Genomic DNA, 57,671 nt, shown 5'->3' with positions numbered 1-57,671 from the left:
TATTGATCTTTGGGCAGCTGCACATGGGAAAAACGCTAAAATAGAATTTGTTGAAGTAATTTCTTCGATAAGTGAATGGATAGGATGTAACAAGCGACCTACTAAAGAGCAAAAGAGAATAACTCAATGGGACTATCTCGATCAGGATAATCAGTTGATTGCCAGCAAATATCGTTATGATACTGCTTCAGGAAAAAGTTATCAACCATTTGATGCTAAAAAATCTACCTTTACTGCACCTGAGATCAGGCCTCTGTATAACATTCCAGGCATCACTAAATCTGATAGAGTGATATTGGTAGAAGGGGAAAAATGTGCTGAGCTACTCATAGAACAAGGGATCACTGCAACAACAGCAATGTTTGGAGCAAAAGCACCTATTGAGAAAACTGATTGGACTCCACTTAAAGGTAAACACATTATTATATGGCCAGATAACGATGATCCTGGAAAAGATTATGCTCAAGAAGCCGCAAAAAAGCTTTCTGGTTTTGGAGTTGCATCACTTTCTATTCTCAAGATTCCTCAAGATAAGCCAAAATCTTGGGATGCTGCAGATAGTGTGCTAGAAGGAATGAACGTTGAAGAATTTATCCTTAACAACAAAAGCCCTTATTCTTCAAGAAAGTCAAAAAGAATTGATACTACAGTTTGGACCAATATCCCTCCAGAAAGAAAGTGGGTTATTAAGGATTGGCTCCCTGTAGGAAGTGTTACAGCTCTTTATGGTGATGGTGGTGTTGGAAAATCTCTCCTTGCTCAACAATTAATGACAGCCGCTGCTTTTGGTAAACCTTGGCTTGGAATAGATCTGGAAAAAATAAAGACATATGGTGTGTTCTGTGAAGATGATGAAGAAGAACTTTGGCGTCGGCAATGCGCAATAAATGAATTTTATCAATCAGGTATGGAATCTTCTGATTTTCAGGATAATGTTGGCTTATGGTCACGAGCAGGGCACAATAATCAACTTATGGTTTTTAATAACAAAGATACTGGTCAATTAACTACGTACTTTCAAGAGTTACTTGAGGATATTGAATCGTTTCAGCCGAAGCTTGTGATATTAGATACAGCAGCAGACCTATTTGGAGGAAATGAAAACGACCGTTCTCATGTGAGACAATTTATTCAAGGTTGTTGTGGTCGAATAGCTCAAGCAATAAAAGGAGCTGTTTTATTACTTGCCCACCCTTCTGATGCGGGAATAATACGTAAAACTGGCACAGGCGGTTCAACAGCATGGAATAATACAGTAAGGTCTCGTTGGTATTTGACTAGACCAGATAAAGCTAATGCTTCTCCTGATGAGAGAATTTTATCGCGCAAAAAATCTAACTATTCGCAGTGCAATAACGGGCAAATGACACTTTACTGGAAAAATGGGGCATTTGTACATGACAATTCAGTTTTAAATTCAGAACCAATAATCAGAGATCAATATAGTAAAAAGTTGGATTTAGAACGGATGAGAAAACATGAGGTTATCTTGAATTTAATTCGCAGTAGCGCATATCAAGGTAATATTTATACTGCTGGACAATTTGCAAAGCGTTTTGAAGGAGAAGAGGGGCTTGGCAGTGAGCGCAATATTAGAGAAAGAATAAATAATCTTGCAACTCTTGGACAGATTAAATTCTTTCGTAATGCTGCAGGATATGGGACCAATTCTAAATATGGATTTCTTTGTGTGCAGGATATGGAATTTAAAGTTTCAGTAGGAGATAAAGTAGAGCACAAGTTAATAAAGCCAACACATTACTATCTACAAGCAAATGGTGCGGTCTTGCCTATTAAAGATTTAGATGTTTTGTGGTAATTTTTCAAAAAGTTTCTGAAAATAGCAATTACTTTTATTCAAATTTTCAGGATGTTGAGAGCATTTAAGAGGGGCAAGTGAGTTTTCTAAAAAACCTTCATACAAAATTTTCTTTACAATGAATAAAAATGACGATAAAATCATGTGCAAGTTTATTTTATACTAATAGAATTAGTATAAGTACATTTTATTCAAATTTTAAAGGGCATTACAGACGCTAAAGAGATACAATCGATTGGGTTGGACACACTCGCTTTAGAACTTAATTACAGGCTTTTTGGTGAATTAAGCAGTAGTTACCTTATTTCAAACAGAGTGGTCTAAGAGGTTTCATCAATAAAAACCATACTTGAAAGTAGCACACACTCAATTATAACTATGGGGCGTCTCTTTCTAAAATTTTACTTAAGAATTACTACAGATGCTAATTTAACGAATTTTGTCTGTTCGATGGTAGTTATTTTCCTCTAGAAAATCAAAGTGGACTTTACATCTTACTAATTATAAATTAACTTACTACCTAATCAATTCCTGAATTATGTATGAGTAAAATTTTGATAATATTAGCAGCAGGAAAGAGCAGTAGAATGAATTCTGAATATCCAAAAGCGTTGCACCAAGTGGGAAATCTTACTCTTTTAGAACATATAATTTCTAATGCAAAATCGCTGAGTCTAAAAAGCTTATCAATTGTTGTTAACAACTCCCTTCTAAAAGATTTAGAAAACTTTGATACTCTAAAAAGTATAATCGATCAATACAATATAAAACTAATAATTCAAGAAGATATTACAGGCACTGGCACTGCAGTTAAAATTGCTCTAGAAAATCTGGAGGAGTTATCTGATCAAGACATAGTTTTAATACAGTATGGAGACACTCCTTTTATATCTAGCGATACAGTTATGAAAATGACTGATTGTTTAAAGTATAATAATTTAGTTCTTCTTGGATTCAATAGTCAAGATGAACAATATGGAAGATTAGTAATTGATAATTACGGAAATGTTCAAAAAATCCTAAAAAATGGAGATAAAATGCTTCTTGCAAACTCTGGAATAATGGCTTTATATGCTAAAGATCTCTTTACCTTAGTAAAAGAAATAAAATTCAATAATTCGACCAATGAATATTGTCTTAATGATATAGTGCCCATTGCAGCAAACAATAACTTGAGTGTAGGTTATGTAGTTTCTGATGAAAGAGAAGCAATGGGAGTAAATAATAAAGAGGATTTGATTAAAGCCGAACACTATTTTCAAGAAAGAAGGCAGCCAACTTTTCTTTCATAACTACATTTTTTTATTCATTAATTTAAGTTGACATTTGTTTTATACTGGTTTTATAATACCTTTTGATTCTTACTTGTAAGATAATTGGTACGACAAATTTTCCTATTTGTAGTGAGAGGGTATACATGGGGATATTAATAACAGGTGCTGCAGGTTTGATAGGGTCAACCTTGGTGAAAAAGTTAGAAAACCAGGGCCATGAAGTAATAAGCTGTGATATTAGGTTTCGCAACAATCCACTCAGTTTTTTTTCAGAAGATATAGTACCACTACTTGCTAAGTGTACAGGAATTATTCATCTGGCTGCAATTTCTCGAGTTATACATGGTGAACTTTATCCTGAACTGTGTAAAAAAATTAATGTTGATGGTACAATGCAGTTTTTAGGGTTATGTAAGTCACTTCCAAATAAACCATGGTTTATATATGCAAGTAGTAGGGAAGTCTATGGAGAGCAGAAGGAACTGCCGGTTACAGAATCTGCTAGTATCGATCCAATAAATAATTATGCCAAAGGTAAAGCATTTATTGAGAAGCAAATAACAAGTTTAAAAGATTTTAATGTAGCAATATTACGCTTTTCAAATGTATACGGTGGTTTACTAGATCATAACAGTAGAGTAATTCCCGCACTCTGTATTAATGCATTAAGAGGTGATCCAATTAAAATAGAAGGTAAAGAATGTGTTTTTGATTTTACCTACTTGGATGATGTTATAGAGGGTATATGCTTAACTGTTAAATATTTACAAAGTGAAAAATCTTCTCTTCCTGCTATTCATCTTACTACTAATAGCCCATGTACTTTAGAAAACTTAGCAAAAACAATATTAAAAGTCACGAAAAGTGATTCTAGAATTGATTTTTATCCTCCAAGAAATTTTGACGTAACTAAGTTCCATGGTGATTTTACTAGAGCTAAAGAGCTACTTGGTTGGTCTCCAAAGCATTCATTAGAAGTAGGATTAAGCAATTTTATAAAAAGTCTACAAAACAATATACAAGAGTATCCTAACAATATAGATATGGTAATATATGAAAATATTAAAAGTTATTCATGGTTACCCTCCTTATTATAGCGCTGGTTCAGAGGTTTACAGCCAAACTCTTGCTCATGAACTAGCAAATAACAATGAGGTACAAGTATTTACTAGGTATGAAAATAGCTTTTTACCTGATTTTTATTACACTACAGTCCTAGATCGTAGTGATTCTCGAATCTTACTGCATTTAATTAATATACCCATAGCTAAATATCGTTATAAATTTATTAATGAAGAAGTAGATATAAAATTTAAAAGAGTAATAGATAACTTTCAGCCAGATCTTATACATTTTGGTCATCTTAATCATCTATCAATTACTTTACCAGAAATTGCTTTTAAAGAAAATATACCTACAATTTTTACGCTACATGACTTTTGGTTAATGTGTCCAAGAGGAAGGTTTATTCAACGCAATTCTGAAGATTTATTACAGCTTTGTGATGGACAAAAGGATCAAAAATGTGCAACCCAATGTTACAAGGGATATTTTACAGGAGATGAAGAATTCCTGAATTCAGACCTAAATTATTGGGAACAATGGGTTGCAACTAGAATGAAGCACACAAGGAAAATAATAGACTATATAGATTACTTTATTTCCCCATCGAAATTCTTGATGGATAAATTTACTCAGGATTTTTATGTTCCGATAAACAAAATTTCTTATCTTGATTATGGTTTTGATCTCAATCGTCTTAAGAATAGAAATAGAGTACAAGAAAAAGAGTTTATTTTCGGTTATATTGGTACTCATACTCCCGAAAAAGGTGTTGATCTATTATTGAAAGCTTTTTCTCACTTATCATCTAAAGCAAAACTTAGAATTTGGGGAGCAGCAAGAGAAGAAACTAAAGCTTTAAAAGCGATTGCCGATCAGTTTTCACCTGTTGTTAAAGAAAGAATAGAGTGGATGGGAAGTTATGATAATAAGAATATAGTTACTGACGTATTTAATAAAGTTGATGCAATAGTCGTTCCTTCAATTTGGGGTGAAAATTCACCGTTAGTAATACATGAAGCACAGCAACTTAGAATACCAGTTATAACAGCCGATTATGGTGGTATGGCAGAATATGTAAGAGATGGACTATTATTTAAGCACAGAGATGCAAGTAGTTTGTCAGAAAAAATGCAAGTCCTATCTACAAATCAGGAGTTATACAATAAACTTACCCAAAAAGGCTATCCTTATACTAAAAATGGAAATATACCTTCTATGAGTGAGCATATTGAGAAACTTAACAAGATTTACCGTAATGCTATTGAAAAGAAAGGCAAATCAGTAGCTGTTAAACCCGGTCCTTGGAGAATTACTTTTGATACTAATCCAGATTACTGTAATTTTGCTTGTATAATGTGCGAATGTTTTTCACCATACAGCAAAGTTAAAGAAGAAAAGAAAGCTAAAGGAATAAAACCTAAGATACTGTCGATAGAAACTATCAGAAAAGTAATTAAGGAAGCAGCTGACACACCTTTAAGGGAAATCATTCCTTCTACTATGGGTGAGCCTTTAATGTATAAAAGCTTTGATGAAATAATCAATTTGTGCCATGAGTTCGGCCTTAAGCTTAACCTCACAACCAATGGTTCTTTTCCCATTAAAAGAGCTAGAAAATGGGCTGAACTATTGGTACCAATTTTATCTGATGTTAAGATTTCCTGGAATGGGGCAACTAAAGAAACTCATGAAAGAATCATGAAAGGTTCAAAATGGGAAGTAGTGACAGAAAATTTAAAAACTTTCCTTGAAGTTAGAGATAAATACTTTAGCGATACAGGTGAAAGGTGTACCGTTACTTTACAATTAACATTTTTGGAAAGTAATTTACATGAACTCTATGACATAGTTAAGATGGCCATAAAAAACGGCATAGATAGAGTTAAAGGACATCATCTTTGGGCACATTTTGAGGAAATTAAGGATCTATCTATGAGAAGAGATGAGTTAGCAATTAGTAGATGGAATACAGAGGTGAGAAGGTTATATGAGCTTAGAGATAATATGCTATTACCAAATGGTAAAAAGATAAAATTAGAAAATTTTACAATTCTTTCTCAAGAAGGTATTAAGGATTTGGCTCCAGGTGGTCAATGCCCATTTTTAGGTAAAGAAGCATGGATAAACAATGAAGGAAAGTTTAGTCCTTGCTGTGCTCCAGATGAACTCCGTAAGACATTAGGAAATTTTGGTAATGTTAATGAGGTTAAACTCGAGGAAATATGGCAGAGTAGTGAGTACCTAAGCTTACAAAAGAATTATTTAAATTACAAATTATGCAAAACATGCAACATGAGAAAACCTTTGATCAATTAATCAAAGATAATCTTAAATCTATTAAAATTTCACCGTGTGAGAGTTTTCACGAATTACTAGGAAATCCTTTGTATGAAGATAGGTTTATAAAGGTTGGTAAATTTCATGAGCCCGGTCTTGCACCGGTTTATGATCAGACAGGTGCTTATCATATCAATGTAAGAGGAGAAGCAGTTTATCATCATAGATTTCTAAAAACTTTTGGATTCTACTTTAATAGAGCGGCCGTAGAAGATGATACAGGGTGTTACCATATTGATTCATCTGGATGTAGAGTATACAAACAGTCGTATCAATGGATTGGAAATTATCAGGAAGATATTTGTGTAGTTAGAAGACATGATAAATGTTTTCATATTAATTTAAATGGCAACAGGATTTATCAGGAGGAATATGATTATGTTGGAGATTTTAAGGATGGTATCGCTGTAGTCTATAAGGATGGTAAAGCTACACATATTAATCATCATGGAAAGTTAGTACATAATAAATGGTATAAAAAACTTAATGTTTTTCATAAAGGGTATTCTATTGCAGAAGATCAACATGGTTGGTTTCATATAGATATTAATGGTGATCCTGTTTACCAGCAGAGATTTAAAATGGTAGAAGCATTTTATAATGGGATGGCAAAAGTTGAAACTTTTGAAGGTGTGTTAGGACAAATCGATATTACCGGAAATGTAAAGTTTAGTATTTTTGATTTAGGTAAAGAATCTCAAGTGCATAGGATTTCTGCAGAACTTTCAGCCTTTTGGAAAACTTACCTAACAAGCGTTGCTATTGAACTTGATTTGTTAAATATTTTACCTGCAACTGTGCCGTTTTTATCTAAAAAGTTAAACATTATCGTACCAAATCTAGAAAGGCTGTTAAGGGCGTTGTGGGAAATAGGGTTTATTGATTACGATAAGGACGAGGACTTATGGAAACTATCATCAAAAGGTAAGTGTTTTAAGGAAATACCATTTTTGCCAAAAGCAGCAACAATGTGGGCAAGAGTTGCCGCTGAAAAGAATTGGTTAAAGATGGCCGATATACTAAAACAGAAGTCTATCTCTTCATTTGAATCTTTTAAGGAAAGAGAAGCATCAGAAGATAAGAAAATAGCATTTTACCAAGCATTACTAGGATATTCTAGGTTTGATACTAAAGAGTTTAATTCTAGAATTAATATAGATGATGCTAAGAATATATTGCTATTTGGTGTACACTCTTTATTTCTTGCTTATTCTGATATACACAATAAAGGTTCTATAGGCCTATATAACGAACATAAAGTACCAAGACAGTTAGTAGAAAATTTAAAAGTCAAACTTATAACTCAGGAAGAACTATCAGTTACAAATTATGAATTAGGTGTCTTTTGCCGCTTTCTACAGCACTATGATGATGATAAAGTATTGTCTTATTTAAAATTGGTCAAAGGAATATCTCGTATTTTATTGATAGAAACTATTTTAGATTACCGCTCTCCAACTGGAGGCTCTGTAGATATTAATGTCATGGTTGAAACAGGAGGTAAACTAAGAACATTAAACGATTGGGAAAAAATACTCAAACAAGTAAAAGGATTCAAAATTTTTGCTGTTTTACCTTTAACAGATTACTTATCAGTTATTGATGTCAGATGTTAATCACATGGAAACATTACAAAAAAATGGTTTTTTTATTATCAAAAATCTGGTTCCTTTAGAGCTAATAATTCAGTCTTTAAGTGATATAACAAATAAGATATCAAAGCTATCCCAAGAAATAAGTGTTTCAACTTCTGACTACTTAAACTGTACCGGCAGATGGGGCATGTTATCTCAAGTAACTAGAATTATATCTCAAGCATTAGATAAAATTATTAAAAATTACCTTGAAAAGTCACTTCAGTGTCAGATACTGCAGAAAAAATCAAATGTTATATGTAAAACTGCTGATTTAATAGATGCAGTTCCCTTTCACCAAGACATCTCCTATAGTTTCAATGATCCTTACCACTTTTCCGTTTGGTTAGCTTTGAATAATGTAAGTGAAACTTCAGGTGCACTACAAATTATAGAAAACAGTCATAAATGGGAAATACAGCCTTTAGTTGATTTTTGGTACCCATATTTTTTTGATCAGTACTCAAACAACCGAGAAAATTACAAAATTAAGTCACTACCTATTTCAGCAGGAGATGCGATAGTTTTTGATTCACGGTTATGGCATGGTAGTGATAAGAATACAGATGCTAAAGATAGATTTGCTTATGTAACAAGGTGGATTATAAAAGATCAAGACCTTCCCTATGTGCCAAAACCTCAGCCTTCAGTTTTTGGTATACTCAATTGTGGTGAGTTAACAGAATCTATACTGAGAGAATGCTTGTCATTGTTTGGCTACCAGGAAAGTATAAAAGCAAAAAACATGGAAGAACTTATCAAGAGCTGGTTAGCCTTTATTACAGATACAACTACAAATATTTCTGAGATCGACACTACTGAGGCTAAGCGAGATTTATATAAGCTGCTTATTCTAAATCAAGCATCAGCACTACATGATGCTGGAGACATCTCAGGAAAAATATACAAAAATTTATGGTTTTCACTACTTGTATTTCTCAATAAAAAAGTCAACGTAGTGGAGCTAGCATTGTAAATGAACAGAAGTAGAGTTGATAGCTTCAAATGTGTATTGATGTTCATCTTGAATATAGTATCTAAATTCAAGCTTAATGTACTTATAATGTCTTTAGTTGCTCTGGTGGTAGCTGTTGATTTGTCTTTTAGAAAGTATTTAGTAAAAAATATTCTAGATACAGCTGTAAAATATCAGGAAGGTAATGTAATTGAAAATCTTTTATTACCTGTAAGCGCTTATCTTGGTATGGCATTACTTATCACTACTGCTTTTAGATTCTATGGCTATTTTGTTGACATTCGAATGTTTACCTTAATGCGTCAAAAAATAGCTGATATGTCTTTTTGTAGGCTACTCCAACAAGACCATTCCTATTATCAGAACAATTTATCCGGAAGTTTAGTACATAAGGCCAGTAACTTAATGGATAGTGTGATAGAGTTAATAAGATTGCTTATAGATTGTTTTTTCGGTTACAGCATAGCATTAGTCTTAGCTATTTATACCTTATCATTAGTAAACATAAAATTTGCAATCGCCACATTCACTTGGGTAAGCATTTTTATTTTAGTATCGATTTTCAGCTTTCGTGTACTTACTGAACTAGCTGATAATTACTCTAAACAAAATTCACAAGTAATAGCTAGTATAGCAGATAGTATTTTAAATGTTATATCAGTAAGGCTATTTTCTCAGCAAGCACATGAGAGACACAAATTTTTTCAAATATGCAAGAAAAGAACTATTGCAGAGAGAAAATTACAATGGGCATACTTTTGTCTTTGGTTTATATATGGCTATTCATTTGATATACTCCAAGCAGTAAACTTGTACTTTTTAATTTATGACTATCAATTGAACAAAATTGCAATAGGAGATATTGCTCTTGTACTTGGAATTAATATATCGATTATAGAGTTTCTTAACCATCTAACTAGGAATCTTACCCAATTTTCTACTCATTTCGGCAAAGTTTCAGATGCATTGCCAATCTTGACTACTGTACCAGAAATTCAAGATAAGGAAAATGCTAAAGAATTAAATTTATTAAGTGGAAGAATAACGTTTAACAATGTTTCTTTTTCTTATGAAGGTCAGGAGCCATTATTTCAAGATTTCTCAGTTACCATTAATCCTTGCGAAAAGGTAGGTCTAGTTGGTTATTCTGGAGGTGGTAAATCTACTTTTATAAACTTAATTCTAAGGCTATTTGATGTTAAAAAAGGTAATATACAGATTGATAATCAAATAGTATCAGAAGTTACACAGAGTTCTTTGAGGCAACAAATATCTGTAATACCTCAAGACCCATTGTTATTTCATGATACTATTTTAGCAAACATCATATATGGTAGACTTCAATCTACTATCGAAGAAATAATGAGAGCTGCAAAGCTGGCTGGTATTCACGATTTCATTATGACTCTACCAGATCAATATGGAACTACAGTCGGAGAAAAAGGCATCAAGCTATCTGGAGGAGAAAGACAAAGAATAATAATAGCCAGGGCATTTTTAAAAAACGCTCCAATATTATTTCTCGATGAACCAACTAGTCAGTTAGATTCTATAACAGAAAAAACAATTCAAATGAGTTTATTCAAATTGATGAAAAATAAAACTACGATTACTATAGCACACCGTATTTCTACACTTTTACACATGGACCGAATTCTAGTATTTAACAAAGGAAAAATTGTCCAAGATGGTAAACATGCTGAATTAGTTTCTAAGCAAGGTCTTTACAAGGAACTTTGGAATGCTCAAATTGGTTGTTTGAATGGCAAAAAATAAGATGGAAAAAATTATTGATCTGAGAAGTGACACTACAACTCTGCAGGGCTCCAACGTTATACATGCAATAAGTAATGCAACTGTTGGAGATTTTGCTTATGGTGAAGACAAAAGCTGTAATGACTTATCAGAATATTGCAAACAATTATTCAAAGTAGAAGAAGCATTATTTGTAACCAGCGGTATGCTTGCAAATAGATTAGCCATTGCCAGTCAAACAAGTCCTGGTGATGAACTAATAACTCATTATAATTACCACGTTAATTTTTTCGATAGCGCAGGCAATGCAAAAGTAAATAATATCGTATTTAATTGTATTAGAAATAATAGCGGAATCTTAGATGTTGATGAAGTAGAATATGCTATTAATTCTAAGCCGAGGTATAAAATTTTTGCTCAGGTGAGTCTTGTTTCTATAGAAAATAGTATAAATGGGTTTAATGGTAAAATTTATCCTTTTGAAAAACAAGTCGAGTTATATCACTTTTTAAAAGCTCACAATGTAAATCTTCATTTAGACGGTGCAAGAATATTTAATGCTCATATCGAAACAAATATTGCTTTAGCAGATTATGCTAAATATGTGGATACAATGAGCTTTTCTTTTACTAAAGGACTTGGCGCTCCTTTTGGTTCAATGCTTATGGGTAAAAGAGAGATAATTGAAAGGGCTAAAAAGCTACAGGTTTGGCTAGGTAGTGGTTATCATCAGATAGGGTATTGTGCTAATGCAGCAAAATACGTACTACAGAATAATATCTCTAGGCTTAAAGAAGATAATAAGCTCGCTAAATTGTTTGCAGATAAGATTAAAGAAATTCCACACATAAAACTGGTACTACCTTATCCAGAAACTAATATAGTAAGCTTCAGTATAAAAGCACTAAATGTAACTAATGAGGTTTTCTTGAGTAAGTGCCAAGCTTATGGTTTATTGCTTTTTCCTTGGCTCGAGTCTCATATAAGAGCAGTTACCCATCTTGGCACAAAGGAAACAGAAATCATGAAAGCTGCTGAAATTATAAAGGAGGTTGTGTTAAATTTAATATGAGAATAAAAATAGATTTCTTTAGCGATTCAAACACTGACCCTTCAGCTAAAATGAGGGAAGCGATGGCTAAAGCAAAAGTTGGAAACGAAGCTGCATGTGAAGATCCAACTGTAAACGAATTAGTGGCAACCGCATGTAAAATATTAGGTAAACCTGCAGGAATCTTTTTGATTTCAGGAACGATGTCCAATGTAATTGCTTATAAAGTACACATTCAAAGACCTGGTGATTACTTGCTGCTTGATGAAACTTCACATCCACTCATAGTACAATCTGGCTTGATCGCAGCCCAGGCACATGCCACTCCTTTGCCCATCAAAGGTACGAGAGGAATATTTACTGGAGAACAAATTGTTGAGTTTATTACTCGTCCTAGTTTAAGAAATATTCCGAGAGTTGGGCTTGTTTCTATCGAACAAACGACAAATTTTGGTGGTGGAGCTGTGTGGCCTTTAGAATATATTCAAGAGATCTCAAGTCTCTGCAAAGAGAATGACGTATTCACTCATTTAGATGGAGCAAGACTGTTCAACGCTTGTGCTCATACTAAAATATCTCCAAAAGAGTATGCAAGTTATTTTGATTCGATATTTATTGATTTTAGTAAAGGATTAGGTGCTCCAATGGGCGCAATATTGCTTGGAAGTGAAGATTTTATTGAAAAAGCTTGGTACTATAAGTTTCAAATTGGCGGAGGTATGCACCAAGCTGGCATTATTTCAGCTGCATGTTTATATGCTCTACATAATAATGTAAATTCTTTAGAAGAAGATCATAAAAAAATGCAGCACCTTATAGAAGGCCTAGGCTCTATAGATCAAGTTATAATTGATATCGACCTGTATAAAACTAATATAGCGTATTTTTCATTACGTACTAATTGTATATCTACTCAAGAATTAATAAACGTACTAATGACAAATTATGGAATTAGAATGGCTAACATCAAAGGTAAAATCAGAGCTATAACACATAGAGATATAAGCTATGAAGATATTAATACTACTGTATCTGCTATAAGAAAGATACTAAGTAAGTAATTTTCTGCACTAATTGTTTGCAAACTTCTTGTCAAACAATATTATACCAATATAGTATTATGCTAGCATCTGCATAGAGCTATTTGGGAATAGGTGTGAACTTTGTCTTCTTTCAATATTTACTATTCTTCTGTGGATATATGCTGCTTTATTTATCAAGACAAAGTATACCAATTGCTCTACCACTGTTAATAGATACTGACCATGTAAAATTAAGCTATTTTTTTGCCTGCTTTTCTTTTTTTTATGGAGTATCAAAATTTGTTAATGGAATAATCATGGACTCCAAAAATAATCCATTATTTATGTTTGGGCTATGCAATATTGCAACTGGATTATTAACCATTGGTATAACTTCATCATATAATAATCTAACTTTATTACTGTTAACATTAATATTATTAGCTTGGACACAAGGGTTAGGTTGGCCAGCTATTACCAAGTTTATGGTTACAAACTCTAGCATCTCTTCAATTGCATCATCATGGGGAGTTATGAGCGCATCTCAGCAACTTGGTTCTTGTATTACTTTAATTGTATTACCAAGTATAATTAAAATATATGATGCAAAAAGTGCATTTTTGTACTCTGGTCTCTTATGCTTACTTTTTGGAATTTATACAATATTAAAAGCATATTACAAAGAAAGTGCCAACTTTACTACCTATTATAAGGTGCAGAAATCTCAAATAGGTATCAAGGTAACAAGTTCCATATGGTTTCTATGTTGTGCTACTTTTTGTGCTTATATTATAAAAATGGGAATCTTTTTTTGGTTTCCTATAATTTTAATGGATAAATTACAAATTTCTCTTGTACAATCCTCACTAATAACAGGCGTATATGATTTAGGTGGAATCCTTGGAACTTTAATCACAGGAAGAATTAGTGATATGTACTTCTTTCAAAATAGAAGCTTGCTGGCATCACTTTATATGTTGGGTATAGCACTAACTTTTATTGCAATGAACTTTGGTCAAAACATAATTCTTATGAACCTTGGTGCAATCTTATCAGGATTCTTTATATTTGGAGTGCAAGTACTGACAGGTGTTATAGCTGTAGAAATTGCTCCACAAAATAATGTATGTGCAATTGTAAGCTTAACAGGATTATTTGGGTATATTGCAAGTTCAATATTTTCATGCGTGCTCTTAGGAGTACTTGTTAAGCACTGTGGTAACAGTATTATGTTTTCATTTTTTTCCATTTGCTCTGTTGTTGCACTCGTTTGCTTTTCCATACTATCAAGCAAAGATCTAAAAAAACTAAGTAAAGCGGTGTAAAAAAAATTTCTCAACAGTTAAACTTTGTAGATAGATTTTTTACCCAAGGAATAAACATGGTAACCATATCTTAGTAATAGCTCGCTATCTAATAAATTACGGAAATCAAAAACATTAGGTGCAGCCATAATACTCTTTAAACTTGCAAAATCTTGATTTTTAAATTCTTTCCACTCCGTTAACAATAACAAGGCTTCCGCGTCCCTTGCAGCCCCTATAGCATTGTCCGCGTATTCTATATCCTTTAGAACTTGCCTAGCATTATCCATCCCCATTGGGTCATATGCAGTAATTTTAGCCTTGTTATTCACTAACAATTGTGCAATATCTATAGCTGGGCTATTTCTTACATCATCAGTACCAGACTTAAAAGTTAGCCCCCATATTGCTATTTTTTTATTTTGGACTCCATTTAATACATATTCTACCTTTTTAGCAATGTTTGTTATATGATTATAGTTAGATTCTTTAACTGAATTTAAAATTTGTAGCTTAACATTGTGGTCTTCAGCAAGCCTTAATAAAGCTGACAAATCCTTAGGAAAACATGATCCTCCAAATCCTGGACCAGCTTTGAGAAATTCCTTACCTATTCTATGGTCCATTCCCATACTGTTAGCTAAAAGGTCAATGTCTGCTCCTAATAGCTCACATAAACCTGCCATCTCATTGATAAAAGCAACCTTTGTTGCTAGAAAAGCATTAGAAGCATATTTAATCATTTCAGCAGTAACTGTATCAGTGACTATTAACGGAATATTCTTATCTATAAATGATCTATATATAACTTCTAGTTTTGCCCTAGCTAGCTTAGTTTTTACTCCTATTATTATCCTATCTGGGTATAAAAAATCTGATACTGCAGAGCCTTGCTTGAGAAACTCTGGATTAACTCCTAAATCAAAGTTATAGCCCTTATTAGATAAATAATTATGTATATTTTCTGCAGTACCAGGAGGAACAGTTGACTTTATCACTATTAAGCAATCTTGATTAACTCTCTCAGAAACTTCACTTACTGCATTATATACATTCTTTAAATTTGCATTTCCTAGGGAGTCTGATGGAGTATCTACAGTTATAAATACTACTTCTGTATTGGGATTTATTTGAAAATACGAATCGAAAAATCTTATCCTTTGTGACTTTATATTATTCTCTAAATAATCTGCTAATCCAGGTTCATATAGAGGAATTTTCCCTGATTTCAAAAGTTCAATCTTCTCAGTATTTATGTCAATGCAATCAACTTTATGGCCCTGCTCAGATAACATTGTACCAGATACTAATCCTACATACCCTACTCCTATAATAGTTATGTGCATTTTATTATCACCTTAAAAATATAGCTTAGCATCTAAAATAAATACCATTAACAATTATAAACTTTTGTTGTTACATTATTTTTCTTAATTGCCTTACCTTCCGAATAAGCTATAAATAAGGTTGATGGTATTAATATCAAAGTACCATATAAAGCACTTTTATCAGGTAATTCATTAAATATAACGTATGCTACTATTGCAGAAATTATTAGCTCTATGTATCTATACGGTGCAAGTGCAGTAGCATCAGTAAGAGCAAAAGCTTTTAACATGAAGAACAGAATTAGGTTTGAACTTATTCCTAAAATCAGCAGTAATATTAATTCTGACAAGGAAGGCATATGCCAATAAAATAACAAAGATGGAGTGGAAAAAACTGTTGTTGTTAGAGCTGAGTAAAATAATATACTTATTATTGACTCCTTCATTACAAGCTTCTTATTAAGTACATCCAGTGTAGCGAAGATTAATGCGGATACAATAAAAATAAGAATTTTAGGATTAAAATCCTCACTATAAGCTTTAGTAGTAATAGCAATACCAATAAAACCAATGACAGCTACTACCCATCTTTGCCAAATTATATTTTCTTCCAGCAAAGGAATTGCAAGAAGCATAACAAATAATGGTATTGAGAAACCTATAATTGTTGCAGTTACTATTGGGCAAATAGTCAACCCGTAGGTCCATAAGGTCATTCCACAAAACAACAATGCACCTCTAGTTATTTGAATAGATATTCGACTTGTTTTACAAACTCCTATTCCATAGTAAAATATAAAAGGTATAAGAGTAATAGTGCTAAATAAAAAACGGAAAAAGATTATCTCAAAACTTTGAAGGTGTAAACCGAGACACTTTGATATAGTATCATTAACTACACTACTAAGTAAACTGAGTATAAACCAGGTAACTCCAAGCAAATAAGCTCTTAGTCTGTGATCCATAAAACTCCAAATTTAATATTTTATGAGATAACTTTACTGTACAAAAGATCAATAATAGAAAAGGTTTCTTCTATCTACTGTTTAACCATATTCATAAATATTTAGTAGAAATAATTTGAGAAGTGTTATATAAAATGCAGCTTTATTGCATAATTTTAATAAACAGAAATGCTAACTAATTTTTTTGTAATATATGATAATACTTGCGAATACTATCACATTATCAGGAAAAGTAATAGGGAGTACTGACGGCTGTGCCAACTAGCTCCTCTGCTAGCATTAGCAATATGTGTTTTCAGCATCAATTTTAAAAGCATTAAATTTGAAGTTTATCAAACAACACGAATTAGCAGCAAAACTTTATGAAAATGCTTCAGTTGAGTCAGCTAAACAAGGATTTAGAATGGTTAATATATTGACTATTTTTACTTGTATCTTAAACACAATTCAATTTTCACACTCATCGGCAGTTAGGCCACTTGCTCGCAAAATAACATCAGTAGAAACACCCGCCTTCACTAGATTTTTCGCAACCTTGATCTTTTCTGTTTTTTTAACTTTCTCTTTGCTATTCTTCATATCCCTAGATAAAAATTTCTTCACTAATTCTTGCTCTTCAGTTTTTCTTAGTAAATTAAGTAGTTCACTATCTTCATTTGTTTTAGGCAGCAGAACTTTAATATTCACTGATAATCCTTCTGCTATTTGATATAATTTGTCAAATGATATGGCAGTGTATCCTATTTCATACTCGTGTATTTCCTTGAGTGTTAAACCAACTTTGTTTGCTAAATCTTTCTGAGTATACCTTTTTATCAATCTCCATTCTCTTATTCTTTGCCCTATTCTGTAGTATATAGAATCAGTGCAGACTTCTTTCTCTGTATTATCATACTCGTAAATAGATAAGCCGGTTGCTTGGGAAATTATGTCAACTGAAACCCCTTCTTTCACTAGATTTTTTGCTATTTCCAACCTTGCCTCTTCTTGATTAATTTTTTCGCTAATATGAACAAACCTGACTAATGAAGGTACTATTTTGCCTAACTTTTGATTCTCGTATATTTTCGTTAGATAGAGTATTTCCTCGTCTTCATAGCTGTCTTCCCTTACTATTACTGGTTCAGGTAATAAATCTACAACGTCAACTGATAATACTCTTGCTATTATATATAGTACTTCAATTGGAATAGGAATATACCCATCTTCATAGCTGTTTACTTCTTGGTATGTTAAACCTATTTGACTTACTAATCCTATTTGAGTATGCCCTCGCATTAACCTACAATTTTCTATTCTTTGCCCTATTCCGTAACTAACATTGCTTGCAGAAACAAACATTTATCCTCCATTTAAGAAAAAAACTTTATTGCTATAATTTTTTTACGAGCTATCCATCTAAAACCATATCAATAGATAAACCTACCGCTTGCAAAATAGTATCAATAGAAATTCCCCCTTTTACTAGATCCTTTGCAACTTTAATCCTTTCTATCTCTCTCACTTTCTCCTCACAAATACGTATCCCTTCAAACAAAGATTTTATTAGTGCATGACGTAGTTCTTGGCTCTCAATTTCTTTGTATTCTTTAATCAAATTCGGTAGCTCATTTTCCACTTTACTACCTTCATCTTCCTCTGTTAGTAGATCTGTAATACTAATCGATAATGTTTCTGCTATCTCATATAATTTTCCCAGTGGAGTAGCTACGCGTCCTTGTTCATAGTTGCTTATTTCGTCACGTGTTGTACTCATTTTCTCCGCTAAATCCTTTTGAGTATACTCTCTCACTAGTCTCCATTCCTTTATCTTTTTGCCTATTTGGTAGTAGATAGAACCAACTTTTTCTTCAACACATTCATCAGCAGACAGACCAATTGTTTTTGCAACAATATCAACAGAAACTCCTGCTTTAACCAGACTCTTTGCAATTTTTATTTTTTCCGATTTTCTACTACTTTTCTCACTAACTTGGACAAATTTGGTTAGCAAACAAAACATCTTACGTAACTCCTGATCGTTAATCTTTTTATATTCTCTTACTAGATTTAATATTTCTCCTTCCTCATTTTTAAAGCCGATTTTCTCCTTTGATGCAGGAATGAGATCGGTAATACTTACTGACAATGCATCTGCTATAGCGTACAGCCTTTCGATTGAAATTCTACGGTTCCCTTTTTCATATTGCAGTATTACCCAGTACTTTACACCAATTTTCTCTGCTAAATCTTTCTGAGTGTACCCTCGCTCTAACCTCCAATTTTTTACTTTTTGCCCTACCTCACAGTCTAGACTTTTTTCCACGCAAAAAACCATATATATAATATTTTCTACTATAGCTCAGATATAACGGTAGAAAAAACCTCTGGAACCTTAAAGTTTGCTGTAGACGCATTAAAGTTCCCTAAAGGTTTCTTTACTACCTCCACATACCCTATTTACCCATGAAGACAATACTTCATCATTGCTAATCTCTTTTATAGCATACTTTTCACTCCATATGCCACATCTAGTGAAACTACCTTTTTCTACTGCTTCTTTAACCGTTATTCCAGCAAAAAGACAATTTTTTCCTATTTCTTCGCCTCTTTTTTCTAACTCAGCCCACATTTCCTTATTTGCTATTCTCACTTGCACCTGATTTGCATCTTGGTACAATATGATATTTAGCTTGCCAGCGCTTGTAGGAAATTCTAATACAATAGAGCTTCCATCTGACATATCGGTATAGTTTCTTATACCTCCCTTCTCACTTTTAACCTCAACTGCATTATTACCAATTTTTAAAATATTACTTCCTAACTCTCTCAGTATTTTTGCTACCTCTACCTTGCTATTATCAGAAAATTCTATATACGATGTTGTATTGTCTATCTCGATATCTATTAATTCTCCTTCTTGAACAGCACTTTCGCCAGCCTTCTCTAGTTCTTCTAGCTGCCTATCTATCTGTGGCTGAACTTCTGGTTGTAGCTCATTATAGATTTCACCTATCAATTTATTCTCCAATAAAGTATCATGAAACTCTGCACCGTTTAGCATTAATTTACGTATTAGCTTTTTACGATCAGCCTTATCAAATTTATGAAAATGTGTGCCCAATATTACATACTCAGCAAAGCTCCATTCCCCATCATTACATGCATTTAGCCTTCCTCCAGATGCTAATACTTGGTCTATGGCTTTATGCAATTCATTTACGCTTTTTGCCTCTACTACAGAACTCTTAAACCAGCTTAACTTTTCACTTTCGCTTGCATTTGGCTTTATTTTTTTCAAAGCTGAAGTAAATGGATTTAAATATTCTGCTTGATCGTTTAAAGGTTTTGTACCATATATATAATCAAGCCCTTTTCCATAGTTGATTTGAACGTCTCTATTAGAGGAGGGCACTTCTCCAGGTTTTTTAGCCTTATTAATTTTGCTTACAAAAGTAGGCTGCTGGCTAGTACGACCAATTCCTACAATAGCATTTAACATCTCACCTTTTGATAATTTATCAAGATCAATGTTTAATTCGTAAGTACCTCCCTTTTTATCATTAAAAGGTACAATTATCTTATTACCCATATTAGCCTCCGCTATTAAATATACTTTTTAAGTGTATAGTTGTTATACACTCTACTACTCATTATAAATTATAGTGAGTAGATTTACAAATACTTTCTACTATAACAATCCGTTTTCTCGAAAGCTGAAATAGCCTCCACTTGTGATGATAATATGGTCAAACAATTTTATGCTTACAGTACTACATGCTGCTGCTAAGCTCTTTGTTACTGCTTGATCTTCTTCTGAAGGTTCTAAACTTCCCCCAGGATGGTTGTGTGACATTATTACTAATGTTGCATTCTTTATTAATGCTTTTCTTATAATTTCCTTTATGTATACTGGTGCTTTTTCCATTTCACCAATATAGGATTCTTCTCCGATTAGTTGGCGCCTTTTATTCAAGTACAGTATTTTTACACATTCCCTCTCTGCATGACCTATACTTACGTTCAAGTATTCTACTAGCCCTTGTAAGTCCATGATTGGTTCTCCCTTGAGCTTTTCTCTCAGTACCCTTTCTAGTGTTTCCTTAACGCACATAATCATTGCTACTGCAGAATCAGTTACTCCTTCTATGACTTTCAGGTCATCCATTTCTCGACCTAAAATCCTTCCTACTCCTGCATAAGTATTCACCAGATTTTTAGCAATTTCTTGAGCTTGTGGCCTTTCATGTACTGCACTTAAAAATGTTTCCATTATTTCACGATCAAGTAGTGCTTTGCCTTTGCTTTCTAATATTCTGAATTCGATTTCTTCTTTATTCTTATTATTATTCATATAATTTACCCTTCACTAACAACAAACTTTTTTTTAATATTTACTGCTTTATCAGCATTGGCATAGAGCCATAGCTTCCGAGTGAAGTCAAATCAATTTTTCAATCTTTTTTACTTATTTTTTCATCAAAAAGTAAAGATATTAATAGATACTGATTTTTTATTTTAAATTTGTTGAATTTCGTCTAAAGAGATGCCTACTGTTTTTAAAATAATATTGATAGAAATTCCTTCCTTAACTAAATCCTTTGCAATTTTCATCTTTTCTGCTCTTTTCACTTTCTCTTCGCAAATTTGTATGCTTTCAAACAGAGATTTCATTAGTGCATGACGTAGTTCTTGGCTTTCAATTTTTTTGTATTCTTCAATTAAATTAGGTACCACTTTATCATCTGCATCCTCTGTTAGTTCAAGTAGGTCCATGATATTAATCGATAACGCCTTTGCTATCTCATATAATCTTCCCAGTGGAACAGCAGTTCTTCCTTGTTCATAGTTGCTTATTTCATCACGTGTTGTACTCATTTTCTTTGCTAAATCCTTCTGAGTATATTCCCGCACTAGTCTCCATTCTTTTATCTTCTTTCCTATTTTGCAGTATATAGAACCTATTTTTTCTTCAACACATTCATCAGCAGAGAGGCCAATTGCTTGTGAAACAATATCAACAGAAATCCCTGCTTTAACCAGGCCCTTTGCAATTTTTACTTTCTCTGCTTTTTTACTACTTTTCTCACCAACTCGGGTAAATTTTGTTAGCAAGTAAAACACCTTGCGCAACTCTTGATCATTAATCGTTTTATATTTTCTTACTAGATTTAATATTTCCTCTCCCTTATCTTCAAAACAGATTTTTTCATTTGATACAGGAATAAGATCCGTAATATTAATTGATAACACCTTTGCTATAGCGCACAACTTTTCAATCGAAATTTTTCGTGTTCCTTTTTCATATTGTAGTACTATTTGATATGTTACGCCGATTTTTCCCGCTAAATCTTTTTGAGTATAGCCTCGCTTTAACCTCCAGCTCCTTACTTTTTGCGCTATTTTGTACCTTATCGAGATATTTGTCATAGATATTATACAAGTTAACATAAATCAAAATTGTTGAACATTTCTTCAAAATTGTGTATAATTATTAATGTTTTCTAGGTTAACCCGTCATGGCTCTTTCGAAGTTTCTCGATCCAAAAAATGATATATCGTTCAAGCGCATCTTTGGCACTGAAAAAAACAAGGACATTCTTATTCACTTCCTTAATGATATCCTTGGCTTCACTGGCAAAAGTACAATAAAGGATATAGAGTTCTTAAGTACTATTCAAGACCCTGATATTGCTTCTAAAAAACAAAGCATTGTTGATGTTCTTTGTAGGGATGAAAATGGGCTGCAAGTCATAGTCGAAATGCAGGTCGCTAAAACTAAGGGCTTTGAAAAACGTGCCCAATATTACGCAGCTAAAGCTTACTCAAGACAAGCTAGTAAGGGTGATCAATATCATGACCTTAAGGAAATTATCTTTATTGCTATAGCAGATTGTATTTTATTTCCTGATAAGTCTGAGTACAAATCAAAGCATACTATTCGTGATGAAGATACTAATGAACATGATCTAAAAGATTTTTACTTTATATTTATTGAGTTACCTAAATTTACAAAAACCAAGGAAGATCAGCTTTCAAGTATAGTCGAGAAATGGATCTACTTCTTTAGATATGCAGACGAAACTAGTGAAGAAGAGCTAGAGAGAATAATAGGAAGTGATCTAATAATTAAAAGAGCTTATGAAGAACTAAATAGATTCAACTGGTCAGAAAAAGAATTTATTGCCTATGAACAAGAGATCAAACGTATTCGTGATGAACAGGCTGTCCTTGCTCAAAAACTCGATGATGCTAAACATGAAGGTAGACAAGAAGGTAGACAAGAAGGTAGACAAGAAGGTAGACAAGAAGGCATCCAAATCGGCCATCAAAAAGGTAAAGTTGAAGGTAAAATTGAAGGTAAAATTGAAGTTGCAAAAAACTCACTCAAGGCCGGTGTCTCTATTGATGTTATTGCTGAAATCACTGGCCTTTCTTTCGATGAGATCAAACAGTTACAGGCAGAAAAGACCACATAGTCCCCTCAATTTATCGCTCTGCTTATTCCTTGAACCACTGATGTTCCATTTAAGAATGTATCCGGCTTTTTAGATAACTGTACTTTCCTTGAAACTTCCTGACTCAAGTCTTTATAAGGCTTTTCTACTTTCTGCTGTAGTATCATAGTTTCTTCCTTAGCTAAAACTTCTTCTAAGTTACTCTTTAAATTATCTAGAAACTTATCAGTTTGTTTAAACTCTGGACACGCTTCTTTTGCAAATGAATATAGGGTTTTTGCTATTTCAGAAAATTTTCCATTTATTATTTTTTCAATTATAGCTGATTGCACTACCACAGGATCAAAGTTTAGATTTGTCACTGATATTCCTGACTTAATAGCAGTTTTATTCAACACTTTCTCAAATCTATTTGTAATATTGAGTGCATAGCCCTGTGCTTCTAGTGGAGATATAGAATGATCTACCGTAGAAACATACTTTTGACCTGTAACTTTTCTAATAAACACGTCAAGTAACATTATCGTACCATTTACATCCACTCTTGCATCTACTTGTGAGATAGAACTTGGAGTGCTCTCAGGTTTAGAACTTAACAATCCACTTATTGAGCTTCTTACCCAACCAAATAAATCATTTATCCATCCAGTCGGCCTAATACCGCTACTTGTACTACGACGATGACGAGTTTGCTCTCTGTGTCCACTATGCCTATGTCTATGCGTTACAGGTTGATCAGATAACATAATAACTTCTGGACTGCTTTTTGTATGATTGAAGACACCATTATAGACTTGATCCTTATGTTCTTTTTTCATAACATTCACATCTCTTGCAGTACTTATTTCTTCCTGATGCTCTTTTAGAATTATTTCCTTATCAGCAAACTTTATTGATAATGTTGCCATTTTAGGTTTTTCATAAAACTTACTTAATACTATCGTACATAGATCATTTTTAGCTACATTAACATCAAAAGCATTCGTTACTATTAGATCATTACCATGATCACTAACAAAGCTATAGTTTCCTGCTCTTTTAGGTGTTATTAGTTCAGTGTTTTCTTCTATATCTTGACTTGTTACAATAATAACTTCTTTATCCTTTTCAAATTTTAAAGGTAATGGTTTCAAACTCCACTCATTATTATCAAGGTTGATTTTCATAGGAGCATTATCCACAATCACATGAGTTTTGTTATACCAATTAACCCCATCTTTTAATCTCACAGTACAATACTCATGTTTTCTCATCTTACTTACAGATGAATCTTCTGTTGGCTTCACTTCAACTATTGTTGCTTTTAATAACAAATCATTTGCAGATTTTAGAACTTTTAATTGAAAATGATCTTGATTTGAGAGTTTACCTCTTACCTGCCTTACTAAATTTCTCAGGTCAATCGTATCTACCGAACTTTCTATATCAAGGTCATAAATAATCACTTCAGGTATAGCAACTTCAAACTTTTTGCTTTCAGAGTCAATTACATATACATTTTCACCACCATTCCCTACTAAATGACTCCTATACGCTGGATTATTATGTATTACTTCATGATTTCCACTTCCTATTACCACTGTCTCATTACTTAAAAGTGATTGTATAAAAAATGACATTTTATTTAGTCGACTTGCTAAAGGTAAATAGTTCTTGATAATTTCTTCAGAAGACTCATTACTACTTTGTAGCATATACAAGTTATCTTTATTCCCTATTTTGATTTCACCATTCTTTCCTAGTCTGTAAGAAGGATTTTCTGCATAAGGAATCGTTACGTTAAACTCTTTTTCTGACTTGATAAAATTGAATTTTACTTCATGTTCAGTCCTGTTGAAAATATTTACATACCTCACATTAATACTTTTTATATCAACTGGCTCATATCCAAACCAAAACGTATTATTAACGTTAAACCTTTCAGGACCAAAAATAAAAATAAACTCTGCACTTCCACCTTCATTTAATGGTACTAGATAATCAAAGTTTCCTTCTAATGCTCGATTGTATATTACAGTGTTAGGCCTTACTATTACTTGCATTTGATAACTGCAGTGATTATCAACTATATTTATTTTATCCTTTATTTCTTTATTACCACTTTGACCATCTATTAGTTTTACATTACTATTACAACCATTGCATGAAACAGTTATTGTCTCTGCTCTATTTTTTCTTCCTATTACCTTGTTGATATCACATACTCTTAACCAATTATCACGTGAGTAATCTACAATTTCTCCTATATCTAACTGAATATTTAATGGTTCTTCCTGAAATGCAAATGACGTTGTATCTAAAGTATTAATTCCACCTTCCCCAGATAAATACCCCTTGACATAACCTGCCTGTAAAACAAATATATCATCTTTATTTCCTCCATAATATTCTTTAGAACCATTATTCACTACAAAGATATTAGGACTATTCAAAAACCCCTTTGAATAATCATCACCTTTACCAAGATCAATTAGCGTATAATTTTCTTTTTTCTCAGTAGATAAACCTATTGCATTTTCACATAAATATGACCCATAATTTGGAACAGGTTCATTATTCCCCCGCGGTAAACAAAACAATTTTCCACTACTTGGATTATCTGGTCTTGCTCGACTCCATTTTATATCTGTTCTTTTTTTATCAAGTATTACTTTATTATCTAAATCTACTTCAAACTTGGTTGTGCATTCTTCAGCATAACGTGTAACTGTACTTCCCCTAAGGCATCCACCTCCAAATCCTCCACTAGCACAATCACTTACTTGGTATGGCACTTTACGACAAGAATCTACAACTGATTTACCTGTAGGAAATACATAGCTTTGAATATCACTATGCTTATTTAAATACTCAAGTCCTTGCCTTACTAATTCATTACTCACTTCTTTTTCTTGCAATAATTCTTGTATATGATTTTCGGGTTGCATACCTATAAATGCACGTAAACCTTCAATAAACTTCTCTTTTCCAGTTAGGTGAATAAGCTGGTCAATCTTATCAACCCTCTTTACTGCCATGTAAACATCAGTGCCAACAAATACTACAGCGCCAATTGCAGCACCAATCGGTCCAGTAACACTTGATACTCCTTCCAGTACTCCAAAAGCTTCAGCAACTTCCACACCAATCTCTGCAGCGTCAACTCCTAAATAAATACTATCTCCTACTACGCCAACCAATGCTTCTTCAGTACCATTTTTAAATGCTTTTACCTGATTTACTAGATCATAGACAACAAAAGCAGAAGTACCACGGGCAAGAAAAGGAGATGCTGCTCTTAAAGATCTACCGAGCAATAACTTTCCTTCTGAGGCTAATTTTAATCCTTTAATAGACGCAGCTTCAGCAACTTTAGCAAATCCTTGACCACCGGCAATAAAACCAACATTAATTGCTACACCTTGATAATCTCCATTTAAAAAGTCAGCTAATACATTTTTAGCCATCATTCCGTGCATGGTCATACCTGAGATTTTTCCCACTCTATTTAGATGACTTATGACTTTCTGATTACTAGTAAGCTTATTGACTAGACCTTGAAATCTGCCTGTAACCTGAGCTTCACCTGCTAGTTGAATTAGCTGACTCTGCTTTCCTTTCGGCAAATCTTTAATATAACTGACAAACTTTTCACTATCTATCTTAATCTTACTCAAATCCCTTTTTTCATCTTTCTCCTCATTAAACTCATCTACGTCTTCCCATGTAAATAAACACTTTTCACCAATAGCTTCTCTTTTTCTCCTTCCTGAACTTGTGCTCGGCAAACATTCTTTAGCTGAAACTTTAACTCCTTGTTTTACAGCTTCTTGCTGCTGATCAGAAGACTGAATAAGTCTTAATTTTTCTATAATCACCTTTTCAATATCTTTCTGCTCATTAGCAATAGCAAATTGTAGAAGTGTTTTTTGATTACGATTACGAGCGTGGAGAATTGCTTTAAGTTCATCAGAATCTCTTCCTTTTAGTAAAGAATCAAGCTCATTCTTTTGATTTTTTTTAGTAGCTTGAAATGATTTATTTATAGACGCCAGTAAATTTTCAACATCAGATCCAAGTTCTGCCATACAAAGAGGAGTACTCCTTTCATCATTAATAGCACTATAGATGGCACCTTTTTGTAGTAAGAGCTTTACATTTTCTAAGTGATTTTCCTTTGCAGCAATATGTAAAGGAGTATAGCCTTCATCATAATTCTTAACGTTTCTTGCAACAAACATTTTCTCCTTAATACTATCCACTTCAGCATCCGAGACATCAGAAAGTTGAGGTTTAGCAAGATGAGACTTAGCATTAACATTAGCACCGTAATCTAGAAGCATTTTGACAATCCTAGCAGAACCAGATTCTGCAGCAAAATGTAATGGCGTCATTCCAAAAAAATTTGCATCTTTTTCAAGAACAGAATTTTTTTCCAAAAAATATTTAACGATCTCTTCAGTATCAGAAAGATGATTCCTACACTCTCCCAAATGTAAGAGTGCATAGTGCAGAACGTTATTACCTGATAATTTGTCCTTTAAAAGAATATTAGCATTGTTGTTTATTAGGCATTCTATTAAATCCTTCCTAGCATATAGAGCAGCATAGTGAATAGGAAATGAACCACATTTACCTCCTTTATTAGGATCCGCTCCTCTTCCTACCAAATATTGTACTACATCTAATTGATTACCTAAAACAGCAATAAACGTCGGAGTATTTTCTGAACCACGAGTGATAAAATCAATATCAACACCTTGTTTCTCTATAAGGTATTTTACTGTCTCCTTGTGACCATTAAAAGCTGCTGAATGTATAGGAGCATAACCAATTTCATTATACTCATTTATCTTATCTATTAATTTACCTTTTTCTATGTTTTTTAATATAGACTCAATAGCTTCTTTTTTACCATTTATAGCAAATAAATTTATTGGTGTATTTGCTTTCTCACCATAGGTAGAATAAAAATCTTTAATTAATTGACCATATTTACTTGCATAACTCCAAATATATGTAACGTGTTTTTCACTGTTGCTTAATTTTCCATCTTCTGTACAAGGATAAAAAATACACTGAGATGGACTTTTACCTTTTTCTTCTGAATCATAACTCTTTATTAATTCAAGAGCTTTTCCTAATATTTCTTCCTCTCTCTTTTTATCCATAAGATTTATTCTTGTTACTTGTTGTACTAACCTATGTACACTTAATGTACCTCCTTCTAAATTTACCATAGAATACCGCTTTAATAATTGAACAGTAGCCCCTAATTTTCTTTCATCATATTCCTCTAGCTTTAAAAATATTTTAGTAGGGATGTTGTCTGGCGCACAATATGCTATGATATCCAATATTTCCATAGCTTTTTTCCCATATTCCTTTTTCTTGATCTTATCAATGGTAACTTTCCAAGTTGTAAACGTCGTTCTGCTATATTTAGCATCGCTATCATCTGGAAATGGAAAGTTAAGTAATTCTTTTGTTTTTCTTTCATACTCTTTGAGATAATCATCAATTTTAAATTCTCTTTCTGGCTCTACATTTTTTACTTCTTCATTTGCTTGCTTTATGTATGCAACTGCTTGTGTCAAGGCCAAAGGAAACCGCTCTAATATTTCCATTAACTTTTGAATTTCATTTTTTTGTGAATCATCCTCTATATTAAGTGCTTTCTTGATGAAGTCCGTAGCTTCTTTTTCAGTAAATGTACCCAATGGCATTACTTCTATATTTCCCCATTTCTGGTTACGGGAAGTGATAAGGATATAGGGTTTATTAGCATTAGAAAGCAAAGATGGTAAAAATTTATCTATACCTTCATCACCATCATCTTGAGTTCTAAGCTTTTCAGCATTATCAAAAATAAAAAGACTTTTTCTCTTTGAAAAAAATCCATATACATCTTCAACAATTGAATTTATATCCTTTTGATTTCCTTCTATACCTTTCACATTGATTCCTAACTTATCCTGAGCTAACCTAAGAAAAGATTCAGCAAGAGTTTGATAGCTTTCAACATTAATCCATATAACATTGCCATCATAATCATTTCCATGATCATAAGCATACTTTTTTGCCAGTTCGCTTTTACCTACACCACCAAGTCCACTTACAGAAGCTTCACCTCTACTTTGTAATGCTATATGTAATTTTTTTAGCTGCTCAACCCTTCCGGAAAATAAATCTACAGGCTCTTTTACATTAAATTGAATGTCAAACCTAAATATGTTTGTAAAAAAATCATCACCCTTTTCTAAATAAAAATCACCTTTTCTCCAATGCTCTTCTGCTTTATTTCTTATTTTAAGAAAATTACCTTCAACCTCTTCTTCAGTTAGCTTATACAAATTCTTTATCTCACCTTTAATGACCTTTCTTAACTCTGGATCACTAGCTTGACCTGTGAAAACTTCCAACTTACTTAAGAACTCTTCAACATTAGTTCTATCTTCACCATCAATAAACAATGTATCCTTAGGAAAATTCTTAACTTTTATATCAAATCTATAATCATCAACCTTAAGACCATGTGATTGAGCAGTAGTTTTTAATTTTGTGATGAGCTCCAGAGCATCTCTATCCAGACTTTCTTCACTTGCTAACTTCAGCATTTTTTTATTCTTATCAAATACAAGCAAATTACCAACAAGCTTTCCTATATTTTTTATATCTCCATCAGTTAAACTTTTCCCATGACCAACTACACTATCATCTATCTTGATAATTTTTAGGGATTTATATTTCTCAAATAACTCAATTAATTTTTTTATTAAATGTTCTGGTTTCTTGAAACTAGGACTAATATTACCAAAGCTAACATGGAGTTTTAAAGTCTCTTTTTCTGTTTGTTCTTTCAATGTTTTTTTTACAAATTCATATGGAATATCAAACTTATAGTCTGCAAGTTTACTAACTTTACTTTCCAAATCTCTTATGAATTGCTTAGCGCTCTCATCCTTTATTTTCTCTTGACCAGCAAACTTTAACTGTTTATTTTTTGTATCTAATATAATAACATTTCCACCTAATTTTTCAATTACATCTTCATCCACTTTTTTAGACGACTCTAACGACTTAACTACTTTATTAACTAAAACATCTCGTTCACTCACACTATCTAACCCGGAACTAGATTTTTCGTTAAATATTACGTTCTTTGCATATTCATACAGAACTTCTTCTTTTAGTACTTTTTTGAACGAATCTTCGTTATCAATATTCAGAAAATTGTGATTGATTTTACCTTCTCGATATTTATTTTTTTTCCCGTCTTCTTTAATTTCTTCTCCAACGTCAATGACGTTTTTTGCCAAGAAAACATGGTAAGTTGAAAAGAATTCATTTCCCATCATATTGTTGTAATTTAGTTTACCGCTAATACAGCTAACAAGAGCCTTTGCTAACAACTTTATTCTTTCTCGACAAGAAACACTCTCCAGTGTTTCAATTACATCAGAGTTTTTATCATCTAGACTAAATTTAAATGCCTTATCCTTATCTTCCTTAGACTTCGTAGAAAAAATACTATTATCTATATCAATTTTCCTATTCTTATCGAATCTCTCATCTAGAATAGCATTAGTATAAATAATGTACTTAACCTGAGAATTACCTTGAAATACAGGATCTTTAGATTTTTCATTAAATTTTTCTCTAATGCTTAAATAGTCCGAGAAATACTTGCCTAAATAAAATTTATCGTCTTTTGGATTTTTAAATTTTTCAATGGTAACCTTACCCTTTTTTGGATTTTCTACATGTTTTGCTTGCAGAAGGATTGTTGTTGATTTTTCCTCATTCCAATACCTAAAAACTATATCATCAAAAGCACCTACACCATCCACATTTGTATCTAAATAAAATCTATCTGCATCTCTTTCTCCTCTAATTTTACCTAAAATTAATAGATCAATTTCATAAGAGTCTCCACTGCCTGTAGTTCCTGCTCTTCTTTGAGAACTGTGCTTTCCTGCGCTTTGCTTTTGGGTAAGTTTTTTTGGTTGGTTAGAAGATTGCGTGTTATATCCTTGCCCACTATTTGATCCAGAATGAAGATTTTCTTGAAACTGCTGCCGGTTTGCTGATTGTTCTTCAACAGAAGCCTGTAGGTTTGGCTGAATTTGTGGTTCTAATATTTGTACAATATCTTGCCTTTTAAGATGCTTAGCAGTATCCAGTGGAGTTCTATTTCTTTTGTTCCTCAAGCTATCATCATTAACCTTTGCTCCTTTTTCTAGAAGTAACTTAATAACTTCAAGCTTCCCTTTACGAATAGCAATATGCAAAGGTGTATCTTTATCTTTGTCTTGAAAATTGACATCTGGTTTCGGTTCTTTTTCAAAAAGCCTTTTGATCCTTGCTAGCTTTTCTTCCTCTGAGTCACGACTCTTTATAATATTAATTAGTTCTTCCTCAGGTGTTATCTCATCATCATAGTCAGAAGGGTCAGGAGATTGTTGCTTATTGTGTCGAATTTCTTGAGTACCAAGTATTGGCTCGAAATGTGCATTACCCCTATTTATTATGTGTATAGTGTTTTCCTCATTATAATCTATACTATCCATAGACCTAGAACCTTCACTATTTACGATCTGATCTAGCCATACCTCTTTCCCTTCCACAACATGTTTTTCAACAACATGTAATTTCACATTATATTCTTTACAAATTATTCTCCCCTCAATTTCACTTCTACCCCATATTGGTGAGGTTAATTCCAATACATTTACTGACCCAGATTTTTGCTCAATATCATCAGCAGTAAATTCAATACGTGGAACATATACACTAATTGGCTCAGCCTCATTTCTTAACGCTCCTTTAAGCCATGATTGATCATTTTCTAACTGACTTTGTGCAAATCTCTTACAAACCTCTCTTAAAGATTTCACAGTAAAATCCATCTCAGGCTTCAATTGTTTAAGACCTTTTGCAACTGAATCAAAGAAACAATCTCCACCACCAATTGCTTGTCCTACCTTAAAATTCTCTGGTAACTCTGGATTATCATCTGAGCGTTTGAAGCGGAGAGTCTTTCGTTGCGAAATTATCTGCTTTACATGTTTTGCTCCTTCAAATGTTTCTGAACTAGATCTCCCTTTTTTTAGATAGTCTATTGAATGTTCCACCTTCAGCATAAATCCCTCTGCCCATTTGACATAAAAACCTAAGATTATATTAGATTTAGTTATATGCTAATAAATAAATTATGCAATGCAAATAGTTTTTATGCATACCTTTTTGGTTTTACAGAATAGGCGATGAAAGTAGAAAAGTAGGTTCAAAACAATATAAAACCTGCTGCAAAATAAACCAGATTTTCTTTAAATAGGCCATCATAAAAACAATAATCTTACTTTTGCTGCAGGTCTACAGAAGGATAACGTCAAATAACAAATTTGACTCTACTTTTGCTATTAAGACAATCTTAGCTATCTTTTTACATAACTTTCAAATTGTGCAGCTAGCTGCTTTACATTTACATCCGTAATAAGAGAATTTTTGCAAGGCTCATGATCAAACTGCTCCTTTATAGGATTTTCTAAAGATTTCTTATTTTGCACAAAAAGTGACTGAGCGTGAGAAGTGATTTTTAATGGGTTTCTTTTCATATCAACACCTGATTGTGCTACCATAATGTCTTTGCTTTTAGCAGGTTGCATATCTGCGCATTCTTTTACTTGGTTTTGCTCGAATTTTTCTACTATTGCTTTTATTTTACTGTCTATCTTGCGATTAACCATTTCTTTTACAACAGGCACTTCTACTTTTGGTACTACTTGTCTATAGTCTTGATTCTCAGCTCTTAGTGATATACTTTCAGCTGATTTTTAAAGAGTCACTCCCACTATTCTTGGTTTCGTACTCATTTTTTGATTTGCATGGCCTGGATTTTTAGATTGTGATGATACTGCAAATACATCTTTAAATATCGCTTGTGATTCTTGTTTAACTTCTTGACTGATAAAGGATGTTTTCTCTGGTATTACTATTGATGTAGGTAATTTTGGCGATACTGTATGTTTAGACTGCTGCTCTTGCTTACGTTTCCTTTTTGCTTCTATATGTTCTATAGGTATTGTTGCATAAATTGGCTCCTCTTTAGGCAGTTTAAGACTCTGCAAACTTTTTTCCAAAAATTCACTCTTCTCCTCTCGATAATGTGATACTTCTTCATATTCATGGCCTTCATCTAATGAGCTTCCATAACCTGAATCTTCGTAGGTATGAGGTTCGCTATCTGAAGACATAATTTTTGTGATTGGAAATAGTTCTGACTCCTTTACTTCCTTATGATGTAAGATTTTTCCTGAAATCTTTAGATGTTCAATGGCTATTTCAATAGTAGGATGAGGCAATCTATTTACAAAGTCACTTACATTTTTAATTTGCGTATCCTTTCCTGAAATTTTATTTAACACTCTTCTAAATATTTTAAAATTTGATCGCTTCTTATTCAGGAGGCTTACATAATTCTCTAAGTCACCACGTACAACATACTTGGCCACATCCTCTGCCTTGTCTGTTAAACTCTCGAACGTTTCAAATAAAGCATTTATTGTTTTGTCATACTGTTTATCAATTTTCTTCACATCTCCGCGCCCTATAGCTCTGACCAAAGAATCAAAGCTCTCTTTATACTTATCATTTTTTAATGTACCATTCATACCATTGCCTCAACTATTTATTATAGTATAGATCCTAAAAGTTAAGACCTGGTGAATGCTATTTTTGATCTTATTAAAAAAAGTAATGAGATGACACAGCTACAATCAAATATAATGATTAAAAAGACTTTTACCCTATTTTTTGCATAAACTTGCCTTAATTTTTCTTTACTATTATTAAATAAATTGGTACTAACTTAGTAATAAGTTTCGCTAATTATTTAAATAAAATAACTATTTTCAGTGGTTAAAATCAATGAGCGTGAGAACTATTTTTCTTGGGATGGCATGGTCTACCAAACGATACATACGAACTTTTCTAGATAATAATTTCATTATACGCTGAAATCAGCTATATTGGCTCACTTTTACTAAACCTACGTACGAACTGTTTTGCCTAAGCTTATGAAAATAATTTAAACCTTCTATTTTTATAACCTTATTTCTATGCGGCTTGTTCTCGCAAATATACGACCTTTTTTGCAATTTTAGAAAGAGTCAATAATTCAAATTTTTGCAGCACTAAAATAGACGTTTCTTTAGTTACAACAAGGTCTATTTTTTCGTAAATAAAAATGTTTTATAATAATTAATTATTAGAATGAAAATATCATACTTGGCTCTCAAGAAATTTCCTGTTGTGCAGTGGTAAGGTTTGGAGAAAAAGATTGGCTTGGCAACGATAATTTACTAGACTAAAGTTTATATTAAAATACAAAATGGGGTTGCGGGTATGGAATCTGGTTTGGATCACAATTACAATAAAATACTTGATATATTAAAAGGTGCTATTAAAGGCGACGATAATCAAGTTAAAGCAAGAAAACATCTTAGAGTAGAAAGATGGTTGAGGGTTTATATTCAATTAATTGAAGATTTTGATGAGGGAAAATTAAAATTTTTCTCTGATATATTCTCTGATAATTCTTGTTGGGATGGAATAAAATTAAAAAATAAAGCTGTTGGTGAAAGGTTAACTGAAGAAAAAAATAAAAATGGAAAAGAAAATCCGCTTGATCTTGCAGATAGATATTACTTGGCATGTAAATATTGTCTAGAAGATAAGATTCCTGGATTGTTTGAACAAGTATTTATGAGATTTAAGAGAAGTGCCTTTGAAGAGGATGGATCTGATGATGATCTGAGAAGAGAATTATTGGAAAATATCGAAGAAACTAGCCCTATAGAAGCTTTCTGGTCTTTTCTTATTGATAAGCAGATTGGAAAACTAAACGAATATAAATCAGTTGAAGGTTTGCAAAAATCCATACAGATAAATTCTAATAAAAACTGGGAAGAAGGTATAGAGTTCTTCTATAATAAATTGCACAATGATTCCAGTATTTCTAGTCAAGATAAAAATAATTTGTTAATTGAAGCAGCTTTATCTGCAGTAAAGGGTGACAAAGAAGTAGACACCATAGAGTTTTGCCTGTCTAAAATGGATGATGAACAAAAGAAAAAATTACTAAATAGAGATTATAAGGAAAATACTTATTATGCAGTGTTGAATGTGCTAGTAGGTCAGTATTACTTTGATTCTTTTATGGAATTAAGCCGATTGTGTAGTCAGATTGAATGTGAACGTTACACAACTTTTTTATCTTCATTATCAGATCAAGTACTGAAGAATCCAGATCTGTCTGAAGAAACAAAAAAATGTATGATGAATGTTTGGGAACGTATAATAAAATTAAAAACTCAAGACCGCGGGGAGCAATCTATTTCCTCTATTTTTGTAGACTATTCAGTTACATATACAATAGCAAATTTAATTGTGGATCCAAGTAGACAAGGGGTAAGTAAAGAAGAAATATTAGGGAAGATATTAAAGCACGTAAAAGAAATGAGTGGTGAAGAGATGATAAAGGTTAAAGATTCTGTATTAAGTAAAATTCAGTTATTTCATGGGGGTAAAAAATTGCAATTAGGAGAACAAGTATTTTCTAAATTAGCTCAAGAAGCTTCTAAAGAATCAATTTTGCGTGAAGCTGGTGATACTTTGCCACAGTCAAGTCTCAGTACGACTGATACCCCATATAATATAAAATCTTTAGGCCATAGCAAATAGGAGAGTAATATGCCAAGTAATGTCAAGCCGCTTGAGTTGGTACAGCTTCTGTTAATGAGAAATAAATCAAAAGACGAGTTCCTAGATTTTCAAAAAAGGTTCCAATCGTTTATCAATCAATCTCCTTCTTTTTTGCATTCAGTTGGAAAGCCAGGCTTTTTCCCTAGTTTCTTTTTTGGTATGTTTGCTACTGTATTAGACACAGAACTTGCTACTAAAATTGGTATCAAAAAACTTCATTTTCGTTTTGATGATAATAGAACTTTAAAAATAGCTATATTAACTAATGAGGGACTTAAGTGTATAACGGTGTCTGATCAAGTTGATGGTAACATGCATCTAAAGTTCTCTCAAGGAGAGTTAGAAAAAATAGCACAGAAATGGAAAATGGGAGCAGAGTTTGATAAACTAGAAAAAGAAGAGCATGAAATAACAATTACAGGAAAAGAAGTAAAGTACGGAAAGGTTGATCCAGCTTTTAGTAAAAAGACTGATTATTCACAAAAAGGTTTTACAGAAATAGAAAAAGATCGTGACCAACAAGACCTAGAGAGCTTAATTTCAAAATTGAGTAATCAAAATTTTGAAGAAGTAAAAAAGAACGCTAGAAGAATGTTTAATTATATTACAATGTCTATAAGAAATATGAAAAAGAAACTCTATTTAGCGGTAAAGAATCAAGTCATCATGGGTTTTTAGCTGGGTTTTTGATAAATTTTAAGTATCGTTTTCACCTAAAACTTTATCTCGAATTATTTGCTGGAAAAGGTTACGCAGACATTATTTTACTTGTGCGCGGTTCTGATAAGTCGCTAAGCTCTATTCCTATTATTATTGAGCTTAAAGCAGGTACTGGTGAGATAAGTACAGTGATAAAAGCATTGAAGCAAGCACAAGATTATGTTAAGGGCTCTTTTTCTAACTCTATAAGAATGATTACTATAGCTAATGAAGCTATTTGTGTAGGATTAAATTTTGACATGGTTCATCACGAAAATGTTAAAATTGATGTAGAAAATTTTCTTAGTCGAGAAGGTAATTCTGTAATAGAAAAGTTACTTGGCACTGAAGCAGCGAATGCTGAGGTGATAAGAACACAGCTAGAGTATCTTTACTATGGAATTGTTTGGAGCAATGGTGGAAGTGATAATATTAATTATGTCAGCAGAATGATCTTAGGTCAGCTAGTACTTATTTCTAATATTATTAAGCGTGAAAAGTTAGGTAAACATATTTTTATTTATGATCAAAATGATAAAATGGTTACTGGATCACAGAAACGCCCAGAAGCAGCAAAAGAAAGTATTGAGGATTGTGTTACAACTATAGTGCTAACTTTAGGTAAGAAGGTGCTTATACTCAACATAAATGAAAAAAATGAATTTGCATTGAGAGTGCCAGATAATAAAGGAATTCCTATTGAAAATATTAGGGGAATTCAAAACGTCAATGACATAAAGATACAAGAAATAACCTGTAACTTATACAGTACACCTAGTAATAAGAATCCATTTGATCAGTACTGTAATAAGAATAAGGGAATTACAGTAAATACGTATGACTCATTGGACAAATACAAAAGAGGTAAAGAAATTTTACAAGGTAATTTTACTCGAATTGTGGAAAATAAAAAATTTAAAGCAGCTTTGAGCAAAGCTATAGAATCTGGTAAATATGATGATTACAAAAAACTATTTGAAGAAATTTCTCATATACTACATCCTTTCAAATCATTAATAAGCAATGAGGCTACATTTCAAGCTGTATTGCATGGTTTATTTAGTAGCTACGGAGAAGATAATATAAAAGTTATTACTGAATTTCAAATAGGTGGTGGAGAGAAGTTGGATGTTATGTTGGTTATAAATGCTACTGATCAAAAAAAAAGAATACCCCCCAGTTGGAATAGAGCTAAAATTTGCTAAGAAAGGAGAATTGGATAAAAAAGAAAAAGATGCTAAGGACCAGTTGAAAAGATATAAAGAAGGTGAAGCGTATAAGGTAATTACTGATGCTGGCAAAGTGAAACTGATATATGCTGTTTTTAATAAAGGTGCAACAGATGAAGGTTCCCTTATAAAAATTGGTAATGAGTTTGTAGAGGTAGATGTAAGACATAGCTCTGTGGTTGCTTTTGGTCAACAGCCAGGTAGTCTCCAACAACCTTATGTTCAACAAGCAGGTCTATCTCGAGCAGTTAATCAGTGATCTAGTCTTAAGAAATAGTCATCTTAAGTAGGTTATGCTGTCGAGAAGTTTTGTGACAAAGTTATAGAAGGAAAACAAAATGATCCTGATACGAGTACATGGAGTGCTGTTAAAAGTTCGTTTTCTGATACATTTATTACTAAGCATAATATGAATTACATTTATAGTAATCAATCTCCAGTGAATTCCTTAGATAGCTAAGAGCTAAAAGTATGTATTGTGTAAATAGTTACCAAGGCTGGAAGGTTTTGAACTTTTTTTCACAACACTGATGTTCTTGCTAAAATATTTTTGAAAAAGTTAGTTGACTTATAAATAATTCTCTACTAATACTGGCATATGTTTGTTTATTCTGCTGAAGTGGCTCCGCAGGTTACTGTATAAGCTTCAGCAGTTTCCGTACTCCTTTAAAGTATAATTCATCATGCTCTTATAGTAGTGATATCAAGTATAGGTCTTAACCATGTTGATTTATAGTAAAATTAGCCCAAATTTGCAGTCATAAGCAACTTTTAACCTCTCTATATACTCCATTGTTACTCACCATAAAAACTTAACAAAAGCTTAACGACATAAGTAGTAAAAAGATTATGGTTATTGACTTAATGTTACATATCGCATACAATATATCATATATCTTAGCTTAGAGGGATAAGTATGGGTGAGTCTACTGGGATAGTAAAATCTATTATCAATCTACTAAAACCAAAATCCAAACCAGAACCATCTGATTTTGAATATGAATCAATTATAGAACATCTATTATCTAAAGAGCATTTATTAAATGAGCTGATGAATGATATGTGGTACTCAGGAGACTTACCATCAGTCAGAAACTATAATGAACCATTATCTTTGATAGATAGCAAACTTGGATTAAGTGAACAAATTTGTGTTTGGTTTGCTCTAGATCATGACCTTACACCAAGTCAAAAAAATTTAAACAAAAAGTTACTTAGTGCTCTAAAATGTTTAGCTTCTAACTGTGGTTCATTTGATAATACTGAGCCCCTTGAAGAATTTTTATATGATAATAGAAACAATAAAGATTTAAAAGTAATTCTTAACCTAAGAAGAGGAGAATCTCAATCAACAGTATTGCATGCAATTGCAGGAGCAAATATTGGTGGATTTCGTCGCATAGGAAATCAGGCTATAGATTTACTCTTAGAAGCAGGCGCAGATCCTAACATACAAGATAATAAAGGAAAAACACCATTATGCCTTGCTGCTGCCAAAGGTCATTACGATAATACAAACTCTCTCCTCTCAAAAGGAGCTAACCCTAATATAACAAGTAGAAAGGGTAAAACTCCACAACAAATAGCAACTAATAAACTCTGCTATAATATAGAAGAATTATTTTTAACTGATAAACAGAAAAAGATGAATAAGGAATTGTATGACTTACTTGCACTAGATTCAGACTGCACTAAAAATTTAAAGGAGTTTTTAAGTAAGCATAAAAGAGACTCAGACCTAAAAGTGGTGCTAAATATTCGGCACGGAATGGGTGAGTCAAAAGTGTTCTCATATGTTGAACGTTTTGCTTGGGACAATGAAGATCTTGCTCAAGAGTTAAGAAAAATATTTCTAGAAGCAGGAGCATTAGATTATGATAAAAATATTATTTATCGTCAGCAAAAGAAAGGACAGGTCAGTAAATTACTCGTTAATTTAACCTCAAATCAAAAGGAAAAGTTAAATGAGTTTTCTGATAAGGTGTTTCAGGCTCAAAACATGGCTGAACTTGAAGAGATTGTAAACGATGCTATAAAGTCTGGTGTACGATTAAACTATTCTCTTTCACAAGATTTCTTTTCAGGTAATGAATACACTTTTACCGATTATGTGATGAAAAAAATCAGTGAGTTGGAAAAAAATCCTAAAGTTGCTAGTAATATAATATGTCAATTAGTATCAAAAGGGGCAGTGTTTGGTAATACAGTTGATGCTAACACACTGACACCAGAATTTAAAGAGCATAAAACTAACCTAAAAAAAGCTTATATAGATTATGTTAGCAATTCTCATAAGTTTATTGAAATCGCAAAAAATGCAACCAATAGCGAGCTAAAAGATGTAAGAGTAGACAACTCCGTTTTTTACTTAGAATATTCTAAAGATAGTAAAATAGACATTATAAAGATAACAGATGGGGTAAGGGATTTAGGTCTAACAGATGGGGATGTAAAGTGTGGAAGAAATATAGTAAGGATTGGTAATAGTGAAGTAGAAATTAAAACTGAAGATGGCATAAGGAATTATACAGATCTTACAGAAGGCAGCAGTATAGTATTAACTTTCTATACTAGTTTGGGAGAATTGGAAGTTAGATTATATCCTGATGAGAAAAATAAAAATTGGATAAAAGTAGAGGTGAGTGAAGAAGGCCTACTTCTACTTGATAAAATAGAAAGTTATAATGAAGCAATAGAAGATTGTAATGAGGGAATAGAAAATTATGAAGAAATAGGACAAAATTGCTTACTGGGAGGTTTATCAGTCATTGAAGCCATAGACCGAGGTGTTTTTGCTAGATCTGGTGGGTTAATGCGTCCTGAATTAATAAGCGAATCCAATAAGCAGAAGGGTTCATGGGTAAAACGTGAAGAATTAAGAAGAGTTTCTAATTCGAGGGAAGAAATTGCTAGGTAGAAGGTATTAAATATTAACTAAGATAATTAGCAATCTAAGAAACGAATTATCTTAAGCTCTACACAAATCACTCGCTCTTTTTTACAATTAATTTGGTTTATAGAACTACTCGTAGTAATCAAAATAAGATTTTTTCTTATAGTCAAGTTATAGTAAAATGAAATGCGATAAAGTTGCATTATTCTTTCTACAGCTAAATTTTTGCCTTAGCGTATTTATTATACAGGTAGTACAAAGCCATCGTTACACTTATATATCGTCAATAATCTATTAACAATTCCTATAGTATAATTAATTTTGAAGGCTTTAGTAAGGGGGAAGTATGACAGAAGCAAATCCAATAGTTACATTAAAGGCTAAAATTAAAGAATTTGGTTTTAATAAATTAAGAGCTAAAGATAATAAAAGCGCAAATTCTGGTGAGCAAGCATATAAAGACATTAATAGAATGGATTTCATCATTAACGGAGAGAATATAGATAGGGATTTTGTTGACCGATTATATAAAAAACATATTAGCTTGGTTAAAAATAATAAAGATGGAGAAAAGAATTATCGTTCATTTGCAAAAGAGGTTTTTAAGGAGATGTTTCAACATTCTAGAGCAGAAGCTCCAAATGATCATATTCTAGAAGAGTTAGCTACTAATTGCAATCAAGCAGGATATGAACATATATATGGACCATTTATGATGGAACTTTACGAGAAACATAAATTATTTATGAATGTCAATAGTGGTGTTGAGAGAAAAGTGTACATTGACTGCAAAAATCCAAATTCTGTAAAAGTTGAGTGTAAAATCCCCAAAGCACCTGTAAAGCTTCTAGATTTTTCTGAGAAAAAAATATGTGATATATCATTTTCAATGGAATTTACACTTGAATCTCAGAATGGTAAAGAGGGTCTAATATATAGAGACGGTAAGTTATTACTTGATGTTCCTGAGGAGTTAAAAAACTATCAAGATGGCGATAAGAGTTTATTTGATATTATAAGAGAATATTTCGAAAAATTTTGCAAAATATTAGGATTTACGTTTGCAACAAAAATAGAGCACAACTTAGGAAATGAATTGAAAGTAGACAGTCATGGCTATCTGGAAAATGTGGAACCTCCTGTCCGGAGCAATAATCATGCTCATGGTTAAAAAAGTATGCTCTATAAGCTCAATGAGGGGGATGTTCAAAAAAGTGTGTCAAACCGAATTTTTAATTCAACTCAATCTTTAATCTACTAGGGAAAAAAATATCGAGTTGAGATATAGATAATGCCCAATCATGTACAGGCATCGTCCATTTCTCCTCCACCTTTCTTATAGCACAATATACCAGCTTGTACAACCCCAACTATGGATTAAATAAAGAGATAAAAGTGCAGCTAAGAAGAGGAAAACAGGGTAAGCTCGAGTATTTTAGCAATAATTAAGAGGTTACCCATGAAGAAAGATATTTTACTGTTGCGTCGAGGATTTTTGTCGCACAGTCGATGATAATTTTGCTAATATGCTCCTATCAAAAGGCAGAAAACCCACTAGAATACCAGACTTCGGAAATTCTCACCATAATTCTATTATATCATCAATCCCCTTGCAAAAATTTCAAAGCTTTTTACCTACTTTATCTGCCGCTTTATAAATCTGAATTTTCTAAGTTGCCAACATATGACCGATTTATCGCTCTTAAATCACGAGTTTTATGGTATTTAGCATTACTTTTGCAATGGTTCTGTAAACAAGCAAAAATGACCGGTATTTCCTACATAGACACTTCTACAATCGCTGTTTGCCACAAAAAAAGGATCTCCAAGAACAAAGTTTTTGATGGTTTGGCAGAAATTGGTAAGAGCACGTATGGTTGGTTTTTTGGCTTTAAATTGCACTTGGTGATTAACGAAATTGGAATCACTTACTCTAACTAAAGGTAACGTTGATGACAGAAAACCTTTGCCAATTCTTACTAAAAGACTGACCGGACTTTTGTTCGGAGATAAGGGCTATATAAAGAAAGAGCTCTTTGAGAAACTCTTCGATAGAGGCCTAAAACTCGTCACTAAAGTAAAAAAAGGCATGAAAAACGTACTCATTTCACTTAAAGAGAAGATTTTACTAAGGAAAAGATCGATTATTGAGACTGTTTTCGACTCCTTGAAAAACAAATTTGAGATTGAGCACACAAGACACAGATCGCCAACAAATTTCCTAATTCATGTTTTTTCTGTTCTGATTTCCTATTCCATGCAGTCGAAAAAGCCCTCTATTTCTATGCCTTTCTTTGCTGGCTAATCCATAGTTGGGGTGTACAAGGCATTTATGCTGGTGAATGCGCCTTTGGTCTTGGTAAATTTCCTAATTTGCCTGTGTAGCCCCTCGATGGGATTAGTGGTATAAACTAGCCTTCTAACAGGACCTGAATACTTGAAGTAACCAGATAAACTTTCCCAATTGTTCTGCCAAGATTTCACAACTAATGGATACTTTTCGCCCCATTTTTCCTCCAGCTCAAGCAAATAATTTTCTGCAATTTCTTTACTTGTAGCGCGGTATATTTTTTTCAAATCATTCATGAAAACTTTTGCTTGATACGTATTTCAGAGAGTTCCGTATTTGATGCACTACACATAGCTGTACTTCCACATTAGGAAATACGCTATTTATAGCTGCAGGAAAGCTTTTTAGGCCATCGACACAAGCTATCAAAATGTCTTCTATTCCTCTCTCTTTCAAGTCATTTAATACGCCTAACCAGAAGCTAGCTCCCTCGCTTTCTGCTAAGTAAAAACCCAGTACTTCTTTTCTGCCATTTTGGTCTATTCCTAATATGTTATACATGCACTTACTTACACAGCGACCGTCTTCTTTTACCTTAAAAAACATCCCATCCATAAATACTATTGGATACACTGATTGCAGTGGACGGCTACGCCATTCATTGATTATAGGTAGTAATTTATCTGTAATTCCAGATATCTCTGCTGCAGATATTTTATGGTCATAAATTTCTTCCACATATGATGCTATATCTCTGTATCCCACACCACTTGCAAACATGTTCAAGACCTTTGTTTCAAGTTCTGTTGTTTGCCTTTTTTTCACTATCTGTGGTTCAAAACTTCCCTCTCTGTCTCTTGGTGTCAATAGTTCAAATGAACCTGCACTTGTTTTCAAAGTTTTTCCATTCCTTCCGTTTCTACGATTGTTTTCTTCGCTTTCAGTAGATAAATGATGTTCTATTTCACCCTCCAAGCTTGCTTCAAGTAGCCTTTTTACAAATGGCGTTAATGCACCATCTTTTCCCATTAATGGTCTACCTTCTCGTATAGACGACAAGATATTTGTTTCTAATTCTTTATAATCTACCAAACCAGTAGTTCTATCTGCTATTCTTTGACTCATATCAAACCTCCATTTTTATCTCAATTATATTTTACTTCTCGGTTTGACACACTTTTTTGAACATCCCCCAAATGAGAAGAAATTACCTAATTTAAAAGTTTTACTTGATAATTATGGATTTTCTCAACTGCGCAGGATTCAAAGAAGGCTGGATAATAGACCTACTCAAGTTTAGTATTCGGCTTTGTAGCATTATACAACGCAAAACCCATACACCACATCTACTGCCACTGCGAAATAAAACATAAAACGCAACACAGCTCACCAATAATAACGCACCAACAACACCAGCCGCAATTGGTTGGTTTGATGATTTTTCGTATATAGGGATTTCCTTCACTATAAAAACATGGTTCTATTTCAGCAGATAAAGGGTTGTTCTGTGAGTTTGACTCTTGCTCAATAGTTTGCTCTGGTTTCATATGTAAATTGAAAATCTTTACTATTTATATTAATATACTCATATAATTTAATGTCAGTTTTTGTCACACTGGTTTACGTCAAGACTATTTTTAACCTCTTCAACATCTGTTGGTGCATTAGAAGTCCTTCATATTTTGCAATAGTGGTTTCCTTATAAATCCTTGAGTTTTTTTGCAACAGCTTTTCCTATTCTCTTCGATGTTTTCATCTACTCTTGTTAAACAATGCAATCAAGACCATAAAACTTCTCTAATTGCTCACTCCACAGCATCGGTATTTCTCTCAAATCAACTAATTTCAAATCTCTTGGCTGTCTCCCATTTACTATGTCTTCTTTAATCTTTGGTGCTAAATAGTTCAACCTCAAAATTTGCTGTATACGTCTTGTACCTATATTAATTTTGGCACTCAGCTCTTTCACACTTGAGTATTTTCCCTCTTCTAGTTGCCGTTTCCAGGAATGGGCTCTTACCACTGCTTTCAGTAATGCATTGTTTGTTTTACCTTCTGGTTCTACTACCGTGCATTTATTTCCTTTCTTCTTTATTGGTATAAACTTTTCCTCTGATTCAGAACTCACTTCTATTCCATCTTCCTTAACCATTACTCCCTTTATTAACTTTTTCACTACTTCTTTCTGCTTTCCAAAACTTAAATTTTTCCATTTTTCTTCGGTCTTTTCTTTCCAATTTTCATATAGCTGTTCAGCTTTCTTCATCACTTCTTTTTCCACTTCTCCAGCAACTATTGTTCGGTTCACTGATCCACAATCCTTCCCCCTTAAATGGTTATTGCACACATAATATCGGTACCTTTTATTTTCTTTTTTTGAGTATGTCAGCGTCATATTTACATCACAGCTCTTGCACTTAATTATTCCCCTAAGTAGCGCTTCTTCATATTTTGCTTTTCTATATGGTTGATTCCTTATCAATTCCTGCGCTTTTTGCCACTTTTCTTCCTCTATTATTGCTTCATGTTTTCCTTCATACTCTTTCTCATAATGCCGTATTTTTCCCATATATATTGGATTTGTTATTATTCTTCTCACCGTGGCTTTTTTAAAGATATCAGACCTTGTTCTGTAACCTTGACTATTTAGCTCCCTTGCCAACTCTGCCATTGACTTCAGCTCCACATATCTTTCAAATATATGCTTTACTGTTTTTGCTTCTTTCTCATTTATTATTAATTCCTTATCTTTTACATCATACCCTAGCGGTAAAGTTCCACCCATCCATAGTCCGTGTTCTTTTGATGTTGCTATTTTATTTTTTACTCTTTCCACTATCATCTCTCTTTCTAGTTGTGCTGCTCCTGACAATACCGTTTGTACAAACTTTCCCATTGGCGTATTATTGTCAAATATCTGCGTTACTGCTATAAAATTTACTCGGTGTCTTCTAAAAAATGATGTTACTTCGATGCTGTCTTTTGTTTCTCTTGATAGTCTGTCTAGTGTGTACACTACTACACAATCTACTTCTCCTGCCTTTACATCTTCAAATAATTCCTTTATTGCTGGCCTTTCTAAATTCTTTCCTGAGAAGCCTCCATCATCGTACCTTTTGGCCAATGCTACCCAGCCTTCTCTGCTCTTTATGTACTTTTCACATGCTACTCGCTGGGCATCAAGGCTGTTAAACTTTTGTTCTAGTCCGTCTTCATTTGATTTTCTCGTATATATCGCACATCTTACTTCTTTTAGCATTTTCAACTTCCATTTTTATCACGCATTCCAAATAATAAAGGTCCGTTGTAGCTCATTCCCATTATTTTTCCTGCCACTGCTGACAATGATGTATAAAACTCTTCTTTGTAGATTAAACCCTTGTCTGTTACCATTACCGCATGCGTTTCTTCCCCTCTCTCTAATATTAGCTCTGTTCCTGCTACTGGAAGTTTGTCACTACTTATTCTTTTTCCCTTCTCTAGCCGATCTGCCAGATACTCTAGTCTTTTTGCACCTTTTCTTGACATTTCTCCATACGCTTTTTCCTGCATTCTATAAGCTAATCTTGGTATCAGATATTTCTTTGAGTATCTAGGCGCCTCTTCCCCAAATACCTTCTTCCACGTTTTTCTCAGCTCACCCAAAGGTTTTCTCTCTAAATTCATTACCTTCTTTTCTATTTCTTTCTCCATATTTTTAGCCCTTCATAAATAGCTTTTCAATTCTGTCTATTTCTTTCTTCAATATTTCAGTGATCTCCTTACTGTTTTTCGCATAATCCATTGCTGTCATTCCAAATTTATCCGCTTGTTCTATTTCTCCTCCAGCCTTCACTAATTCTTTCACTATCTCTTTTTCGCCTATCATGCATGCAAGGTGCAGCGGTGTGCATTTATTTCCATATTCTTCCGCATTTACATTCCCTCCTGATTTTATCAATTCCCTCACGATTTCTAGACGTTTCTCCGTTACCGCTAGGTGCAGTGCTGTGTATCCTTCTACATCTTTAGCATTCACATTCGCTCCTTTTTCGACTAATAATCTCACTGTTTTTGCGTCTACTGCATAATGTAGTTCCCTTTTCGTCTCTTTCTTTTTAAATGAGCTCTCTAATAGAGATTTCTCTTTCTTACCAAGCTTTATCATAATCTACCCCTACCTTTCTTTAAACCTAAGCCTTCCTTTTCACCACCTCATCTATCATCTCATTTACTTGGCTCATTATCTTGCTTGCTAAATTTTGACATTCCTCCTTTATTAGTGATTTGTCTCTTTTCCTTATTTCTCCTATCTCTATTATTTTTAGCTCCGGCATGTAGCTTCCATTCAACATGTCTGCTATTTCTCCCACTAGCCCCTCTATTCCATAGCACGTCAGTTCTCTACTTTTTGTTATTCCTCCTTTTTCTCTCAAAAATTTACTCGCCTTTTCACTCTCTTTGCTATCACATAGACGATACTTTTCACTTTCCCAGATGTAATACATTGGCGTTGCGCCGTACTTATTCAGTTGATTAACTTCAGCTCCAGCCTTTACTAGCTCTTTTATTATTTCAACTCCTCCTATTTTGCATGCAGAGTGCAGTGGCGTACATCCACTGACATATTGAGTGGCATTTACTTCCGCTCCTTCCCTTAGCAGCACTTTTACATTTTCTAAGCTTTTCGCAAATACTGCACAGTGCAGAGGTGTATAACCATTTTTATCTCTTGCATTTACCTCTGCTCCTTTTTTTATTAATAATCTCACTGTTTTGTAATCAGAGATTTCTACTGCTTGATGCAAGATCGTCTCTCCTTCTTCATTTCTTTTATTAATATCGTTACTTGATACTTCTTTAAAAAACTTACTCTTGCTAAAACTCATTTCATACCTCACAAAATTAGCTTTTCTAGCGCCAGACAAATTTCTTATATTTACCTGCTGCTATTCAAGTCATGTCCGTTTTAGCATGAGAAAGCAAGTCTTTTTCTTTTTATTTCATACATTTTTACCTATTATTAATATAATATATGAGTATCTAAATATAAGTACTTAACTTATTAGAGATATTATTCGACTATCTTTCCAACTTCTGTGCAAATGTCGATGTTCATGCCACTTCAGTACTCCTGGATAAAATACTAAAATGTGCTTTTCTAACTCGTGTATTGAGTCTTTTTGCTCTAAATCATTTTTATAGTAAACGTTGTGTTCTGCTAAACCATATTTTGTAATCTTCTGATCTGTATAGTTTTCTATTTTGTAGTGGTGAGTAACGCTAAACCTTTCTAAAATTGGCTTGTGTTTTAAATTCCAATGCTGCCCTGAAAGTTTATCGCTTCCCAATACAAATTTATTTCCTCTTTCTTCTACGCTACTAACTGGAAAGCACGTATTTATGTCTCCTAAATCCCAACTGTTGTAAGTTAAAAATATGATATAAAGGAGATAAGAGGGAAGATAACCCTACTCACTATAGGAATAGAGTTATCACGGGCGTGTGCGACCGACCAACTGTTGGTATTATAACCGTTCGGATCAAGGTACACTAGCCCATCTCTCGATACGTTTGAATAGTTGCATGGGACATATGTATGCACCCGTTTACAATCTTAAATTAATTAAAACTAATCGAGGTTATTATGATTACATCTTATCAAAATTTTATTGGCATTGATATTGGAAAATTTAAAAATGTTGTTGCAGTTCACAAACAGAAGAACGCTGTCGAATTCGACAATGATACTGCTGGCTGGCAACAATTGTTTCAAGATTTTTCAAATATCTTACCTAATTCTTTAGTAACTCTGGAAAACACTGGAAAATATGAGCTTGGCTTAGCACATTTTCTTGTTGATAAAGATATTGCTGTACATCGAGCTAATACTCGCAAAGTAAAAAGCTTTGTTCTATCTCATGGAACTTTAGCAAAGTCTGATCAATCAGATGCAAGAGCCCTTGCTCAGTATGGGTTTGAACGCTATAGTACTCTATCTCTATTTGCACCTATGTCAAAAGAACAAACAACCTTAGTTGCACTTTGTCAACGTCGTGATGACATTACAAAAATGAGAGCTCAAGAGAAATCTAGGCTTGCAGCACCTGAAAACGACCATATAAAAGAAAGCTGTCAGAAAACTATTGAATTCTTTAATAGCCAGATAGATGAGCTCAACAATACCATACAAAAAATTATTGATGAGAATCCAGAGTTACAAAAGCGCCAAAAAATCCTTAAAACAGTTCCAGGAATAGGTGCAAAATTATCTCAAGATTTTCTGTGTCTAATGCCAGAACTTGGTTATGTAAGTAGGGGAGAAATTGCAAGTCTTGCTGGAGTTGCACCTCATCCGAAAGAAAGTGGTAAAACTATTGGTTATCGCAGAATAAGTGGTGGCAGAAGCAACGTTCGTGAAAAGCTTTTTACAGCTGCGATGTCTGCTTCAAGGTCTAAGTCTGCGCTTGGTGCCTTCTATTCAAGGCTTGTTGGTAAAGGTAAAAAGAAGATGGTGGCTATGACAGCTCTAATGCGTAAAATCATAGTAATTGCCAATGCGAGGCTTAAAGAAGCAGTCAATGTGAATTAAAAAAATCTGCATAGAAAATAGGTTAACGAATATGTGGATAAATACGTCTACACACATTTAAAGTATTTATACACATATTCGTTAACCATAAGATCTAAGCAGTAACTGTTGTTTGATACAAAATTTTTCTATGATTAAGTTAGGGTTTTTATTGTCAAAAATGCACTTTTTACTCGAATAAAAAACAAAATTACAAACAAAAGTTGTAATGAAACTAAATTCAAAAAATTTTAAAAAACATAGTTGATCTGATAATACTATCTGCGCTTTTGCAAATTTAATCGATGGTAATAAACTCTGTGGTAATGGATATAGTGCTTTTAAGTTGTACCACAAATGATCTCTTTCATAGATGCCTTTATAATCCCTTGTGTGAGGCTCGGTTTCTCCAAGGATTGCTACATCTAGGCGATATATATCATTGCTTAAAGCTCGTTCATAATGATCGCGTAGATAGTTTTCTATAATCCTAATAACTGGACCACTAGACCTGAAAAAATTTACTCTTCCAAACGATAACACTGGTCCATCTTTTTCTATTTTTACCCCTGAATAATCAGAAAGAAGATCTCCAAATAAACTCTCATCCAATATAAATCTCTGCACATTATAATAATCGTTAAAAATCCTCATTAATCTGGATCTTACAGGCAGTGATAGTTTTGCCAGCTCTACTACTGCATCTACGAAGAAGTCATTTGGTACCTCTTTTATCCCTACTTGCAACTCAAAAAAGTGTTTACCGGGTGGCTCTTCAATAATTGTAATATCTTCTATATTTGCCCACTTTAGTGCTATTTTGAGTGATGCTGGGGTTCCACGTAGTCTTTGAAATTTTACTCCTTCTACTACGGCTTTTCTTCTATCTTTTACCCAACGCAGTATCTCTTCTAAACCATATTCTTCTATTATCCACGGCAATGTTTCTTCTTTAAGACTAAACTTAAATCCTCTGATACAGTTTGGATCTACTTTATAATCTATCGCATCTACTAGCGCTCTTTCCTGCCTTGTTGCATTTGGTGGCAGTAACATTACTCAATCTTTAAATTTCTCAAATTTGCACATTCATTTCCCAGAACCACAACATCCTCTTTTGGCTCGATTAATTCTACGTTTTCTACACCATCTACAAATAAATTTGCTATTATCCATGATCTTGTAACATTCCATCTCAGCCTTCTACTTGCTTCAAACTTCTTGATGAACTGCTTCTTGATTTCCTCCTTTGATATCACAGGACTTATGCTCATTCTGCTGTGAATATCTATTTCCGTAATATTGCAACCAACTACTGTTACTGTATCTGTTAAAACCCTTATATCATCTCTAGTAACCTGCTTTTTTACAATTTCTAGTAGCTCTTCTGACAATATGCCAGTTTGTGTTGATAAGATTGAAATTTGTACTTTTCCTGGTATAGGTGATTCTACTAGTGCATCTTTTACTCTACTATCTGCTGACAGTGCATGATATTTATAATATTCCTTACTTCCTCCTGTTGACCAACCTGCTATTTTTGCTTTTACCCTCTTTCTAAATCTTTCATCCTCTTCTTCTTTTTCTCTCTCTACTACATAAAATTCAGCCAAATTATCAAGATCTTCTCCCTTTGCAAATTTCAGTAAATTACTCTTTACTGCTTCGTTCATCCTTTGTCTGAGCAAAAGTTCTCGCCATGCTGCTACCTCCAGAATCTTTATCGCTGGATCACTTTCCACCAATCCTGTAAAGCTTGCATCCCGACTCACTAACTCTTCTTTCATTCTGAAAAATATTTCCTCAAAGTTCAGTGGTTCGATAATATTTGGCTGCTGCATTTTTAAACAACTACTCCATTAATATTTATGAACTTACCTTCTGAAAGATAGACACCTTCTAAATTCAATGTTACTCTCCCTTCTTTTACTTCTGTTATCTTCACTTTCTCTAATTTAAACCTTCTCTCCCATTTTTCCAAAGCTTCTGCAGTTGCTGCATATATCTCAAGTGTTAAATCTCTATTTATTGGCTTATCTACTAATTCAAATAGTCTTGACCCATAATCTCTCCTCATTATTCTACTGTTAATAGGAGTGGTCAGTATATCAATTATCGACTGCTTTAAGTGCTCTATTCCTTCAAGAGCTTTTCCCGTTTTAGCATCCATTCCTCGCATATATTTTTCATGGCTCTGACTGAATACTTGCATGTTTTTCACGTGCTATAGAAATAGCCTTTCTTAACTTCTTTTCAAGAATTTCTTTAGAAGGAAGCTGTGTTAAATACTGTGCAACATGAATATTAGAGCCTTCGAGTTCAAGATATTCTATATCCTCTTGATCCTTATCAGCACATAAAATAATCCCTAACGGTTTTTCTTCACCTGCTTTTCGTTCATTTTTATCTAACCAATTTAAATACCATTCCATCTGTCCTTTATAGGCTGGTTCAAAGCGACCTATTTTTAGTTCTATTGCTATAAGGCGTTTTAATCCTCTGTGAAAAAATAGCAGGTCCAAATACCTGTCAGTTGTTTTAGTACTCATCCTTTTTTGACGTGTTACAAAACAAAAATCATTTCCAAACTCTTGTAAAAATTTTGTCAATTCATCCAAGATTGTATTTTCTAGATCAGTCTCACTATAACTTGATGGCAATTCCATGAAGCTAAGGAAGTATGGGTCATGAAAAATGAATTCTGGTGCTAACATATTTTCTTCACGTAAATTTTTTATACTCCTTCTTATAAACTCTTCAGGTTTTTTTGCTAGCGCTGTACGTTCATACAACATAGTATCGATTTTACTACGTAGTGCCCTAACACTCCACCTTTCAATACGACACATTTCTATATAATAATTACGCTTCAGCTCATCAGAAATTGCAATAATTTCTACAAAATGTGACCAACTCAATTGTTGTGACAGTGTCGCGACAATTTCTTGATCAGAAAAGAATTTAGAAAATTGCACCATACGAAATAATGACGCTCTATCAAAACCACGTCCATATTTAATCTGAAGTTCTTTTGCAAGTTGGGAGATGATTTGCTTCCCATAATCTGCACGTTTGTGCTTTAGAATATCTTGATCAATTCTAGAGCCAATTTCCCAGTTTAACAATACTAGAGTAGAATTGAATTGAACAGAAAGATGATTTTTTGCTCTATCTATTAAATTACTAATGTCTCCTAATAGGCTAGTAGTTATATCCATATTCATAACTTTATTTTTGATAAGTATAGCATATTTTATCCTGAAAAAATGTTACTGCTACCACTGATCACCTTGGAACCACAAGAAACCATATCACCAACTCTTCCCACTCCAAACCCATTTGCAAACACTGTTTTTGATCCTTCAGTTAATACTCTACCTTCTGTAAAATTATCTCCTTTTCGGCAAACTGGCTTACCATTTACAAAAACATTGTTACTGCCACTAACGCAAAAATGTAGTGTTGCTTCTGCACAATGATCTCCTACTCGCACAACCGATTTATTCATTTAATTAAGGTTTATTTTATCTGCCTTCAATTTTATTCCACTTTTTGTCATTTCTATTCTCGATCCCCCAGCTTTCAGTGTTATTTTGCCTACTACTTCAATCTCTAAATGATGCTTACCTTTATCATATGTAAACTTCGTCCCATCTTGAAATTTTATACTATTTATTTCTTTTTTATTCTCTGGTGCAGGGTATTTTTCCTGATATATTCCTGCTAACACCACTCCTAATGATAGTTCACCAAGAGGAGAAAATACCATAACCTGTTCATCGATATCTGGCGGAGACCAATCTCTATCTTTTCCTGCTTTACTTGTTATCCACGGTAAATAATCTGTTAAAAATTCTCCTATTTTCACTCTTACTTTTGCTTTTTCATAATCTATTTCTTTTACAATTCCTATACGAATAACGTTTGCTAGCTTCCTATTCAGCTCTGAAATCGCAAAACTATGATCCAACATTTATATTTTCTACGTTTATTGTATGTGGTTTAATTTTCCCCTCTTCCCATACTGATTTACCTAAATGAAGCTGATGACTCCAATCAACCATCCACACCAAATATGCATCTAATTCGGGTCTAAATCCATCAGGCTCTGCAGAAAGAAATTCAGCCGGAGATACATTCTTTTCCCAGGTATTCTTGTTCACTACTCTTGCAACCTCAGCAGCTAATGTTCTGACAATAATAGGGGCATTTTCTATAGTACTATCAACTACTATTCTTGCCTCAAATCTTACCCTCAGAGCTAGTTCACCTGTTCCTGGATCACTTCCTTTTTCAAGACTACTAAGTTCTACTAATACCGCTGGTGCTAACAGTTCTTTTCTTATCGTCGGGTATACTTCGCATGTTTGTATAGTTAGGATTTCTTTCTTCAGTGTAGTACAAATTGCTTGATGTAAATCTATCCAGAACTTTGTCATACCTTTAAAATATAATTTAGCTCATGCTTAAAGTATTTCTCAAACTCTCTCTCACTCTCATAATTAACAAGGTCTTTTATTATTCTTGAGCCTTCAGGTTCCAGTGGTAGCTTTACTTCTTGTATTGGCAATGCTGCTCTTCCTTCACGTTTAAACATACCGCTATTTCCTTTTGGCATAACTGCTGCAAATCCTCCTATAAACTCATGCTTTCCTACTTTCGATCCTCTTCTTGTTTTTTGTATCTTGCCAATTGTCGATGCTCTAATGTCGTAGAGATTTGCTCTAATTAACACTTCTAATCTGCTAGTTTTTGCCTTAAAAATTCTTAATCTCTTTCTTATCAAACTTTTCTTTTCCTCACTAATTTCTTTTGCTGTCTTCAATTTTAGCCATAGTGCTGTTCTATTTAGTGCTTTTATAGCTGCCAGTTTTACTTTCTGCTCTTTTCTGTCAATATTGGAGATTATTTCATTAATATTGTTACTAACTTTAATATTAAACACTTTCTATTGCCTCAATTTTCCATACTTCACCCGAAGAATCTTTTAACGGTGGTTCAAAAATCTTATAGAATCTTTTTTCAATCTTGATATAATCACCTATGCTAAAGGAAGTAACGTCCTTACTGCGTATCTCTATTGAGGCAATTTGCTGAGTTAATGCTCCATCTGCACCTAGAGAGTACGTAGTCTCAGGACGTTTTATTAGCACTTTTATTTTACGAATACTCTCCTTATTTTTATTACAATATATGGCTTCCACTCCTAAATGCTCAAAACAATCTTCCAATAATTTTCCTATATTCATCAACTAGAACTAATTTTTACCAAAACTGCCGGACGATGGCACATTGGCAGAGGGTTTGACTGCGTATGCAAATCAGTCCCTCTATCAAATCTTCTTGGCTCTTGTTTTGCATATAGTGGCTGTCCTAGTGTATTTACTGTTTCATTAAAATCTGCTGGTGCAAAATATGTTGTAAATGTGCTTGCTGTTCCTACTGGAAAACAGTGCCCTGTATCTTTCTCAATAAATCTTCTCACCGTTCCTTCAGGGTCAGTTGCTTGCCCTCTATATTCTTCAAATGTGATGCCACAAAACGTAAATCCTGATCTCATATCGTTCCTTAGTGCTGCTCCTTCTTGCCATCTCTCGTATGCTTCTTTTACTTTAGTATGAGAAGTAAGTGCATCAAAAAACTCAGGGCTTACCAAGGCATGAATTCCGGTCATATATTCACCACTTAGATTATCTTCTATGTGCCGCAATACTTCCAGACACTTACGTTTTACATCTGTTGTTGCTGTTCCCAGTGCAAAATTTACTACTTTTGGCGTGATTTCAAATTCGTTGTACAGATTTAATAATTCTGACCCGTCAGCATCTAAAATTATTCCTTTCAGCGCTCCCATTCGCAAATGCTCTAATGTTATTGCATGTTTGTTCCTCATCAATTGCAAATGATCGGTTATTACATCTGCCAGCGCTTTAAGTTCACTCTCTGATCCAAATGCCCTTATTCCCTGTACTTCCTCTGGTAACACTACATCATCATGTGGAATATGTGGAATCGTAAATGTTCTTACCTTTCTTTTTCCTCTTTTTCCTACTGTTGCTGGTGCTCCTGGTATTTGTGTTGGTAATAAACTTAATACTCCGTTGTGTTCTTCTATGGTAATATGTCTAAATCTTACTGATCTACTTGGAAACAAATTTAAATTTTCAACACGTCCATAATTTACCGGCAATATATTCATCGCATTTGTTAGTGCCGTCATGCTAAATGCTGTATTTGTAAATGGATTTTGCATTCTTTTTCTCCTTATTAATTTTAGTTAAACTCCCTTGCGGATAATGATCCCTCGTGCTTCAAGTTGCTTTATTGCTTCAGCTTTCTGTTCTTCAGTGATATTTGCTGGCCACACAACTGCATGATCTGCTAGTATTGCACCACGAGTAATAATTACTGCTTTGGCATTTTCTGTCGCATTTACATCACTTACTATTGCACCTATTGCTGTTTGTGTGCCGTCTGTTCCAGTGGGATTAAGTACTCTAATAAAACCATCTTCCGTCTTTTTGGCAACTACTGCACCAAGCTTAAGATTTTGACCTTTAGCTACTGTTATTTGGTCTCTTGAATATAGATTTGAAACTTCGTATTTCAGAAGATCCCCAAGGTTATTTTGTTCTGTTATAGTACTCATTTTGCTTTTCCCCTTTATTTTTTACTTTTGTTATACTACGAATATTCTAAATGCCAGATTGTGCACGACTTCTTGCTACCTGCATCATTAAATCTTCTGACGAATTCTGTGGTAATGTGCTTAAAATTTCAGTCTTCATTGTTCGTTCTGCAAGTATCGACATTAATATTTCTTGTGCTTGTTTGCTGCTAACATTCTGCTCTATAAATTCTCCTATTTTCTCTGGCATTCGTGATAAGTTGCATAAACGTATTAATTCAAGAACTTCAGCATGATAACTGTCATTCTTGATTTTATTAGTTAAATTATCAGTTTCTAGGTCAGTTCTAGTTTGTTCATTCATAGTAATACTCCTGTTTTTATTAATAGATGAAAGAATTGTAATTCCATCTGCAAAACCAATATCCACAGCGTTCTTGCCAAAATATAGCCCTGCTTCAGTAGATTTGATTGCTTCTATAGAAAGATTTCGATTGCGTTCTATTAGCTGCACAAACATCTCATATAAACGATCTATCTCCTCTCTCAAACTTTTTAAACCTTCAGAGTTAATAGGCTCATGTGGATTTAAATCGTTTTTTCTACTACCAGCAAAGATTGTGGTGTACTTAATACCTTGCTTTTCATCAAACCCACTTTGATCTATATGACTTGCTATTACTCCTATACTTCCAACTCCTGAAGTTCTGCTCACAAATACCTTCTCAGCGCTTGAAGCTATAGCATATGCAGCAGAGTATGCATCATCATTTGCTAATGCCACAATTCTCTTTTTTAATCTTGATTCGTAAATAAAATCAGCTAAATCAAATACACCGTTTACCTCTCCTCCTGGACTATCTATATCAAGCAGAATAGTTTCTATATCTTTGTTTGATAATGCTTCTTCTATTTCTTCTTGAATTTTCTCATATGATGTCATTCCCAGAAAATCGTCAAAAGCTCCTGGTTTTTTGGTCAAAATTCCATGTATTGCTATTACTGCTGTTTTTTCTATATTCTGATTTACTGCATGTTTTATATTTTTAAAGATAGGTTGTTTTCCGTTATATAGTGACAACAGGTCAAAGCTTTTTTGCTCTATCATCATCGGCCTACATAGCCAGTTGGTTTGTAAAATTTCCATAAAGTAAACGAGATTTATTTTGTTTGTGTCCTGACATCAGAATCAAAGAAAAGGTTGAGAGAATCAGCACGCTTTTGATCTTCTGCTATTTCTTGGTCAATTTCTTCTACATCATAACCCATTTCTGATACTACTTCCGATCGACTCTTAAATCCATTCCTTACTGCCATTTGCTGTGCTTGCTGGTCTTTCAGTGGATCTACCCAATCAAATCCCTGTGGTATCCATTTTACTTCTTCTTTCGCTGCTTTTACTACTTTTTCATCTATACGGAGTTCTCCACAAAGTACTGCTAACTCTAGCCATCTACTCCATACTGGTCTGCAAAACTGGAATACCATAATGTTATGTTGCAGCATAGCGCATCGACGACGAAACTCTATTAATCCAGCTCGAATGGATGAATAATTAACGCCTGTTAAATCTCCTGTTAGTTGCTCATATGTTATCCCTGTGCCTATTGCTATTGCCCTTAGCTGCTGTCTCATGAATGCTTCATAACTTCCTCCAACATCAGACGGCTC

At 33.4% G+C, this 57,671-nt stretch carries 45 protein-coding genes and 4 pseudogenes (2 of these 49 running past the window's edge); 19 read left to right on the top strand and 30 right to left on the bottom strand.

Translation table 11 applies throughout. The features are described from left to right. The 10 genes from OPR37_RS02585 to OPR37_RS02540 form a co-directional block, all read left to right on the top strand. Positions 1 to 1,819, top strand: the 3' portion of a protein-coding gene (locus OPR37_RS02585) for an AAA family ATPase (RefSeq protein WP_264684993.1). It extends 296 nt beyond the left edge of the window; 1,819 of the gene's 2,115 nt are visible here — the last part of the coding sequence; the start codon falls outside the window, past its left edge; its stop codon occupies positions 1,817 to 1,819. 542 nt (positions 1,820 to 2,361) lie between these two features. Further along, positions 2,362 to 3,111, top strand: a complete 750-nt coding sequence (locus OPR37_RS02580; RefSeq protein ID WP_262986641.1) for an NTP transferase domain-containing protein — start codon at positions 2,362 to 2,364, stop codon at positions 3,109 to 3,111. Between the two features lie 125 nt (positions 3,112 to 3,236). After that, positions 3,237 to 4,190, top strand: coding sequence for an NAD-dependent epimerase/dehydratase family protein (locus OPR37_RS02575; RefSeq protein ID WP_264376250.1), 954 nt, complete (start codon positions 3,237 to 3,239; stop codon positions 4,188 to 4,190). After that, entirely contained in the window at positions 4,147 to 6,474 is a 2,328-nt protein-coding gene (locus OPR37_RS02570; protein ID WP_264683256.1) for a glycosyltransferase, read from the top strand. The genes OPR37_RS02575 and OPR37_RS02570 overlap by 44 nt, the downstream gene beginning before the upstream one ends. Beyond that, a complete protein-coding gene (locus tag OPR37_RS02565; protein WP_263858704.1) occupies positions 6,435 to 8,111 on the top strand; it encodes a WG repeat-containing protein in 1,677 nt (558 codons plus the stop codon). The genes OPR37_RS02570 and OPR37_RS02565 overlap by 40 nt, the downstream gene beginning before the upstream one ends. Positions 8,112 to 8,115: 4 nt before the next feature. Then, entirely contained in the window at positions 8,116 to 9,105 is a 990-nt protein-coding gene (locus OPR37_RS02560) for a phytanoyl-CoA dioxygenase family protein (RefSeq protein ID WP_211908674.1), read from the top strand. Further along, the gene (locus tag OPR37_RS02555) at positions 9,106 to 10,881 is read left to right on the top strand and encodes an ABC transporter ATP-binding protein (protein WP_211908065.1); all 1,776 of its coding nucleotides are present in this window, start codon (positions 9,106 to 9,108) and stop codon (positions 10,879 to 10,881) included. It begins immediately after the preceding gene. 1 nt (position 10,882) lies between these two features. After that, entirely contained in the window at positions 10,883 to 11,932 is a 1,050-nt protein-coding gene (locus OPR37_RS02550; RefSeq protein WP_211908672.1) for a threonine aldolase family protein, read from the top strand. Continuing rightward, positions 11,929 to 12,972, top strand: coding sequence for a threonine aldolase family protein (locus OPR37_RS02545; RefSeq protein ID WP_264376874.1), 1,044 nt, complete (start codon positions 11,929 to 11,931; stop codon positions 12,970 to 12,972). Before OPR37_RS02550 ends, OPR37_RS02545 begins: the two co-directional genes overlap by 4 nt. A 140-nt stretch (positions 12,973 to 13,112) precedes the next feature. Beyond that, entirely contained in the window at positions 13,113 to 14,258 is a 1,146-nt protein-coding gene (locus tag OPR37_RS02540; RefSeq protein ID WP_264684991.1) for an MFS transporter, read from the top strand. Positions 14,259 to 14,275: 17 nt separating this feature from the next. On the opposite strand, the gene OPR37_RS02535 is transcribed toward OPR37_RS02540, so the two are convergent. The 7 genes from OPR37_RS02535 to wmk (OPR37_RS02505) form a co-directional block, all read right to left on the bottom strand. Continuing rightward, positions 14,276 to 15,583, bottom strand: a complete 1,308-nt coding sequence (locus tag OPR37_RS02535; protein ID WP_264374470.1) for a UDP-glucose dehydrogenase family protein — start codon at positions 15,581 to 15,583, stop codon at positions 14,276 to 14,278. 47 nt (positions 15,584 to 15,630) lie between these two features. Beyond that, the gene (locus OPR37_RS02530) at positions 15,631 to 16,530 is read right to left on the bottom strand and encodes a DMT family transporter (protein WP_265016905.1); all 900 of its coding nucleotides are present in this window, start codon (positions 16,528 to 16,530) and stop codon (positions 15,631 to 15,633) included. Between the two features lie 447 nt (positions 16,531 to 16,977). Further along, on the bottom strand, positions 16,978 to 17,871 hold the full coding sequence (wmk, locus tag OPR37_RS02525) for a WO male-killing family protein Wmk (RefSeq protein WP_262986400.1): 894 nt from the start codon (positions 17,869 to 17,871) through the stop codon (positions 16,978 to 16,980). A 49-nt stretch (positions 17,872 to 17,920) separates the two neighbouring features. Then, complete coding sequence (wmk, locus tag OPR37_RS02520; RefSeq protein ID WP_264376254.1) at positions 17,921 to 18,847, bottom strand: WO male-killing family protein Wmk; 927 nt, start codon at positions 18,845 to 18,847, stop codon at positions 17,921 to 17,923. 78 nt (positions 18,848 to 18,925) lie between these two features. Beyond that, on the bottom strand, positions 18,926 to 20,101 hold the full coding sequence (locus tag OPR37_RS02515; protein ID WP_264376255.1) for a hypothetical protein: 1,176 nt from the start codon (positions 20,099 to 20,101) through the stop codon (positions 18,926 to 18,928). A 99-nt stretch (positions 20,102 to 20,200) separates the two neighbouring features. Next, the gene (locus OPR37_RS02510; RefSeq protein ID WP_264376256.1) at positions 20,201 to 20,863 is read right to left on the bottom strand and encodes a JAB domain-containing protein; all 663 of its coding nucleotides are present in this window, start codon (positions 20,861 to 20,863) and stop codon (positions 20,201 to 20,203) included. Between the two features lie 164 nt (positions 20,864 to 21,027). Continuing rightward, positions 21,028 to 21,939, bottom strand: coding sequence for a WO male-killing family protein Wmk (gene wmk, locus OPR37_RS02505; RefSeq protein WP_264376942.1), 912 nt, complete (start codon positions 21,937 to 21,939; stop codon positions 21,028 to 21,030). A gap of 89 nt (positions 21,940 to 22,028) precedes the next feature. Here wmk (OPR37_RS02505) and OPR37_RS02500 point away from each other — a divergent pair, with 89 nt between their 5' ends. Beyond that, a complete protein-coding gene (locus tag OPR37_RS02500; protein ID WP_264376943.1) occupies positions 22,029 to 22,988 on the top strand; it encodes an Rpn family recombination-promoting nuclease/putative transposase in 960 nt (319 codons plus the stop codon). 5 nt (positions 22,989 to 22,993) lie between these two features. Here OPR37_RS02500 and OPR37_RS02495 read toward each other — a convergent pair whose 3' ends face one another. The 3 genes from OPR37_RS02495 to OPR37_RS02485 all read right to left on the bottom strand — a co-directional run bounded on the left by OPR37_RS02495 (position 22,994) and on the right by OPR37_RS02485 (position 33,619). Continuing rightward, the gene (locus tag OPR37_RS02495; protein WP_264376944.1) at positions 22,994 to 32,089 is read right to left on the bottom strand and encodes an ankyrin repeat domain-containing protein; all 9,096 of its coding nucleotides are present in this window, start codon (positions 32,087 to 32,089) and stop codon (positions 22,994 to 22,996) included. 294 nt (positions 32,090 to 32,383) lie between these two features. Further along, entirely contained in the window at positions 32,384 to 32,695 is a 312-nt protein-coding gene (locus OPR37_RS02490) for a hypothetical protein (RefSeq protein WP_264376945.1), read from the bottom strand. An 87-nt stretch (positions 32,696 to 32,782) separates the two neighbouring features. After that, complete coding sequence (locus OPR37_RS02485) at positions 32,783 to 33,619, bottom strand: hypothetical protein (RefSeq protein WP_264376946.1); 837 nt, start codon at positions 33,617 to 33,619, stop codon at positions 32,783 to 32,785. Between the two features lie 733 nt (positions 33,620 to 34,352). Between OPR37_RS02485 and OPR37_RS02480 the strand changes: the two genes are divergently transcribed. The 6 genes from OPR37_RS02480 to OPR37_RS02455 all read left to right on the top strand — a co-directional run bounded on the left by OPR37_RS02480 (position 34,353) and on the right by OPR37_RS02455 (position 41,703). Beyond that, complete coding sequence (locus OPR37_RS02480) at positions 34,353 to 35,690, top strand: hypothetical protein (RefSeq protein ID WP_265016904.1); 1,338 nt, start codon at positions 34,353 to 34,355, stop codon at positions 35,688 to 35,690. A 9-nt stretch (positions 35,691 to 35,699) separates the two neighbouring features. Next, complete coding sequence (locus OPR37_RS02475) at positions 35,700 to 36,389, top strand: hypothetical protein (protein WP_265016903.1); 690 nt, start codon at positions 35,700 to 35,702, stop codon at positions 36,387 to 36,389. 8 nt (positions 36,390 to 36,397) lie between these two features. Next, complete coding sequence (locus OPR37_RS02470; RefSeq protein ID WP_265016902.1) at positions 36,398 to 37,615, top strand: hypothetical protein; 1,218 nt, start codon at positions 36,398 to 36,400, stop codon at positions 37,613 to 37,615. Beyond that, the gene (locus OPR37_RS02465; protein ID WP_264376949.1) at positions 37,557 to 37,898 is read left to right on the top strand and encodes a hypothetical protein; all 342 of its coding nucleotides are present in this window, start codon (positions 37,557 to 37,559) and stop codon (positions 37,896 to 37,898) included. The genes OPR37_RS02470 and OPR37_RS02465 overlap by 59 nt, the downstream gene beginning before the upstream one ends. Before the next feature lie 657 nt (positions 37,899 to 38,555). Then, positions 38,556 to 40,556 carry an ankyrin repeat domain-containing protein gene (locus OPR37_RS02460; protein ID WP_265016901.1) on the top strand — a complete coding sequence of 667 codons (2,001 nt, stop codon included), beginning with the start codon at positions 38,556 to 38,558 and terminating at the stop codon, positions 40,554 to 40,556. A gap of 322 nt (positions 40,557 to 40,878) precedes the next feature. Further along, complete coding sequence (locus OPR37_RS02455) at positions 40,879 to 41,703, top strand: hypothetical protein (RefSeq protein WP_264711326.1); 825 nt, start codon at positions 40,879 to 40,881, stop codon at positions 41,701 to 41,703. A gap of 61 nt (positions 41,704 to 41,764) precedes the next feature. On the opposite strand, the pseudogene OPR37_RS02450 reads toward OPR37_RS02455, so the two are convergent. After that, positions 41,765 to 41,896 (bottom strand): annotated as a pseudogene (locus OPR37_RS02450) (IS256 family transposase); the annotation flags it as partial. A 105-nt stretch (positions 41,897 to 42,001) separates the two neighbouring features. Here OPR37_RS02450 and OPR37_RS02445 point away from each other — a divergent pair. After that, a pseudogene (locus OPR37_RS02445) lies at positions 42,002 to 42,837 on the top strand (IS982 family transposase). 14 nt (positions 42,838 to 42,851) lie between these two features. Here OPR37_RS02445 and OPR37_RS02440 read toward each other — a convergent pair. The 6 genes and pseudogenes from OPR37_RS02440 to OPR37_RS02415 form a co-directional block, all read right to left on the bottom strand. Continuing rightward, positions 42,852 to 43,947, bottom strand: a pseudogene (locus tag OPR37_RS02440) (IS256 family transposase); the annotation flags it as partial. Between the two features lie 640 nt (positions 43,948 to 44,587). Next, positions 44,588 to 46,081: a recombinase family protein gene (locus OPR37_RS02435; RefSeq protein ID WP_265016900.1), complete on the bottom strand. Its 1,494-nt coding sequence runs from the start codon at positions 46,079 to 46,081 to the stop codon at positions 44,588 to 44,590. A gap of 2 nt (positions 46,082 to 46,083) precedes the next feature. After that, entirely contained in the window at positions 46,084 to 46,515 is a 432-nt protein-coding gene (locus OPR37_RS02430; RefSeq protein WP_172758430.1) for a DUF2924 domain-containing protein, read from the bottom strand. 4 nt (positions 46,516 to 46,519) lie between these two features. Further along, complete coding sequence (locus OPR37_RS02425; RefSeq protein WP_007302882.1) at positions 46,520 to 46,969, bottom strand: ankyrin repeat domain-containing protein; 450 nt, start codon at positions 46,967 to 46,969, stop codon at positions 46,520 to 46,522. Positions 46,970 to 46,994: 25 nt separating this feature from the next. Continuing rightward, positions 46,995 to 47,690 carry an ankyrin repeat domain-containing protein gene (locus tag OPR37_RS02420; RefSeq protein ID WP_265016899.1) on the bottom strand — a complete coding sequence of 232 codons (696 nt, stop codon included), beginning with the start codon at positions 47,688 to 47,690 and terminating at the stop codon, positions 46,995 to 46,997. A 168-nt stretch (positions 47,691 to 47,858) separates the two neighbouring features. Next, positions 47,859 to 48,227, bottom strand: a pseudogene (locus tag OPR37_RS02415) (phage tail protein); the annotation flags it as partial. A gap of 221 nt (positions 48,228 to 48,448) precedes the next feature. Here OPR37_RS02415 and OPR37_RS02410 point away from each other — a divergent pair. Then, positions 48,449 to 49,393 (top strand): IS110 family RNA-guided transposase, encoded by a 945-nt coding sequence (locus OPR37_RS02410; RefSeq protein WP_264336326.1) that lies wholly within the window; start codon positions 48,449 to 48,451, stop codon positions 49,391 to 49,393. A gap of 81 nt (positions 49,394 to 49,474) precedes the next feature. Here the strand turns inward: OPR37_RS02410 and OPR37_RS02405 are convergent, their stop codons facing one another. The 13 genes in view from OPR37_RS02405 to OPR37_RS02345 are tightly spaced (at most 46 nt apart) and all read right to left on the bottom strand, a layout consistent with a single transcriptional unit that may run on beyond the window. Next, complete coding sequence (locus tag OPR37_RS02405; RefSeq protein WP_265016898.1) at positions 49,475 to 50,428, bottom strand: phage tail protein; 954 nt, start codon at positions 50,426 to 50,428, stop codon at positions 49,475 to 49,477. Next, a complete protein-coding gene (locus OPR37_RS02400) occupies positions 50,428 to 51,213 on the bottom strand; it encodes a baseplate assembly protein (protein ID WP_264377065.1) in 786 nt (261 codons plus the stop codon). Before OPR37_RS02400 ends, OPR37_RS02405 begins: the two co-directional genes overlap by 1 nt. A 2-nt stretch (positions 51,214 to 51,215) precedes the next feature. Continuing rightward, positions 51,216 to 51,551, bottom strand: coding sequence for a GPW/gp25 family protein (locus OPR37_RS02395; protein ID WP_265016897.1), 336 nt, complete (start codon positions 51,549 to 51,551; stop codon positions 51,216 to 51,218). 7 nt (positions 51,552 to 51,558) lie between these two features. Next, on the bottom strand, positions 51,559 to 52,596 hold the full coding sequence (locus OPR37_RS02390) for a PDDEXK nuclease domain-containing protein (protein WP_265016896.1): 1,038 nt from the start codon (positions 52,594 to 52,596) through the stop codon (positions 51,559 to 51,561). 29 nt (positions 52,597 to 52,625) lie between these two features. Further along, positions 52,626 to 52,880 (bottom strand): PAAR domain-containing protein, encoded by a 255-nt coding sequence (locus OPR37_RS02385; RefSeq protein ID WP_019236415.1) that lies wholly within the window; start codon positions 52,878 to 52,880, stop codon positions 52,626 to 52,628. Further along, positions 52,881 to 53,345 carry a phage baseplate assembly protein V gene (locus OPR37_RS02380; protein WP_264377063.1) on the bottom strand — a complete coding sequence of 155 codons (465 nt, stop codon included), beginning with the start codon at positions 53,343 to 53,345 and terminating at the stop codon, positions 52,881 to 52,883. It abuts the gene before it with no gap. Then, complete coding sequence (locus OPR37_RS02375) at positions 53,332 to 53,811, bottom strand: hypothetical protein (RefSeq protein WP_264377062.1); 480 nt, start codon at positions 53,809 to 53,811, stop codon at positions 53,332 to 53,334. The genes OPR37_RS02380 and OPR37_RS02375 overlap by 14 nt, the downstream gene beginning before the upstream one ends. Next, complete coding sequence (locus OPR37_RS02370) at positions 53,808 to 54,317, bottom strand: phage tail protein (RefSeq protein ID WP_264377061.1); 510 nt, start codon at positions 54,315 to 54,317, stop codon at positions 53,808 to 53,810. The genes OPR37_RS02375 and OPR37_RS02370 overlap by 4 nt, the downstream gene beginning before the upstream one ends. Then, positions 54,310 to 54,621, bottom strand: a complete 312-nt coding sequence (locus OPR37_RS02365) for a head-tail joining protein (RefSeq protein ID WP_264377060.1) — start codon at positions 54,619 to 54,621, stop codon at positions 54,310 to 54,312. The genes OPR37_RS02370 and OPR37_RS02365 overlap by 8 nt, the downstream gene beginning before the upstream one ends. Further along, on the bottom strand, positions 54,621 to 55,625 hold the full coding sequence (locus OPR37_RS02360) for a major capsid protein (protein ID WP_265016895.1): 1,005 nt from the start codon (positions 55,623 to 55,625) through the stop codon (positions 54,621 to 54,623). The genes OPR37_RS02365 and OPR37_RS02360 overlap by 1 nt, the downstream gene beginning before the upstream one ends. Positions 55,626 to 55,649: 24 nt before the next feature. Continuing rightward, positions 55,650 to 56,021, bottom strand: coding sequence for a head decoration protein (locus OPR37_RS02355; RefSeq protein ID WP_047759178.1), 372 nt, complete (start codon positions 56,019 to 56,021; stop codon positions 55,650 to 55,652). 46 nt (positions 56,022 to 56,067) lie between these two features. Then, the gene (locus OPR37_RS02350) at positions 56,068 to 57,147 is read right to left on the bottom strand and encodes a S49 family peptidase (RefSeq protein ID WP_264377058.1); all 1,080 of its coding nucleotides are present in this window, start codon (positions 57,145 to 57,147) and stop codon (positions 56,068 to 56,070) included. Positions 57,148 to 57,161: 14 nt separating this feature from the next. Next, positions 57,162 to 57,671, bottom strand: the 3' end of a protein-coding gene (locus tag OPR37_RS02345) for a phage portal protein (protein ID WP_264377057.1). The gene runs 897 nt beyond the window's last position; 510 of the gene's 1,407 nt are visible here — the last part of the coding sequence; its start codon lies beyond the right edge, outside the window — the gene reads right to left on this strand; its stop codon occupies positions 57,162 to 57,164.

It is taken from the genome of Wolbachia endosymbiont (group B) of Lycaena phlaeas (genome assembly GCF_947251875.1).
In the GTDB taxonomy this organism is placed as follows: Bacteria; Pseudomonadota; Alphaproteobacteria; order Rickettsiales; family Anaplasmataceae; genus Wolbachia.
The sequence above is the reverse complement of the archived record's forward strand: the minus strand, read 5'-3'. Positions and strand labels throughout refer to the sequence as shown.

Coding starts and splice junctions, on each gene's coding strand:
- OPR37_RS02460 (WP_265016901.1), top strand. CDS start 38,556: ATGGGTGAGTCTACTGGGATAGTAAAATCTATTATCAATCTACTAAAA.
- OPR37_RS02405 (WP_265016898.1), bottom strand. CDS start 50,428: ATGTTACTGCCACCAAATGCAACAAGGCAGGAAAGAGCGCTAGTAGAT.
- OPR37_RS02430 (WP_172758430.1), bottom strand. CDS start 46,515: ATGGAGAAAGAAATAGAAAAGAAGGTAATGAATTTAGAGAGAAAACCT.
- OPR37_RS02510 (WP_264376256.1), bottom strand. CDS start 20,863: ATGAATAATAATAAGAATAAAGAAGAAATCGAATTCAGAATATTAGAA.
- OPR37_RS02565 (WP_263858704.1), top strand. CDS start 6,435: ATGCAAAACATGCAACATGAGAAAACCTTTGATCAATTAATCAAAGAT.
- OPR37_RS02385 (WP_019236415.1), bottom strand. CDS start 52,880: ATGAATAAATCGGTTGTGCGAGTAGGAGATCATTGTGCAGAAGCAACA.
- OPR37_RS02395 (WP_265016897.1), bottom strand. CDS start 51,551: ATGCGAGGAATGGATGCTAAAACGGGAAAAGCTCTTGAAGGAATAGAG.
- OPR37_RS02365 (WP_264377060.1), bottom strand. CDS start 54,621: ATGAATATAGGAAAATTATTGGAAGATTGTTTTGAGCATTTAGGAGTG.
- OPR37_RS02380 (WP_264377063.1), bottom strand. CDS start 53,345: ATGTTGGATCATAGTTTTGCGATTTCAGAGCTGAATAGGAAGCTAGCA.
- OPR37_RS02515 (WP_264376255.1), bottom strand. CDS start 20,101: ATGGGTAATAAGATAATTGTACCTTTTAATGATAAAAAGGGAGGTACT.
- wmk (WP_264376942.1), bottom strand. CDS start 21,939: ATGACAAATATCTCGATAAGGTACAAAATAGCGCAAAAAGTAAGGAGC.
- OPR37_RS02360 (WP_265016895.1), bottom strand. CDS start 55,625: ATGCAAAATCCATTTACAAATACAGCATTTAGCATGACGGCACTAACA.
- OPR37_RS02435 (WP_265016900.1), bottom strand. CDS start 46,081: ATGCTAAAAGAAGTAAGATGTGCGATATATACGAGAAAATCAAATGAA.
- OPR37_RS02480 (WP_265016904.1), top strand. CDS start 34,353: ATGGAATCTGGTTTGGATCACAATTACAATAAAATACTTGATATATTA.
- OPR37_RS02575 (WP_264376250.1), top strand. CDS start 3,237: ATGGGGATATTAATAACAGGTGCTGCAGGTTTGATAGGGTCAACCTTG.
- OPR37_RS02500 (WP_264376943.1), top strand. CDS start 22,029: ATGGCTCTTTCGAAGTTTCTCGATCCAAAAAATGATATATCGTTCAAG.
- OPR37_RS02425 (WP_007302882.1), bottom strand. CDS start 46,969: ATGATAAAGCTTGGTAAGAAAGAGAAATCTCTATTAGAGAGCTCATTT.
- OPR37_RS02545 (WP_264376874.1), top strand. CDS start 11,929: ATGAGAATAAAAATAGATTTCTTTAGCGATTCAAACACTGACCCTTCA.
- OPR37_RS02355 (WP_047759178.1), bottom strand. CDS start 56,021: ATGAGTACTATAACAGAACAAAATAACCTTGGGGATCTTCTGAAATAC.
- OPR37_RS02455 (WP_264711326.1), top strand. CDS start 40,879: ATGACAGAAGCAAATCCAATAGTTACATTAAAGGCTAAAATTAAAGAA.
- wmk (WP_262986400.1), bottom strand. CDS start 17,871: ATGTTTGTTTCTGCAAGCAATGTTAGTTACGGAATAGGGCAAAGAATA.
- OPR37_RS02475 (WP_265016903.1), top strand. CDS start 35,700: ATGCCAAGTAATGTCAAGCCGCTTGAGTTGGTACAGCTTCTGTTAATG.
- wmk (WP_264376254.1), bottom strand. CDS start 18,847: ATGGTTTTTTGCGTGGAAAAAAGTCTAGACTGTGAGGTAGGGCAAAAA.
- OPR37_RS02420 (WP_265016899.1), bottom strand. CDS start 47,690: ATGAGTTTTAGCAAGAGTAAGTTTTTTAAAGAAGTATCAAGTAACGAT.
- OPR37_RS02390 (WP_265016896.1), bottom strand. CDS start 52,596: ATGAATATGGATATAACTACTAGCCTATTAGGAGACATTAGTAATTTA.
- OPR37_RS02410 (WP_264336326.1), top strand. CDS start 48,449: ATGATTACATCTTATCAAAATTTTATTGGCATTGATATTGGAAAATTT.
- OPR37_RS02560 (WP_211908674.1), top strand. CDS start 8,116: ATGGAAACATTACAAAAAAATGGTTTTTTTATTATCAAAAATCTGGTT.
- OPR37_RS02580 (WP_262986641.1), top strand. CDS start 2,362: ATGAGTAAAATTTTGATAATATTAGCAGCAGGAAAGAGCAGTAGAATG.
- OPR37_RS02375 (WP_264377062.1), bottom strand. CDS start 53,811: ATGACAAAGTTCTGGATAGATTTACATCAAGCAATTTGTACTACACTG.
- OPR37_RS02490 (WP_264376945.1), bottom strand. CDS start 32,695: ATGGTTAATCGCAAGATAGACAGTAAAATAAAAGCAATAGTAGAAAAA.
- OPR37_RS02530 (WP_265016905.1), bottom strand. CDS start 16,530: ATGGATCACAGACTAAGAGCTTATTTGCTTGGAGTTACCTGGTTTATA.
- OPR37_RS02485 (WP_264376946.1), bottom strand. CDS start 33,619: ATGAATGGTACATTAAAAAATGATAAGTATAAAGAGAGCTTTGATTCT.
- OPR37_RS02550 (WP_211908672.1), top strand. CDS start 10,883: ATGGAAAAAATTATTGATCTGAGAAGTGACACTACAACTCTGCAGGGC.
- OPR37_RS02465 (WP_264376949.1), top strand. CDS start 37,557: ATGCTACTGATCAAAAAAAAAGAATACCCCCCAGTTGGAATAGAGCTA.
- OPR37_RS02535 (WP_264374470.1), bottom strand. CDS start 15,583: ATGCACATAACTATTATAGGAGTAGGGTATGTAGGATTAGTATCTGGT.
- OPR37_RS02540 (WP_264684991.1), top strand. CDS start 13,113: ATGCTGCTTTATTTATCAAGACAAAGTATACCAATTGCTCTACCACTG.
- OPR37_RS02555 (WP_211908065.1), top strand. CDS start 9,106: ATGAACAGAAGTAGAGTTGATAGCTTCAAATGTGTATTGATGTTCATC.
- OPR37_RS02400 (WP_264377065.1), bottom strand. CDS start 51,213: ATGCAGCAGCCAAATATTATCGAACCACTGAACTTTGAGGAAATATTT.
- OPR37_RS02350 (WP_264377058.1), bottom strand. CDS start 57,147: ATGGAAATTTTACAAACCAACTGGCTATGTAGGCCGATGATGATAGAG.
- OPR37_RS02570 (WP_264683256.1), top strand. CDS start 4,147: ATGAAAATATTAAAAGTTATTCATGGTTACCCTCCTTATTATAGCGCT.
- OPR37_RS02495 (WP_264376944.1), bottom strand. CDS start 32,089: ATGCTGAAGGTGGAACATTCAATAGACTATCTAAAAAAAGGGAGATCT.